The sequence below is a fragment of the Bacillus sp. FSL R5-0434 genome (assembly GCF_038004745.1).
Lineage (GTDB): Bacteria > Bacillota > Bacilli > Bacillales > Bacillaceae > Bacillus > Bacillus halotolerans.
In genome coordinates, this window is record NZ_JBBORV010000001.1 from 3280719 (window position 1) to 3338389 (window position 57671).

Annotated in this window: 59 protein-coding genes, 1 pseudogene and 2 riboswitches (2 of these 62 cut by a window edge); of the genes and pseudogenes, 22 read left to right on the forward strand and 38 right to left on the reverse strand. The window is 44.8% G+C overall.

Going from position 1 to position 57671, the window contains the following annotated elements:
• Together NYE43_RS17175 and mdtP are read left to right on the forward strand one after the other, a co-directional pair.
• A protein-coding gene (locus NYE43_RS17175; protein WP_024122780.1) for a MarR family transcriptional regulator crosses the window boundary here: on the forward strand, positions 1-262 show its 3' portion. The gene continues 185 nt to the left of window position 1, outside the view; 262 of the gene's 447 nt are visible here — the last part of the coding sequence; its start codon lies off the left edge, out of view; its stop codon occupies positions 260-262.
• Between the two features lie 25 nt (positions 263-287).
• Positions 288-1901 carry a multidrug efflux MFS transporter MdtP gene (mdtP, locus tag NYE43_RS17180; RefSeq protein WP_103671374.1) on the forward strand — a complete coding sequence of 538 codons (1614 nt, stop codon included), beginning with the start codon at positions 288-290 and terminating at the stop codon, positions 1899-1901.
• 34 nt (positions 1902-1935) lie between these two features.
• On the opposite strand, the gene NYE43_RS17185 is transcribed toward mdtP, so the two are convergent.
• Both NYE43_RS17185 and NYE43_RS17190 read right to left on the reverse strand, forming a co-directional pair.
• Positions 1936-2319: a tautomerase family protein gene (locus tag NYE43_RS17185; RefSeq protein ID WP_024122782.1), complete on the reverse strand. Its 384-nt coding sequence runs from the start codon at positions 2317-2319 to the stop codon at positions 1936-1938.
• 19 nt (positions 2320-2338) lie between these two features.
• Positions 2339-3079, reverse strand: coding sequence for an SDR family NAD(P)-dependent oxidoreductase (locus NYE43_RS17190; RefSeq protein WP_185848648.1), 741 nt, complete (start codon positions 3077-3079; stop codon positions 2339-2341).
• 142 nt (positions 3080-3221) lie between these two features.
• On the opposite strand from NYE43_RS17190, the gene NYE43_RS17195 reads away from it, so the two are divergent.
• Complete coding sequence (locus NYE43_RS17195; protein WP_185848647.1) at positions 3222-4088, forward strand: LysR family transcriptional regulator; 867 nt, start codon at positions 3222-3224, stop codon at positions 4086-4088.
• Positions 4089-4133: 45 nt separating this feature from the next.
• Here the strand turns inward: NYE43_RS17195 and NYE43_RS17200 are convergent.
• From NYE43_RS17200 to NYE43_RS17215, 4 genes and pseudogenes are all read right to left on the reverse strand, one after another.
• Positions 4134-4422 (reverse strand): annotated as a pseudogene (locus tag NYE43_RS17200) (YusU family protein).
• A 27-nt stretch (positions 4423-4449) separates the two neighbouring features.
• On the reverse strand, positions 4450-5277 hold the full coding sequence (locus NYE43_RS17205; RefSeq protein WP_095714037.1) for an ABC transporter ATP-binding protein: 828 nt from the start codon (positions 5275-5277) through the stop codon (positions 4450-4452).
• A gap of 214 nt (positions 5278-5491) precedes the next feature.
• The gene (locus NYE43_RS17210) at positions 5492-5929 is read right to left on the reverse strand and encodes a YusW family protein (RefSeq protein ID WP_095714038.1); all 438 of its coding nucleotides are present in this window, start codon (positions 5927-5929) and stop codon (positions 5492-5494) included.
• A 108-nt stretch (positions 5930-6037) separates the two neighbouring features.
• Positions 6038-7822, reverse strand: coding sequence for a M3 family oligoendopeptidase (locus NYE43_RS17215; protein ID WP_185848646.1), 1785 nt, complete (start codon positions 7820-7822; stop codon positions 6038-6040).
• A gap of 134 nt (positions 7823-7956) precedes the next feature.
• Between NYE43_RS17215 and NYE43_RS17220 the strand changes: the two genes are divergently transcribed.
• Both NYE43_RS17220 and mrgA read left to right on the forward strand, forming a co-directional pair.
• Positions 7957-8811 (forward strand): oxidoreductase, encoded by an 855-nt coding sequence (locus NYE43_RS17220; RefSeq protein ID WP_024122789.1) that lies wholly within the window; start codon positions 7957-7959, stop codon positions 8809-8811.
• Positions 8812-8888: 77 nt separating this feature from the next.
• Positions 8889-9350, forward strand: coding sequence for a Dps family protein (mrgA, locus tag NYE43_RS17225; protein ID WP_024122790.1), 462 nt, complete (start codon positions 8889-8891; stop codon positions 9348-9350).
• Positions 9351-9390: 40 nt separating this feature from the next.
• Here mrgA and NYE43_RS17230 read toward each other — a convergent pair whose 3' ends face one another.
• The gene (locus NYE43_RS17230; RefSeq protein ID WP_185848645.1) at positions 9391-10767 is read right to left on the reverse strand and encodes a S1C family serine protease; all 1377 of its coding nucleotides are present in this window, start codon (positions 10765-10767) and stop codon (positions 9391-9393) included.
• Positions 10768-11042: 275 nt separating this feature from the next.
• Between NYE43_RS17230 and cssR the strand changes: the two genes are divergently transcribed.
• The gene (gene cssR, locus NYE43_RS17235; RefSeq protein ID WP_185848644.1) at positions 11043-11720 is read left to right on the forward strand and encodes a secretion stress-responsive two-component system response regulator CssR; all 678 of its coding nucleotides are present in this window, start codon (positions 11043-11045) and stop codon (positions 11718-11720) included.
• The gene (gene cssS / locus NYE43_RS17240) at positions 11717-13072 is read left to right on the forward strand and encodes a secretion stress-responsive two-component system sensor histidine kinase CssS (RefSeq protein WP_024122793.1); all 1356 of its coding nucleotides are present in this window, start codon (positions 11717-11719) and stop codon (positions 13070-13072) included. Before cssR ends, cssS begins: the two co-directional genes overlap by 4 nt.
• A gap of 27 nt (positions 13073-13099) precedes the next feature.
• Here cssS and spxO read toward each other — a convergent pair whose 3' ends face one another.
• On the reverse strand, positions 13100-13264 hold the full coding sequence (spxO, locus tag NYE43_RS17245) for an anti-adapter protein SpxO (protein ID WP_003221681.1): 165 nt from the start codon (positions 13262-13264) through the stop codon (positions 13100-13102).
• A gap of 168 nt (positions 13265-13432) precedes the next feature.
• Between spxO and NYE43_RS17250 the strand changes: the two genes are divergently transcribed.
• Positions 13433-14308 carry a TetR/AcrR family transcriptional regulator gene (locus NYE43_RS17250; protein ID WP_103671341.1) on the forward strand — a complete coding sequence of 292 codons (876 nt, stop codon included), beginning with the start codon at positions 13433-13435 and terminating at the stop codon, positions 14306-14308.
• A 37-nt stretch (positions 14309-14345) separates the two neighbouring features.
• Here NYE43_RS17250 and fumC read toward each other — a convergent pair whose 3' ends face one another.
• Together fumC and NYE43_RS17260 are read right to left on the reverse strand one after the other, a co-directional pair.
• Positions 14346-15734: a class II fumarate hydratase gene (gene fumC, locus NYE43_RS17255; RefSeq protein ID WP_010331827.1), complete on the reverse strand. Its 1389-nt coding sequence runs from the start codon at positions 15732-15734 to the stop codon at positions 14346-14348.
• A gap of 66 nt (positions 15735-15800) precedes the next feature.
• Complete coding sequence (locus NYE43_RS17260) at positions 15801-15986, reverse strand: YvzF family protein (protein ID WP_010331829.1); 186 nt, start codon at positions 15984-15986, stop codon at positions 15801-15803.
• Between the two features lie 116 nt (positions 15987-16102).
• On the opposite strand from NYE43_RS17260, the gene NYE43_RS17265 reads away from it, so the two are divergent.
• Genes NYE43_RS17265 through NYE43_RS17275 form a run of 3 tightly spaced genes read left to right on the forward strand, consistent with a single transcriptional unit; the run spans position 16103 to position 19729 of the window.
• Complete coding sequence (locus NYE43_RS17265) at positions 16103-17551, forward strand: spore germination protein (protein WP_101859972.1); 1449 nt, start codon at positions 16103-16105, stop codon at positions 17549-17551.
• Positions 17520-18617 carry a spore germination protein gene (locus NYE43_RS17270; protein ID WP_101859971.1) on the forward strand — a complete coding sequence of 366 codons (1098 nt, stop codon included), beginning with the start codon at positions 17520-17522 and terminating at the stop codon, positions 18615-18617. The genes NYE43_RS17265 and NYE43_RS17270 overlap by 32 nt, the downstream gene beginning before the upstream one ends.
• Positions 18614-19729, forward strand: coding sequence for a Ger(x)C family spore germination protein (locus NYE43_RS17275; RefSeq protein WP_101859970.1), 1116 nt, complete (start codon positions 18614-18616; stop codon positions 19727-19729). Before NYE43_RS17270 ends, NYE43_RS17275 begins: the two co-directional genes overlap by 4 nt.
• Positions 19730-19736: 7 nt before the next feature.
• Here NYE43_RS17275 and liaR read toward each other — a convergent pair whose 3' ends face one another.
• From liaR to NYE43_RS17330, 11 genes are all read right to left on the reverse strand, one after another.
• Positions 19737-20372 (reverse strand): two-component system response regulator LiaR, encoded by a 636-nt coding sequence (liaR, locus tag NYE43_RS17280; protein ID WP_024122798.1) that lies wholly within the window; start codon positions 20370-20372, stop codon positions 19737-19739.
• A complete protein-coding gene (gene liaS, locus NYE43_RS17285; protein WP_024122799.1) occupies positions 20350-21432 on the reverse strand; it encodes a two-component system sensor histidine kinase LiaS in 1083 nt (360 codons plus the stop codon). The genes liaR and liaS overlap by 23 nt, the downstream gene beginning before the upstream one ends.
• Positions 21429-22157, reverse strand: a complete 729-nt coding sequence (gene liaF, locus NYE43_RS17290; RefSeq protein ID WP_024122800.1) for a cell wall-active antibiotics response protein LiaF — start codon at positions 22155-22157, stop codon at positions 21429-21431. Before liaF ends, liaS begins: the two co-directional genes overlap by 4 nt.
• Before the next feature lie 34 nt (positions 22158-22191).
• Positions 22192-23064 (reverse strand): LiaG family protein, encoded by an 873-nt coding sequence (liaG, locus tag NYE43_RS17295; protein ID WP_185848643.1) that lies wholly within the window; start codon positions 23062-23064, stop codon positions 22192-22194.
• A gap of 99 nt (positions 23065-23163) precedes the next feature.
• Complete coding sequence (gene liaH, locus NYE43_RS17300; protein WP_024122802.1) at positions 23164-23844, reverse strand: stress responsive protein LiaH; 681 nt, start codon at positions 23842-23844, stop codon at positions 23164-23166.
• 26 nt (positions 23845-23870) lie between these two features.
• Complete coding sequence (gene liaI / locus NYE43_RS17305) at positions 23871-24251, reverse strand: cell envelope stress-induced membrane anchor protein LiaI (protein ID WP_024122803.1); 381 nt, start codon at positions 24249-24251, stop codon at positions 23871-23873.
• A 161-nt stretch (positions 24252-24412) separates the two neighbouring features.
• Positions 24413-25681, reverse strand: a complete 1269-nt coding sequence (locus NYE43_RS17310) for an MFS transporter (protein WP_024122804.1) — start codon at positions 25679-25681, stop codon at positions 24413-24415.
• Between the two features lie 175 nt (positions 25682-25856).
• Complete coding sequence (locus tag NYE43_RS17315) at positions 25857-26438, reverse strand: cob(I)yrinic acid a,c-diamide adenosyltransferase (protein WP_185848642.1); 582 nt, start codon at positions 26436-26438, stop codon at positions 25857-25859.
• Positions 26439-26460: 22 nt separating this feature from the next.
• The gene (locus NYE43_RS17320; RefSeq protein WP_185848641.1) at positions 26461-27801 is read right to left on the reverse strand and encodes an ABC transporter ATP-binding protein; all 1341 of its coding nucleotides are present in this window, start codon (positions 27799-27801) and stop codon (positions 26461-26463) included.
• Positions 27798-28859: a FecCD family ABC transporter permease gene (locus NYE43_RS17325; protein ID WP_185848640.1), complete on the reverse strand. Its 1062-nt coding sequence runs from the start codon at positions 28857-28859 to the stop codon at positions 27798-27800. The genes NYE43_RS17320 and NYE43_RS17325 overlap by 4 nt, the downstream gene beginning before the upstream one ends.
• Positions 28822-29775, reverse strand: a complete 954-nt coding sequence (locus NYE43_RS17330) for an ABC transporter substrate-binding protein (protein WP_185848639.1) — start codon at positions 29773-29775, stop codon at positions 28822-28824. The genes NYE43_RS17325 and NYE43_RS17330 overlap by 38 nt, the downstream gene beginning before the upstream one ends.
• Positions 29776-29877: 102 nt before the next feature.
• Positions 29878-30016, reverse strand: a riboswitch (cobalamin riboswitch).
• A gap of 154 nt (positions 30017-30170) precedes the next feature.
• Here NYE43_RS17330 and NYE43_RS17335 point away from each other — a divergent pair.
• Positions 30171-30962, forward strand: coding sequence for an SDR family NAD(P)-dependent oxidoreductase (locus NYE43_RS17335; protein ID WP_024122809.1), 792 nt, complete (start codon positions 30171-30173; stop codon positions 30960-30962).
• Between the two features lie 35 nt (positions 30963-30997).
• Here the strand turns inward: NYE43_RS17335 and NYE43_RS17340 are convergent, their stop codons facing one another.
• From NYE43_RS17340 to sigO, 5 genes are all read right to left on the reverse strand, one after another.
• Positions 30998-31876 (reverse strand): SMP-30/gluconolactonase/LRE family protein, encoded by an 879-nt coding sequence (locus NYE43_RS17340; RefSeq protein WP_185848638.1) that lies wholly within the window; start codon positions 31874-31876, stop codon positions 30998-31000.
• A gap of 69 nt (positions 31877-31945) precedes the next feature.
• Complete coding sequence (locus NYE43_RS17345; protein WP_185848637.1) at positions 31946-33688, reverse strand: ATP-binding response regulator; 1743 nt, start codon at positions 33686-33688, stop codon at positions 31946-31948.
• Positions 33685-34404: a two-component system response regulator YvrH gene (yvrH, locus tag NYE43_RS17350; protein ID WP_024122812.1), complete on the reverse strand. Its 720-nt coding sequence runs from the start codon at positions 34402-34404 to the stop codon at positions 33685-33687. Before yvrH ends, NYE43_RS17345 begins: the two co-directional genes overlap by 4 nt.
• Positions 34405-34555: 151 nt before the next feature.
• Positions 34556-34792: a sigma-O factor regulator RsoA gene (rsoA, locus tag NYE43_RS17355; RefSeq protein ID WP_024122813.1), complete on the reverse strand. Its 237-nt coding sequence runs from the start codon at positions 34790-34792 to the stop codon at positions 34556-34558.
• Positions 34793-34795: 3 nt separating this feature from the next.
• Complete coding sequence (gene sigO / locus NYE43_RS17360; RefSeq protein WP_081638364.1) at positions 34796-35326, reverse strand: RNA polymerase sigma factor SigO; 531 nt, start codon at positions 35324-35326, stop codon at positions 34796-34798.
• 205 nt (positions 35327-35531) lie between these two features.
• Here sigO and NYE43_RS17365 point away from each other — a divergent pair, with 205 nt between their 5' ends.
• From NYE43_RS17365 to NYE43_RS17375, 3 genes are all read left to right on the forward strand, one after another.
• Complete coding sequence (locus NYE43_RS17365; RefSeq protein ID WP_024122815.1) at positions 35532-35687, forward strand: YvrJ family protein; 156 nt, start codon at positions 35532-35534, stop codon at positions 35685-35687.
• 119 nt (positions 35688-35806) lie between these two features.
• Complete coding sequence (oxdC, locus tag NYE43_RS17370) at positions 35807-36964, forward strand: oxalate decarboxylase (protein WP_010331853.1); 1158 nt, start codon at positions 35807-35809, stop codon at positions 36962-36964.
• Positions 36965-37028: 64 nt separating this feature from the next.
• Positions 37029-37430 (forward strand): regulatory YrvL family protein, encoded by a 402-nt coding sequence (locus NYE43_RS17375; RefSeq protein WP_101859964.1) that lies wholly within the window; start codon positions 37029-37031, stop codon positions 37428-37430.
• 33 nt (positions 37431-37463) lie between these two features.
• Here the strand turns inward: NYE43_RS17375 and NYE43_RS17380 are convergent, their stop codons facing one another.
• From NYE43_RS17380 to NYE43_RS17405, 6 genes are all read right to left on the reverse strand, one after another.
• The gene (locus NYE43_RS17380; RefSeq protein ID WP_024122818.1) at positions 37464-38693 is read right to left on the reverse strand and encodes an ABC transporter permease; all 1230 of its coding nucleotides are present in this window, start codon (positions 38691-38693) and stop codon (positions 37464-37466) included.
• Positions 38686-39372 (reverse strand): ABC transporter ATP-binding protein, encoded by a 687-nt coding sequence (locus tag NYE43_RS17385; protein ID WP_216393855.1) that lies wholly within the window; start codon positions 39370-39372, stop codon positions 38686-38688. Before NYE43_RS17385 ends, NYE43_RS17380 begins: the two co-directional genes overlap by 8 nt.
• Positions 39356-40549: an efflux RND transporter periplasmic adaptor subunit gene (locus NYE43_RS17390; RefSeq protein ID WP_341062247.1), complete on the reverse strand. Its 1194-nt coding sequence runs from the start codon at positions 40547-40549 to the stop codon at positions 39356-39358. The genes NYE43_RS17385 and NYE43_RS17390 overlap by 17 nt, the downstream gene beginning before the upstream one ends.
• A gap of 172 nt (positions 40550-40721) precedes the next feature.
• A complete protein-coding gene (locus NYE43_RS17395) occupies positions 40722-41531 on the reverse strand; it encodes an ABC transporter ATP-binding protein (protein ID WP_024122821.1) in 810 nt (269 codons plus the stop codon).
• A gap of 14 nt (positions 41532-41545) precedes the next feature.
• Positions 41546-42550 carry a FecCD family ABC transporter permease gene (locus tag NYE43_RS17400; RefSeq protein ID WP_229043915.1) on the reverse strand — a complete coding sequence of 335 codons (1005 nt, stop codon included), beginning with the start codon at positions 42548-42550 and terminating at the stop codon, positions 41546-41548.
• Positions 42550-43590, reverse strand: a complete 1041-nt coding sequence (locus NYE43_RS17405) for a FecCD family ABC transporter permease (protein ID WP_369810958.1) — start codon at positions 43588-43590, stop codon at positions 42550-42552. Before NYE43_RS17405 ends, NYE43_RS17400 begins: the two co-directional genes overlap by 1 nt.
• A gap of 213 nt (positions 43591-43803) precedes the next feature.
• Here NYE43_RS17405 and NYE43_RS17410 point away from each other — a divergent pair, with 213 nt between their 5' ends.
• Both NYE43_RS17410 and NYE43_RS17415 read left to right on the forward strand, forming a co-directional pair.
• A complete protein-coding gene (locus NYE43_RS17410; protein WP_198098012.1) occupies positions 43804-44751 on the forward strand; it encodes an iron-hydroxamate ABC transporter substrate-binding protein in 948 nt (315 codons plus the stop codon).
• A gap of 70 nt (positions 44752-44821) precedes the next feature.
• Entirely contained in the window at positions 44822-45079 is a 258-nt protein-coding gene (locus NYE43_RS17415; RefSeq protein WP_198098013.1) for a hypothetical protein, read from the forward strand.
• 36 nt (positions 45080-45115) lie between these two features.
• Here the strand turns inward: NYE43_RS17415 and NYE43_RS17420 are convergent, their stop codons facing one another.
• Positions 45116-46525: an amino acid permease gene (locus tag NYE43_RS17420; protein WP_103671332.1), complete on the reverse strand. Its 1410-nt coding sequence runs from the start codon at positions 46523-46525 to the stop codon at positions 45116-45118.
• Between the two features lie 104 nt (positions 46526-46629).
• A riboswitch (Lysine riboswitch) is annotated at positions 46630-46809 on the reverse strand.
• A gap of 116 nt (positions 46810-46925) precedes the next feature.
• Positions 46926-47066: a small acid-soluble spore protein SspJ gene (gene sspJ / locus NYE43_RS17425; protein ID WP_010331863.1), complete on the reverse strand. Its 141-nt coding sequence runs from the start codon at positions 47064-47066 to the stop codon at positions 46926-46928.
• A gap of 166 nt (positions 47067-47232) precedes the next feature.
• Between sspJ and NYE43_RS17430 the strand changes: the two genes are divergently transcribed.
• Positions 47233-47715, forward strand: a complete 483-nt coding sequence (locus NYE43_RS17430) for a metal-dependent hydrolase (protein WP_198098014.1) — start codon at positions 47233-47235, stop codon at positions 47713-47715.
• A gap of 102 nt (positions 47716-47817) precedes the next feature.
• Positions 47818-49674 (forward strand): LTA synthase family protein, encoded by a 1857-nt coding sequence (locus NYE43_RS17435; protein ID WP_283912585.1) that lies wholly within the window; start codon positions 47818-47820, stop codon positions 49672-49674.
• Between the two features lie 26 nt (positions 49675-49700).
• Here the strand turns inward: NYE43_RS17435 and NYE43_RS17440 are convergent, their stop codons facing one another.
• Positions 49701-50627, reverse strand: a complete 927-nt coding sequence (locus NYE43_RS17440) for a substrate-binding domain-containing protein (RefSeq protein ID WP_059292701.1) — start codon at positions 50625-50627, stop codon at positions 49701-49703.
• 110 nt (positions 50628-50737) lie between these two features.
• Between NYE43_RS17440 and modA the strand changes: the two genes are divergently transcribed.
• Both modA and modB read left to right on the forward strand, forming a co-directional pair.
• Positions 50738-51520 carry a molybdate ABC transporter substrate-binding protein gene (gene modA / locus NYE43_RS17445; protein ID WP_341062248.1) on the forward strand — a complete coding sequence of 261 codons (783 nt, stop codon included), beginning with the start codon at positions 50738-50740 and terminating at the stop codon, positions 51518-51520.
• A complete protein-coding gene (modB, locus tag NYE43_RS17450) occupies positions 51492-52184 on the forward strand; it encodes a molybdate ABC transporter permease subunit (protein ID WP_142367093.1) in 693 nt (230 codons plus the stop codon). The genes modA and modB overlap by 29 nt, the downstream gene beginning before the upstream one ends.
• A 34-nt stretch (positions 52185-52218) precedes the next feature.
• On the opposite strand, the gene pgoN is transcribed toward modB, so the two are convergent.
• The gene (gene pgoN, locus NYE43_RS17455) at positions 52219-53049 is read right to left on the reverse strand and encodes a glyoxal/methylglyoxal reductase (RefSeq protein ID WP_024122832.1); all 831 of its coding nucleotides are present in this window, start codon (positions 53047-53049) and stop codon (positions 52219-52221) included.
• Positions 53050-53293: 244 nt separating this feature from the next.
• Between pgoN and yvgO the strand changes: the two genes are divergently transcribed.
• Positions 53294-53779, forward strand: a complete 486-nt coding sequence (gene yvgO / locus NYE43_RS17460; RefSeq protein WP_024122833.1) for a stress response protein YvgO — start codon at positions 53294-53296, stop codon at positions 53777-53779.
• Positions 53780-53827: 48 nt separating this feature from the next.
• Here yvgO and NYE43_RS17465 read toward each other — a convergent pair whose 3' ends face one another.
• Together NYE43_RS17465 and cysI are read right to left on the reverse strand one after the other, a co-directional pair.
• Positions 53828-55840, reverse strand: coding sequence for a Na+/H+ antiporter (locus tag NYE43_RS17465; protein ID WP_326366302.1), 2013 nt, complete (start codon positions 55838-55840; stop codon positions 53828-53830).
• Positions 55841-56092: 252 nt separating this feature from the next.
• A protein-coding gene (gene cysI, locus NYE43_RS17470) for an assimilatory sulfite reductase (NADPH) hemoprotein subunit (RefSeq protein WP_044159104.1) crosses the window boundary here: on the reverse strand, positions 56093-57671 show its 3' portion. The gene runs 140 nt beyond the window's last position; only the last 1579 of its 1719 coding nucleotides appear in the window; its start codon lies off the right edge, out of view — the gene reads right to left on this strand; its stop codon occupies positions 56093-56095.

The window sequence follows — 57671 nt, forward strand, 5'->3', positions numbered from 1 at the left end:
GGTCAAGCCAAGCGCGGTAACGTTAATGGCAGACCGCCTTGAACAAAAAAATCTGATCGTCAGAAAACACAATACCCAAGACAGGCGAGTCATTAATATCAGCCTTACCGATGAAGGAGACAGAAAGTTCGAGGACGTTCTGGCGGGCAGAAAAGCCATAATGGCACGATACCTTTCCTACCTGACGGAAGAGGAACTGTTGCAGGCAGCGCATATGACGAAAAAGCTGGCACAAGCTGCTGCCGAAACCAATGAAAAGTAAAATAGGAAAAGAGGAAACGGATGAAATGAGTAATGAAGGAAAACAATCAAAACGGACTTTATTAATAACAGGCTTAATCATTGCCATGTTTTTCTCAGCCCTTGACGGTACCATTGTCGGAACTGCCATGCCGAAAATCGTCGGAGATCTTGGCGGTTTGAGCATGATGACCTGGCTGACTACGGCGTATTTGTTAACATCAACAACGGTCGTGCCGATTGCCGGTAAATTAGCGGACTTATTGGGGCGCCGGATCGTCTATGTATCAGGGTTGCTTATTTTTATGGCTGCTTCAGCTCTGTGCGGAATGGCCAACAATATGACAGAATTGATTATTTTCCGCGGTTTGCAGGGAATTGGCGGAGGTATTATGATGCCGATGGCCATGATTGTCATTGGTGACTTATTTACAGGGAAACAGCGTGCCAAATTCCAAGGGGTCTTTGGAGCCATTTACGGGCTTGCCTCTGTTATCGGGCCGCAAATCGGCGGCTGGATCGTTGATTCATTAAACTGGAAATGGGTTTTTTACATTAACCTTCCTGTTGGAATTATCGCAGTTATTTTTATTGCCAGAGGATTGCAGGGCCGTAAGCAGACCGGTCCGATCAACTTTGATATCGCCGGTATTTTTACAATGATTGTCGGGGTTGTCAGCCTTCTTCTTGCCCTAAGCTTTGGCGGGAAAGATTACGCATGGGGTTCATGGCAGATTCTCGGCTTGTTCGCGCTCGCACTGATCGGAATTGTGAGCTTTATTATTGTTGAATCGAAAGCGAAAGAACCGATCCTTCCAATGTATCTATTTAAAAATAGAACATTTACGTTTTTGAACCTGATCGGCTTTTTTATGAGTATCGGAATGTTTGGCGCGATTACGTTTGTTCCTTTCTTTATGCAAGGAATTGTCGGTGTAAGCGCATCTGAATCAGGCACCATTATGACACCGATGATGATCTCAATGATCATCACAAGCATTATCGGCGGCCAGCTTGTTTACAAAATAGGAATTAAACCGCAAATCATAACAGGCATGCTGATTATGGCTGGCGGATTCCTTCTGTTAACCACCTTGGATTTAGACACGAGCAAACTTGTCGCAACATCCTATATGGCCATTATCGGTCTAGGAATGGGTCTTGTTATGCCGATTCTGACGCTGGCTTTACAGGAAAGCTTTTCGAAAGAGGAGCTTGGGGTCGTCACCTCTTCCAGCCAATTCTTCCGTTCTATCGGGGGCACATTCGGCATTACCATGCTGGGCGCTGTAATGAATGCCAGATCCGGAAGCTTGCTGACTGATAAACTGGTTCCATATTTAGACTCGCTCCCGGCACAGGCAAACGCCTTTGCATCTCAATTAAAGGGCATGATTGACACAAATCCGCAAGGGCTGCTGCAATCACTGTTCAGCCCGGACGCAATTAAACAAATCCCTGCGGCTTTCTCATCCCATATTATGCCGATATTAAAAACATCGTTGATGGATTCGCTCCACAGCGTATTTTATACAGGCCTGATCTTTATCGCAGTCGGAGCTGTATTTACCTTATTCTTAAAGCCTATTAAGCTTTCGAATAAGAAAACGGATGAACAAAAGGAAAAATCGGCACAAGCCGTTGAATCCCCTTCTCATTAATAGAGCGCCCCGCGGACAGAACCGCGGGGCTTTTTTATTCGATCATCTGGGCCCTTCCGTTTCCGAAGGACCAATCCTCATCCTGATTTCCGGCCAGTATGATAAACACATCTTCTTTTCTTACACCGAGCTCCGAATGAATCCGGCTTGCCACTGAATGGTAAAACGATTTTTTCTGTTCTGTTGTTCTTGAATCTTTCAATGTAAAATGGATGTAAATCAGTTCATCTGTACGCTCTACCTGTAAATAAGATGGATCATAAAAAAATTCGCTTTTTTGGTATTGCCGGATCACTTGAAAGTAATCATCAGCCGGTACATTGATTTCTTCGATCATAGACTGGTGAATGGCACTGCTCAGTTTTTGAAGCCATTCTTTGCTTCTCCCCGCTCGTAAATGAATCTGTACAAATGGCATCTCTCAGGCGCTCCTTTCTTTACATCGTCTGGCCGCTGTCAATCGTGATGATTTGTCCTGTCAGGGATTCCTGTTCAAGCACGGAACAAATCAGCCGTGCCACATCACTCGCTTCAGCAATTCGCTGCAACAGCAAAGTGCCGCTCATATTTTTCATTTTTTCTTCACGCCCCGCCCACCATCTTGTCGCGACAGCTCCGGGTGCGACACCGCACACTCTGATTTCTGGCGCCAAAGCGTGTGCCAATGATTTTGTCAGGCCGTGCACCGCTGCTTTTGACACAGCGTAAGGCATAGAAGAGCCCGCCCCGGTTGACCCCGCGATACTGCCGATATTAACGATCGCCCCAGCCTTGCTTTTTTTCATGAAAGGAGCCGCTGCTCTCGCGCAAAAAAACATTCCTTTGACATTGACTGCATACAACTCGTCCCATACGTCCTCTGTCGAAGCGTCGAGATCATCCATTGGAATATGCCGTGTAATACTTGCGTTGTTGATTAAAACGTCAATCGTGCCGTATTGCTTTACTATCGCTTGAACCATGTCCTTCACTTCACTGTTTTTGGACACATCGGCTTGGATAGCAACGGCCTGCCCGCCCTCGCTTTTGATGATTTCTGCTGTTTCCTCCGCCTGAGCTTGCGAGCGTGAATAATTCACCGCAACAATCGCTCCGCGTTTCGCTAATTCAATGCATGCTGCTCTTCCTATTCCCGTGCCGCCCCCAGTGACGAGAGCTGTTTTGTTTTTAAGATCCATTGCCGCTACTCCTTGTTGTTTGTATATATTTTGAAATCTAAACTGCTGATTTTATTGTAATGGAGGTTTGGTGTTACGTATAATGATTGTTAAAGATACTCGATATCATTTAGATTGATATCAAAAGAACGGGGGATTCAACATGGAAAGCGGAGATCTGCGTGTGTTTCAAATGGTAGCCCGTGAAGGCACAATTACGAAAGCCGCACTGCTGCTTGGTTACGTGCAGTCAAATGTGACGGCCAGAATTCAGCAATTGGAAGCTGAGCTCGGCACCACCCTTTTTTTGCGCCATAACCGAGGCATGACACTCTCTTCTAGCGGAAAGCTTCTGCTGGATTATACGGATAAAATTATCGGGCTGCTGGATGAGGCGTCCAAAGCGCTCTCTTCCTCAACTGAGCCGAGCGGACAGCTGATGATCGGTTCCACTCAGACAGCCGCCGCAGTCAGGCTACCAAAACTGCTTGCTTCGTATTATGAAGAGTATCCAAACGTACAGCTGTCTTTAACAACAGGGCATACACAATTTTTAATCGATAAAGTTCTTCGGTATGAACTCGATGGAGCGTTTATCGGCTGTGAATGCAATCATCCTGAGCTTCAGTCCTTCCCCGCATTTGAGGAGGAGCCCGTAGTAGTGTCCGCTGCATCTGTATCCTGTGCAGAAGAAGCCATCACAAAGCCGATTCTCGTTTACAGCACAGGCTGTTCGTATCGAGAGACACTTGAAAAATGGCTGCGCTCCGTCGGCGTCACACAGCCGGTTATTATGGAGTTCGGCACACTTGAAGCGATTATAGGCGGGGTAACAGCGGGTCTTGGCATCTCATTGCTGCCGCGGACTGTTGTACAAAAACACGAGTCTGAAGGTTCGATCCGATTGTACACGCTCCCTGAACCTCTCAGACAGATGAAAACGGAGTTTATTTTCCGGAAGGATTCGTTTATCAGCAGCGCGCTGCGCACCTTTATGGATTCCTTCGCACCAAATGAAACAGCCACATAACAAAAAGCAGTCTGCCGTTCATGAGCGGCAGACTGCTTTTTTAGCCTATTCTTTGTTTCGATGCTCTTCGTTTAACTGTTTGATATGCTGTATGATGTCTTTCATGCCCTGCTTTGCGTCAGGATATGTAGTATTCCAATGCTTAGCGAGCGGAGGCATGCTTTTGGCGATATGCGTGTACAAGATCCACTGCTTCACTTCTTCTTTTAATTCATGATTTGACTCCCCAAGGAGCAGCTCGGTATATTTTTCAAGCAATCCATCCAGCTGTTCTTGCAGTTTTTGTTCCATTTATACATCTTCCTTTCAAAAAAACAGCAAGGAGCTTTCTCATTGATGAAAGCTCCTTTAGCCGTGTTATTTATCCATGTGATGTGAAAGCCGCTTCCCGGACAATGCATCTGCCCCGGCCATGAGGAATGCAAAGAGGCGTTCCGAACAGCGGGTCCTGTGTGACCTGACAGTTCATAGAAAACACATTTTGCACCAGATCACAAGTAATGACCTCTTCCGGACGGCCTTCAGCGTAAATCTGTTTATCTTTAATAGCCACAAGGTGATGTGCGTAGCGGCACGCTAAATTCAAATCATGGAGCACCATGACGATCGTCCGCTGTTCCTTCTCATTCAGCTCAAACAGCAAATCAAGAATTTCTATTTGATGCGTCATATCCAAATACGTTGTCGGTTCATCCAGAAGTATAATATCCGTTTCCTGGGCAAGCGTCATCGCAATCCAAGCCCGCTGGCGCTGTCCGCCTGATAAGGAATCGACGGCGCGGTCAGCCATCTCTTCCAGCTTTGTGGCTTTAAGCGCTCTCTCAACAGCTGCCTCATCCTCTTTTGACCACTGTTTCAGCCAGTTTTGATAAGGATATCTTCCCTGCTTTACAAGCTGATGCACCGTCAGTCCCTCCGGAGCAGAAGGCCCCTGCGGCAAGATGGCAAGCTCCTTTGCGACTTCCTTTGTCGGAAGCTTGGCGATCGCTCTTCCTTCCAATAGCACAGAACCGCCTCTCGGCTTCATCAGCCGCGCCAACGAACGTAAAAGTGTCGATTTTCCGCAGCCGTTGCTGCCGATAAATACGGTAATTTCACCTTTTGGAATCGTTAAATTCAGTTCATCAATAATAACGGCATCCCCGTACCCTAAGCTCAGCGTTTCTGTAGAAATTGCACTCATACCCATAACCGCTCCTTTTTGCTGGCTTTTTAGCAGCTCTATGTATCGCACGTTTTATATAGACATGCATGTAAGTAAATTGTCATCAATGCAAGTGATACAATATTCAGTCTCTGATATGGTCATATACCCTCATTGTAGCAGAAAACAGTGACTTTGAAAATCATTTTCAATTAGTTTTCTGGTCAAAAATGGCGGTTATGGGTTTTTCAGCACATGATTATTTTTTAATTTCTCTGACAGCGCCGTTCTTAAGCTTCAGTTTTAAGTCGATATGATCATAGTGGCTGTCAAGGTTAAAAGCCGCCAGCACACTGTGAATCACTTCCTTTTCAGCCATTTGATCTGTCACGGATAGCTCGCTCAGAATCATTTTCATCTCATCCAGCGCTTCTTCTCCCTCTTGATTGATGCCTGAGAGCTTATCTTGTATTTCTGCTGTTTCATGAGTTCCGTTTTTTTCGTATATCCCTTCATAGCGATTATGCTCACCGTCACCATAGCTGACGCGAAGCGAGAAATTGCTGTAAGGAACAGATTTCATATGAGTAACTGCCGTATTTTCTCCTTCTGCTTGCTGCTGTTCTTCATTGAGACGGCAGCCCGCAATCAGAACAACTGCGAGACAAACGGCCCCCGCCGCTCTGATCAAATGCATAATGGTTCCCCCCTGTAGAATTCCATTTCTTTTAGGTATGTCCAAGGGATGGAATCCTCATTCAGAGAAAAGAGCAGAAAAAGCCGGGCTTCAGCGCCCGGCTTTCCTTTATGATTCAGTCATTTGCAAAAAGGCTTCGGCGTCCTGCACTGCCAGCTTGATGGCATTTTCCCAAAAGTCTCTCTTCGTGATGTCTGCGCCTAAATGCTTCATCGCTAAATCTTCTACGGTCATGGATGCCGTATCACGCAATAGCGCTATATATTTCTCTTCAAACGTGTTTTTTTCTTCAAGCGCCAGAGCGTAAATACCGAGAGAAAACAGATAGCCGAACGTATAAGGGTAATTATAAAACGGCACTCTCGTAATATGAAAGTGGAGCTTTGACGCCCAGAATAGCGGATGATACTCGCCTAAAGCGCCACAGAACGCTTCTTTTTGCGCTTCTTCCATCATCTCGTTTAAACGGTCCGCCGGCACAATTCCCCGCTTTCGTTCCTCGTAAAATCTCGTTTCAAATAAAAACCTCGCATGGATATTCATAAAGAAAGCAACGCTTCTTTGCACTTTATCCTCCAGAAGCACAAGCTTTTCTTCCTTTGTTTCCGCCTGATTGACAGTCGCGTCTGCCACAATCATTTCCGCAAAAGTTGAGGCAGTTTCCGCTACGTTCATGGCGTAGGATCGATTTAACGGCCTTACATTGAGCATCGATTCCTGATGAAAGGCATGCCCGAGTTCATGGGCAAGCGTTGAAACGTTCGAGGCACTGCCGGAAAACGTCATGAAGATACGGGATTCCCCGCTGTCCGGAAAGCTCGTGCAAAAGCCGCCGACTCTTTTTCCGCTTCTGTCCTCGGCTTCAATCCAGCGGTCACGGAACGCCTTTTCTGTAAAAGCGGACAACTTTCGGCCGAACGTGGAAAATTGGCTGACAATTAAGTTTGCGGCTTCATCGTATGAATATTCCTTCCCGGCAGACCCAATCGGTGCCTCAACGTCATACCAATTGAGCTTTTCGAGTCCAAGCATGGATGCTTTCCGGTTGAGAAACTGAACGAACGGCTGCTTATTTTCAGTAATGACCTGCCACATCGTATCCAGCGTTTCTTTTTTCATCCGGTTGATTTGCAGCGGCTCCTTCAGAACGTCCTCCCATCCTCTCGCTTTGTAGGTTTCCAGCCGGAACCCCGCCAAATGATTCAGCGTGCTGCTGAAAATATCCTGTTCCCGCTCCCAAGCTTGATTGGTGCGTTCAAAAACGGTTTTTCTGACATCACGGTCCTGAGAAGACATCATGTTTTCCGCCTGTCCGACAGATAATTGTTTTTCCTCAAACGGAATGGTCATTTTTCCGACAACGATATGATATAAATCATCCCAGGCATGATAACCGTCAACCGCAAGGCTTCCAATCAGTTTTTCTTTGTCTGGGCTGAGCTTTTCCGCAACCCGTTCTCTTCTTTCATTTAATATGTATGATACCTCTCGCAGTCCAGGTGTTTTGAGCAATTCTTCCCACACGCCTTGATCAATTTCCACAAGTTTATGATCCAATGTGACAAGGGAGGATTGAAAATCTGCGACTAGCTGATGCATGAATGATTTATGTTCATTCGCTTTCTGATCGCTAATGTTCTGTGCCTGAAGACAAGAGACAAAAGCACCGGCCTGCTGCAGCTTTACCGAATTTTGTTCAAATGCATCAAGCAATGCGGTCAGCCTTCCAGCATCATCAGATGTTTCTGGCGCCTCAAATGCATCTGCCATGTCTTGAAATACACGCAGGCTTTGTGACAGCTTTTCAATATATCCCTTGAATTCTTCTGACTGGCTCCCGCCTTTAAAAAACGAGTCCAGATCCCATGTTTTGTTTACCCCTTGCAATCCCATGACTCAAAACCCCTTTCCTTATTTGATTTTATTATAGAACAATTCTGAATTATTGTATAAAATTTTCTTTTATAGCGTCATTCTCTGTGCATCATTGTACAATAGCTGTAGCGCCGAACAGGAGGATATGGAAAATGAATAAAAAAATAGCTATCGTAACAGGAGCGTCTAGCGGTTTCGGTCTGCTGGCAGCAGTCAAACTGGCTCAGTCATTTTTCGTCATTGCCACAGCAAGGCAGCCCGAGAAAGCGGAACAGCTGCGCGGTTTAGCAGCAAAACATCATGTAGCTGACTCCATTCACATCACCGCTCTCGATGTCACTGATGAACACTCGATCGAAGCCTTTGGAAAAACCATAAGTGCGTATGCCCCAATTGATTTACTCGTCAACAATGCGGGGACAGCTTACGGAGGATTTATCGAGGATGTGCCGATGGAGCATTTCAGAAAGCAATTTGAAACGAACGTTTTCGGATTAATCAATGTCACAAAAACCGTCCTTCCTTACATACGAAAGCATAGCGGGGCAAAGATTATAAACGTAAGCAGTATCAGCGGTTTAACCGGATTTCCCGCATTGTCGCCTTACGCCTCTTCCAAGTATGCATTGGAGGGGTTTTCAGAAAGCCTGCGTCTGGAGCTGCTTCCTTTCGGCATTGAAACCGCTCTGATCGAGCCAGGCTCATACAAAACATCGATCTGGTCAACATCGTTATCGAATCACATGACTGTGCCGGCTGACGATTCAGCTTATCATCAATACTATAAAAAGATCCTTTCTTATGTTGAAAAAAATGCCGATGAAAGCGGAGATCCCCAAGAGGTTGCCGACCTCATTTATCAATTAGCGATGAAACAGCGTTTAAAGAAATTGCGTTATCCGATCGGAAAAGGCGTCAAGCTCACCCTGTTATTCCGAGCGCTTTTTCCTTGGTCCGCATGGGAGTCTATCCTGAAGAAAAAACTATTCAGTCGATCTAAATTATAATTATTATAATTTAGTATTGATTTTTAATTAATACGTGGTATAATTAAATTAACAGATCACAAGGAGGACGTAAGATTATGAAAACCGAAAACGCAAAAACAAACCTGACATTAGTTGAGAATTCAATGAACACCCAATTATCAAACTGGTTTCTTCTATACTCCAAGCTGCACCGTTTTCATTGGTATGTAAAAGGACCTCACTTCTTTACATTGCATGAAAAATTTGAAGAACTGTATGACCACGCGGCGGAAACTGTGGATACGATTGCTGAGCGCCTGCTGGCTATCGGAGGACAGCCTGTTGCCACTTTGAAAGAATACACTGAGCAAGCATCTATCACAGACGGCGGAAACGAAACGTCAGCTTCAGAAATGGTCCAAGCTTTGGTGAACGACTACAAACAAATCAGCAGCGAGTCTAAATTCGTCATCGGCCTTGCGGAAGAAAATCAAGACAATGCGACAGCAGACTTGTTTGTCGGATTAATCGATGAAGTCGAAAAACAAGTGTGGATGCTTTCCTCTTATTTAGGCTAAAAAAAAGCTGAACCCTCTTCGGGTTCAGCTTTTTTGCTATTTAGCTGCTGAGGCTTTCTGTCTGCTTGGTCAGTGTCACGTTCAGGTTTTTCGTTTTTCCGTTTCGTATCACTTGAATTGTTGTTTTATCTCCGACTTTTAAATCTTTATATAGGATTTGACGGATATCCGCACTGCTTTGGATATCTTTGCCGTTTAATTTGACAATCACATCCTCAGATTTCATTCCTGCTTTAGCCGCCGGTGAATTGGATTGAACTTCTTTGACGTAGACACCTTTGCTCAATTGATCGCCAAACAGGCCGAGTGTGTTTTCCTGGTACGTTTCAGGAACTTGTGACATATCAATCATTTGCACGCCTAAGAATGGACGTTCCACTTTTCCGTTTTCAAGAAGCTGGTCAACAATTGGCTCTACATCGTTGCTTGGAATCGCAAAACCGAGTGACTCAACCCCGTTTTCACTTACTTTCAAACTGTTGATACCGATCACTTGGCCGTTTGAATTGATTAACGGGCCGCCGCTGTTCCCCGGATTGATTGCCGCGTCTGTTTGCAGCACATTCATCTCAACCGTACCTTGAGTCGTATCGACATCAATCGTCCGGTTAAGTCCGCTGATGATCCCTTGTGTCACTGTTCCGGAGAACTGCTGGCCGAGCGGATTACCGATGGCGATGACTTTTTCACCTGTGCGCAGCTGCGAAGAATCACCGAAACTCGCCACTTTTTTGACGTTCTTGCCGCTGATTTCCAAAACAGCCAAATCTGTAATTGTATCGCTTCCCACAAGCTTGGCTGTCTCCGTTTTACCATTGTACAGAGTAACAGTCAGCTTATTCGCTCCTTCCACCACGTGGTTGTTTGTAATGATATATGCTTTGTTATTGTCTTTTTTGAAAATGACCCCTGACCCCGTTCCGCTTTCACTTTCAGAGCCGGAGCTGCCTTCTGTGCCGAATGTGTTATTTTGAGAGGTTTGGATATTTGAGATTCCGACAATTGTCGGCTCTAAGTCCTCTACCATATCAGCCACGTTGGTCGCGTTTGTCACAGGTGTCGTTGTAAAGTTGTCTGATTGCACCTGTTTATTTGCGGAAGCCGTCTCGGTCGTCTGATTATGGTCAGACGGCAAATAAGGCGCGATGCCGAGCATCAGTCCGCCGCCGATGATCCCGCCTAAAATCGGGCTCAGCCATGCGGCTCTCCGCTTCTTGTCTTTTTTTACAGCTGTTTCTTTCTTCTCCATTTCTAAAGCGGAAGCCGTTTCTTTTCGTCCCGCTTCATCAGAATGAAGCGGATCAAGCAATTCTTGTTCAGGATGCTCAATCAGCTTCCGGTTTTCTGTATTCATTTTTTCTGTATGTGAAGGTTCTGTGTGTTGTTCTCCGTTCTGGTCATCACGTCTGTAATCCATATGCATACACTCCTTATTCGGTTTTCGTTTATCGTTACATATTCATCGCATGTACAAGTTCAATTGTCCCAATAATGAGGAGAAAAGCAAAGCACCAAAATAGAATATGTTTGATCATCCTACATCTTCCCCGCTCTTTTCTTTTCCTTTCTTCCCTTATACACATCATAAACAAACATTGTGGGATAAAAATGAAAAGAATATGTGAAATTATGAAAATTGCCTGCCGTATGTTAAAACTAGTTTATAATGACGTTGAAAGGATGTGAAGAGCCTTGTCATATACCATTTATCTAGTTGAGGATGAGGATAATCTGAATGAATTGCTGACGAAGTATTTAGAGAATGAGGGCTGGAACATTACATCTTTTACGAAAGGCGAAGACGCCAGAAAAAAAATGACGCCGTCTCCCCACCTGTGGATTCTCGATATCATGCTGCCGGATACTGACGGCTATACATTAATAAAAGAAATCAAAGAGAAAGACCCTGACGTGCCGGTCATTTTTATTTCCGCACGAGACGCCGATATTGACAGAGTGCTTGGGTTAGAGCTTGGAAGCAATGACTATATTTCAAAACCATTTCTCCCGCGGGAACTGATTATACGTGTGCAAAAACTATTGCAGCTTGTCTATAAGGAAGCGCCGGCCGCACAAAAAAACGAAACCGTCGTCTCCTCCTATCGGGTCGCGGAAGACGCCCGTGAGGTCTATGATCAAAACGGCAATTTGATTAATTTAACGTCGAAGGAATTTGATCTCCTCCTCTTATTTATCCATCATAAAGGGCATCCATATTCCCGTGAGGATATTCTCGTCAAGGTATGGGGACATGATTACTTTGGAACTGACCGCGTTGTTGATGATCTTGTCCGGAGGCTGCGTAAAAAGATGCCTGAACTCAAAGTGGAGACCATTTACGGGTTTGGCTACAGGATGATGACATCATGAAAAACAAGCCGCTCTCGTTTCAAATATGGGTTGTTATCTCCGGCATCCTGTTAGCCATATCGATTTTATTGCTTGTTTTATTTTCAAACACGCTGCGTGATTTTTTCACCAATGAAACGTACACCACCATTGAAAATGAACAGCATGTTCTGACTGAGTACCGCCTGCCTGGTTCAATCGAAAGGCGCTATTACAGTGAGGAAGCCACGGCGCCGACGACCGTGCGCTCTGTACAGCACGTGCTTCTGCCAGAAAATGAAGCGGCTTCGTCAGACAAGGATTTACGAATCCTCTCGTCTGATTTTATTCATAAGGTATACCAGCTAGCTGATAAACAGGAAGCCAAAAAGAAACGATACAGCGCTGAAATTAATGGCGAAAAAGTGTTTTTTGTCATTAAGAAGGGACTTTCCGTCAACGGGCAATCCGCCATGATGCTGTCCTATGCACTTGATTCTTATCGGGACGATCTGGCCTTCACCCTGTTCAAACAGCTGCTGTTTATTATAGCGGTTGTCATTTTATTAAGCTGGATTCCGGCGATTTGGCTTGCGAAATATTTATCAAGGCCTCTCGTTTCGTTTGAAAAGCACGTCAAACGGATTTCAGAACAGGATTGGGATGATCCTGTCATAGTGGATCGGAAAGATGAAATCGGCAAATTGGGCCATACCATCGAAGAGATGCGCCAAAAGCTCGTGCAAAAGGATGAAACAGAAAGAACCCTTTTACAAAATATTTCTCACGATTTAAAAACGCCGGTTATGGTGATCAGGGGATATACCCAATCCATTAAAGATGGGATTTTTCCTAAAGGAGATCTTGAAAATACAGTAGATGTCATTGAAGGCGAAGCCCTTAAGCTGGAGAAAAAAATAAAAGATTTATTATATTTAACAAAGCTCGATTACTTATCTAAGCAAAAAGTACAACATGAAACATTCAGTATTATGGAAGTGACAGAAGAAGTCATTGAAAGACTGAAATGGGCGCGAAAAGAAATATCATGGGGAATTGATGTAGAAGAAGACATTCTCATGCCGGGTGATCCCGAGCAATGGAACAAGCTTCTGGAGAACATACTGGAAAATCAAATCCGCTATGCCGCAACAAAGATTGAAATCATCATGAAACAAGATGATCGGAATATCTTTATCACCATTAAAAATGACGGACCGCATATTGAAGATGAGATGCTTTCCAGCCTTTATGAGCCTTTTAATAAAGGGAAGAAAGGCGAATTCGGCATTGGGCTCAGCATCGTAAAACGCATTTTAACTCTTCATAAGGCGTCTATCTCAATTGAAAATGACAAAACGGGTGTAACATACCGCATAGCAGTGCCAAAATAGACTGTAGATGTTTTTGCAGTCTATTTTTTATGTGAAAGAATAGCCGTTAAAATCTCTGTAATTTGTTTTGAGCGGCTGTTTGCATTGATGAACCCATTTTTTCTCTGACAACGTCTGCTTCGGATATTTGACTTTTTCCACTTTAATTCCTCTGTTTCGCAAGCGGCTGATCATTTCGTCCAATTCTCTCATTTCAGATTCACCCTTTCGCTTGAGCTTTGACCGTTCGGTCATCTCAATTTATAATATAAATAATACATGATAAAAAAACAAGTTACAATAAGGTTAAATTTATAACGTACGGTATGACTATATGGTCATATCCTATGTAGGCCTCAGGCTCCGAAAGGGTGGAACCATTTGAAGGAAAAAGAAAAGCTGATTATTGAAACAGCCATTAAACTGTTTGCCCAAAAAGGATATAACTCAACATCGGTTCAGGAAATTGCCAAAGCATGCAAAATTTCTAAAGGCGCTTTTTATATTTATTTTCCTTCTAAAGAAGCGCTGCTTTTGTCTATGCTGAATTACTATTATGATAAAACGTTTACCCGTATTTTAAATATTAAAACGAAAGGCGACAGCCCCAGAACAGCTTACCGCAAGCAGCTTACCGTGTTCTATGAAAACATCCTTGAACACAAAGACTTTATTACAATGCAGATGAAGGAAGGTTCTCTGCCTTATACGGATGAAGTAGAGCAATACGCGAAAAAAATCCGACAGACTTCCCTTCAATTTCACATTGACAGTCTGTTAAACATATATGGAGAGAAAGCTGAACCTTATACAGCGGAGCTTTGTTTTCTAATAGAAGGAATCAGCCAGATTTACCTGGAATGCATGATTTTGCTCGGGTATACTGTGAAGCCGGATCAATTAGCAGATATCGTTATTAACCGAATTGATGATATGGTCAAAGGCATGTCTGAACGAAACGATGAGCCTTTCATTACATTAGAAGAAGCAAGCTCTTTATTCGGGCCCCTGTCTCACGGACGGCCTGACCCGCTGACTGAATCGATTGTGAAAAGCCTTCGTGAAAAAATAAAAAACTTGAACACAAACTCCTCTTTTGAATTATCGGAGAGCTTGGACATACTTGAAGCAGAAATGAAGAAAAAAACACCGAAGCTGGTGATCATAAAAGGAATGATCCATAATCTGATGGAGTCGGAAGCTCTCGCAGAGGATGCCGAGCAGCTTACATATCTCTTGAAACAGCAATATATTTAGAAGAACGGCTGCTTTACAAGCAGCCGTTTTTTCTCTATTACGCCTTTGGTTTTACCATATCTTCCGGTTTCACCATTTCGTTAAATTGTTCCTCTGTCAGCAATTCAAGCTTCAAAGCCGCTTCTTTCAGCGTCAATCCCTCTTTATGGGCAAGCTTGGCAATTTTTGCGGCGTTTTCATATCCGATATGCGGATTCAGCGCCGTAACCAGCATTAAAGAATTCGACAGGTTTTCCTGAATCGTTTCTTTATTTGGCTCGATACCGACAGCACACTTATCATGGAAGGAGTTCATTCCGTCACTCAGCAGCTGCACGGATTGCAGGAAGTTGTAAATGATCACAGGTTTAAATACGTTTAGTTCAAAGTTCCCCTGACTTGCGGCAAAGCCAATTGTCGCATCGTTCCCCATAATTTGCGCTGCGATCATCGTCAGTGCTTCACTTTGTGTCGGGTTCACTTTTCCAGGCATAATGGAGCTGCCAGGCTCATTTTCAGGAATGACAATCTCCCCGATGCCGCAGCGAGGCCCGCTCGCAAGCCATCTGACATCGTTTGCGATTTTCATTAAATCAGCGGCAAGAGCTTTTAAAGCGCCGTGTGCATATGTGATTTCGTCATGGCTTGTCAGCGCATGGAATTTATTCGACGAGCTGTTAAACGTTTGACCTGTCAGTTTCGTGATCTCCTCTGAAACAAGCTCTCCAAATTCCGGGTGAGCATTGATTCCTGTTCCGACAGCTGTACCTCCGATTGCAAGCGCGCGCATTTTGTCTGTCGCTTCTAAAATCATTTCCTTCGAACGATCGAGCATGTGCACCCATCCGCTGATTTCCTGTCCAAGAGTCAGAGGTGTGGCATCCTGAAGATGCGTACGTCCGATTTTCACAATATCATTGTATGCTTTCGCTTTTTCGTCTAACGTATTGCGAAGCTGATCAAGCGCAGGCACAAGCTGTTCATAGACAGATAAAACGGCAGCAACGTGCATCGCTGTCGGGAACGTATCGTTTGAGCTTTGGCTGCGGTTAACGTCATCGTTTGGATGAATCGTTTGATCAGAGTTCTTTTCTTTTAATAACGCAGTCGCACGATTGGCCACCACTTCGTTCATGTTCATGTTGCTTTGTGTGCCGCTTCCGGTCTGCCATACAACAAGCGGGAAGTTATCATCGTATTTGCCTTTGAGCACATCATCACAAACTGCTGCAATGGCTTCCGCTTTTTCCGCATCTAGATTGCCCAGGCGTTTATTAGCGATCGCCGTGCTGCGTTTCAATATTGCAAACGCCTTCACAACACGCATCGGCATTTTTTCAGAACCAATCTTGAAGTTCTCCTTGCTTCGCTGTGTTTGGGCGCCCCAAAATTTATCAGCAGGAACTTTTACTTCTCCCATGGTGTCTCTTTCAATTCTGTAGTCCATTTTATGTATCCCTCCATAACGGTTGCTTCAATAGATCAAATTCGCCAGTGATATAAAAAATCCTTTTTATTTTTCGATCTTGGCAGATTTTAATTTTAATTCAAGATATACGCGGGAGTCCTTTGAATATTTGTACTTCGGATTCGTTCGCCCGTACTCCCTCGATGTATAAGAGACATCGTAATGCTTTTCAAATGATTTAATGAGCTGTTCTATTTCTTCTTGTTTTCCTGCAAGTCTTACCTGTGCCACTTCATATCCTCCGCTTTCATAAAAAACTTCTGCCATAAAATACTGTAACACAGTATATCATTTTTTTAACAGGAAAAGATAACCTCTACTAAGGTTTTGGACAAGAGGTGACCTCGTTGGAACAAACAGAATTTAAGGAATATATACACGATAATTTAGCATTGGTGCTTCCAAAATTAAAAGAAAACGATGATCTGGTGAAAAATAAAAAAATGCTGGCGAACGGACTTGTTTTTTACTATCTCTACTTTAGTGAATTGAATGACCAGCAGAAGGTTTTGGAATCGATCAAAACCTTAATCAAGGATGAGGAGACACTCACGATTGACCAGGTCAAAAAACGCCTCGACCAAATTGACGCAAGGCCAGTAGAAACGTCCGAAAAAACGGTTAAGGAAATTCTCAGCGGCAATTGCGCGGTGTTTGTTAATGGCCTCAACAAAGCCTATATCCTGTCCACAGGAAAGAAACAAACAAGAAGCCTGACAGAGCCGACAACTGAAAAAGTGGTTCGCGGACCAAAGGTTGCGTTTGTGGAGGATATCGATACAAATCTTGCTCTGATCAGGCAAAGGACCTCTCATCCGAAACTCATTACCAAAAAAATCATGATTGGCGATAACAAACTGAAGCCGGCGGCGATGATGTACATTGAAGGCAAAGCAAAAAAGTCCGTTGTGAAAGAAGTAAAAGCGCGGCTTAACAATATCAAACTGGAGGATATCCAGGACAGCGGAACGCTTGAAGAACTTATTGAAGATAATAAATACTCGCCGTTTCCGCAAATTCAAAATACGGAAAGGCCCGATAAGGTGTCGTCCGCCCTGTTCAACGGCCGGGTTGCGATTTTGGTGGACAGTTCCCCATTTGTGCTTTTGGTGCCGGTTTCACTCGGTGTACTGATGCAATCTCCGGATGATTACTACGAACGCTGGATCTCGGCATCCCTCATCCGGTCGCTGCGTTTTGCTTCTATATTCATCACCTTGTTTTTGTCATCGATTTATATCGCACTCGTGTCATTCCATCAAGGGCTCTTGCCCACCGCGCTCGCCGTCACAATTTCAGCAAACAGGGAAAACGTGCCGTTTCCTCCGATATTTGAAGCCTTGCTGATGGAAGTGACGATCGAGCTGCTAAGAGAAGCCGGGCTGCGTCTTCCCAACCCACTTGGCCAGACGATCGGCCTCGTCGGGGGTGTCGTCATCGGACAAGCGGCGGTAGAAGCGAATCTCGTCAGTTCGATTATGGTGATTGTCGTCAGTGTCATTGCCCTTGCATCCTTTACCGTTCCCCAATACGGAATGGGTCTGTCTTTCCGGGTGCTGCGTTTTATTTCGATGTTTTCCGCCGCAATACTCGGGCTGTACGGGATTATTTTATTTATGCTGGTCATTTATACGCACCTTACGAGACAAACGAGCTTTGGATCTCCGTATTTTTCGCCAAATGGATTTTTCAGCCTGAAAAATACAGAGGATTCCATTATCCGTCTCCCAATTAAAAACAAACCAAAAGAGGCGAATAATCCAAATGAGCCAAAAACAGACTCCACTCAAACTTAATACCTTTCAAGGTATTTCTGTTGTTGCAAATACAATGCTCGGTGCTGGTCTTTTAACATTGCCCCGAGCGCTGACCACTAAGGGTAATACTCCTGACGGCTGGATCTCGCTGATATTAGAAGGTGTCATTTTTATTTTTTTCATTTATTTAAACACGCTCATTCAGAAAAAACATCAATATCCCTCACTGTTTGAGTATTTGCGGGAAGGGCTTGGGAAATGGATTGGCAGCATCATGGGGCTTTTGATCTCCTGCTATTTTATCGGAGTGGCCAGTTTTGAAACCAGGGCGATGGCTGAAATGGTGAAGTTTTTCCTGCTGGAGAGAACGCCGATTCAGGTCATTATTTTAACGTTTATCTGCTGCGGCATCTATTTAATCATTGGGGGGCTAAGTGATGTTTCGCGGCTGTTTCCCTTTTATTTAACGATTACGATTATTATTTTGCTGATAGTGTTTGGGATCAGTTTTAAAATTTTTGACATCAATAACTTGCGCCCTGTTTTAGGTGAGGGCTTGGGACCCATTGCGAACTCCCTAACTGTCGTTTCCATCTCTTTTTTAGGAATGGAAGTGATGCTGTTTCTTCCTGAACATATGAAGAAAAAGAAATACACATTCAGATACGCGGCTATCGGATTTCTGATTCCGATTATTTTATATATCCTGACGTATATCATCGTTGTCGGGGCTTTGACAGCTCCTGAGGTGAAAACGCTGATCTGGCCGACCATTTCTCTCTTTCAGTCTTTTGAGCTGAAAGGCATATTCATTGAACGGTTTGAATCGTTTTTGCTAGTCGTTTGGATTATTCAATTTTTCACAACGTTTGTCATTTACGGGTATTTTGCCGCTAACGGGCTGAAGAAGACGTTTGGATTATCGACTAAAAAAAGCATGGTTCTCATTGGCGCGGCTGTCTATTATTTTTCTTTGTGGCCGGATGACGCCAATCAGGTCATGATGTATAGCGATTATCTCGGATACATTTTCGTCTGCGTGTTTTTACTTCCCTTCATTCTCTTTTTCATTGTAGCTGTCAAAAGGAGGATTACAGCAAAATGAAAATCCGGATTTTATGTATTTTCATATGCACCCTTTTGCTGTCCGGATGCTGGGACAGCAAGAATATCGAAGAATTAAGCTTGGTGATCGGAGTAGGCTTAGACAAGCCGGATGATCATAATTTAGAACTGACCCAGCAGATTCTTGTGCCGAAAAAAATCAGTTCAAAGGAAGGCTCTTCATCTGATCCGACACAGATTGCTGTCACAAAGGGTGAAACGGTTCATCAAATGATGAGAACGTCGGCATTAAAGCACAATCCTACATTTTCCCAGCATTTACGTCTCATTTTATTTTCCAAGGACGTGCTTGCTGATATTGGAATGGACTCGATCATTAATCAATTTGTCAGAGACAACGGGACAAGGCGGAGTTCGTATGTGTTTGTCACCGATGGACGCCCGAAGGACATATTTAAAATGAATGATCAAGGCGAGCCCGCATCCAATGTGATTTATGATCTGACAGAGAATGACAAGGTCACCATCAGAATGATGGAGCCTGTTACATTGGGGGAGATTTCAGAACACTTGACCTCTGACGATTCGTTCCTCATTCCCCATGTCGGTGTGGAAAACGGCAAACTCGCAATAAACGGAGCTGCTATCATAAAAGATAAGTTATGGAGCAGAAATTTAACACCGGGTGAAGTTCAAAATATTAACTTATTTACCGGCGCGGTCAAAGGCGGCGTCATTGATTTGAGACGTAATGGCTATCTTTTTTCTTACGAAGTGTATTCCAGCAATCGAAAGGTCAAGACATCCTACAAGGACGGAAAGTTTACATTCACCGTCACACGCAATATTGAAGGGCGTTTATCCGAGGACTGGAATCCTGATGAAGATTCGTTTAAGGATTCATATATCAAAGATATTGAAAGAACAGTCGAAAAACGATTAAAAGACACAGTCACAGCATTTATTAAGGGCACGCTGCAGAAAGAGATCAAAACAGACGTGACCGGACTGGGAAACGAAGTCAGAATCCATTATCCTCAGAAATGGAAAAAGATCTCAAACAAATGGGATGATTATTTCAGCAATGCGGAAATAGAATATCATGTCAATGTGGTCGTCAGAGACTTCGGAACGAAGGGCGCGTCCAAATAACGGACGCCTATTTTACGAGGTGATTGCGGTGTGCGTAGACGGCTGCCTGTGTCCGGTCGCTGACATCCAGCTTTGATAAAATATTGGTGATGTGGGTTTTGACTGTTTTGATCGTGATAAACAGCTCCTCCCCAATTTCTTTATTTGTTTTTCCTTCTGCAATCAGACAGAGAATCTCAAGCTCCCGTTTCGTGAGGGATTCATGCGGGAGCGCGTTTTCGCCTGAGTGGCGCAGCCGGGATAATACTTTCCCCGCCACTTTTGATTCAAGCTTTGGCTCTCCCTTGCTTGCGGCACGGATCGCATCAGCGATTTCGGCCGCTTTTGACGTTTTTAATAAGTAGCTGAGCGCTCCCGCTTCAATGACCGGGTACACTTTGTCATCATCAATGAAGCTTGTGAGCACAATAATTTTCGGATCGGAAAGCTTCTGGCAAATTTGCTTTGTCGCTTCAATGCCGTCCATGCCTTCCATGACAAGATCCATTAAAATCACATCAGGCTTTAATTCAACAGCAAGCTGTACACCCTCGCTGCCATCAGATGCTTCGCCGATGACATCAATATCGGGCTGTGCTTCCAAAAAAGCGGCGAGCCCCATTCTGACCATTTCATGATCATCAATCAACAATACTCGAATCACGTTCGTTCTCTCCTTTTTCTTCCGGGAAAATCGGGACCTTTACTTCGATTTGTGTGCCTTTTCCTTCAACCGAAATTACCTCGGCAACTCCGCCGATTTCGCTTGCACGTTCTTTCATCGAATTCAAGCCATAGGATGACGCTTTTACCTGGTCCATCTTAAATCCTTTTCCGTTATCAATGACCTTCAGCCGCAGCTGATTGTTCTTTGCACCGAGGATTACGGATACTTTTGAGGCTTTTGAATGCCTGAATACATTCGAAAGGGCCTCCTGTACGATCCTGAATAAATGATCCTCTACTCCTTTGGAAATCGGTGTATCCTGTATGTCCCACTCGATATCAAGCGGCTGTTTTTTCCGGAACTCGTCCAAAAGCTCCGTAAGACCCTCCTTCAGCCCTTTCCCTTCGAGCGTCACTGGCCTTAAATGGAGCAGCAGCGCCCTCATTTCATTTTGGGCTTCTCCCGCCATGTGCTCTACCATCTTGATCCGTTTCACAGTTTTATCATCCGTATCTTTTACGTGTTCTAATACGGCGGAGGTCATCATGGATATCGCAAAGAGCTGCTGGCTGACAGCATCGTGCAGGTCTCTTGCCAATCGCTGGCGTTCTTCTGTAATGACTGATTTCTTCATTTGCACCTGCCATTCAGCCCGTTCATTTGAAAGCTTTTGCAGGGAAGCGACTTGAAGTTCAACCCGCTTCGCCATTTCATTCAGCTGATCGGCTGCAAGCCCGATTTCATCGTCCCCGAGCGGCGGTATACGATAAGCGAAGTTACCGTTTTCAAATGTTAAAATCGATTCGATCAATGTATCGACCCTTGTTTTCAGCCGGTTGCCGTACATGTAGCCTGACGCAAAACCGATCGTAAGGCTGATCAGCACCAAAATCAGGATAAACGGAATCCCGAACCAGCTTGACGACAGCAGCACAAACGGATCGAGCCGATAGTAAACCATCATAAAAGAAATCAAGCAGACAAAAAGGAGCAGACTGATTCCCGTTGTCATGCGAATGGCGCGCCACTGGAGACTGGCAAGCAGTTTTTTTCTCATACGTATTTCACATCCACATCACCGATAAATAGGGAGACGGATACCTTTACCCGGCGTTTGGACTCGCTGAAATCAGAAGACGCAGCGTATACCTTTGTGCCTAATCCGCTTTTCTTCGAGCCGATCAGATTAATGTCGCCGATAAAAACGGACGAGCTGACAGCCACTTCAAGGTCTGATGGAACATAAATATCAACGTTTCCGATCACTCCGCTGATGACAATCGTGCTCTCTCCCTCCGGAATCATCGCTTTTGACAAGTCGATTTTCACATCGCCGATAAAACCCGATACATTTAAATCATTCAGATCAAACGGCTGCTTCATCATCAGAAGCTCGCCGATAAAAAAGCTTCGCATGTCAGGGTGTTTCACATCTTTAGGAGGCTCGGACTGTTTTTCTTTTTTCGTTAAGTCGATAGGCTTCTCACTCGGTTCAAAAATTGGCTTTCCTTTCACAAGCCGGTAGCCGGCGTAGATTAAAAATGCGGCAAACGCGTAGCCAAATAAGTTAAAGGTGATGCTGAACAGATTTTTCAAAAATAAGAAAGCGGCAAAGATATACATGACGGACCCAAGCCAGTCACGGGAGTACTTTTTTAAAAAATAGCCGGCAATCAGAAAAAAGAGCGGCCAAAACAGCAGATCGCCTATTCCGATAATTTGCAAAAACATACTGATGCCAAATAAAGCAATCATAAGTCCGAGAAGCTGTTTTTTTGTCATTCTGGTTGTTCCGCCTCCTTTCTTCTGCCAGATGCTACTGTATCGCTACATCCCCGCTGTCTGTTTTAATATCGACTAGATGCTGGCCGCTTCCATGTGAGCCTGTGATTTGATGATGATCTTTATGTGCTGTATCAGCAAATGGATACGCCGAGCTGACGCTTCCGCTCTCTGAAGCCGCATTGACTTTGAAACTGCCGTTTTCGGGAAGCTCCAGATACACATCACCGCTCGTTAATGTGACAGCTGAAGAGCCTGCTACCTTTTCTAAATCCGCACGAAAGTTTCCTGATGTCATCCGTACATCAAGTGAGCCTGAAACACCGTCCAAGTTTGCGTCGCCTGAAGTTAAACGGATGCCGGCTGTTTTAGCGTCTGTATTTGATATCGACACATCCCCGGAAGAGCCCTTCATCTTCAGCTCTTGAAGGCGGATACCCGTTACGTCCATATTTCCGCTTGCAGACGCTGCGTTCAGCTCGGAAAGCGTGAGATGTTTGTTACCGGCTACAGACACGTCGCCGCTTGAGGTTCTCACAACCAAACCGCCTTTGTACGTGTATGGAATGCGGACGACAAGGGAAGCGCGATGAAATCCATTCAAAAATTGAAATTCTTTTTCCTTTGCCGTCAGCTCCAGCTTTCTTCTCTTTTCAGCCACAAACAATTTCCCAGAGTCACCTGAGATGGTTGCTGATATGTCATTACGCTCTTCCGCTATGATCTTCACATTCTTGTGATCCGATTCAATGATTACGCTTTCGATCTCATACGGTGAAGCACTGGCTGAATCAGCTTCAGTGCCGTTTATGAATGAAAGACCTTCAGCAAGCACGTCTTTGATAACAACTGCGGAAAAAACAAGAATACCGGCAATGATCAGCAGTTTGCCCAGCATTTTTTTCATTTGTTTTCATCCTTCTCATTCATTCTATTATAAAGGAAAAGCCTGTGAATTGATACGTGCGGAAGGGAAGGACTTGACGAAAACCCTTCCCTGTCCCGCTTATTCATTTGCTGCATGTGATGTTTGATCTGATTTTTTCAATGAGAGTTCCCGCATCTTTTCGATTTCAGCTTCTACTTCACCTGCAAATTCACTTCGGCTCGATTCTGTGCCGGCTTCCGCTGATTTCGAATAATCAGCACGGATTTCCATTTCCTCAATTCGGTTTTCAATCCGCAGAAATTCACGATACGCGCTTTCACTGTCAATTTTGTCGAATGTCGCGTTCATATGCTCTTTTGCTTTTGCGGCGTTTGCCCGGGCAATCAGCGCCTGTTTTTTATCCTTTACGTCCTGAAGCCTTGTTTCAAGTGTGGCCAGCTGTTCTTTCAGCTCAGCCAGCTGGCTGCTTGCCTGTTCGTAGGAAGCTTTGTGCTCTGCTGCCTTTCCCTCTAAATACTTCATTTCTGTCAGCGCTTTTTTCGCAAGCTCTTCTTCACCGGCATCAAAAGCGAGCTGAGCTTGATTCTTACGCTTTCCAGCCACTTCATTTGCTTCTTCATATTTTTTCTTAAATTGAAAGGCAATCGTATGCTGTTTGACGATCGTTTGTTTTGCTTTTGCAATATCGCTTTCCATATCACGAACGTATTGATTCAGCATCACCTTAGGGTTCTCCAGTTTATCCAAACCTTCATGAACTGACGCAACAAACATATCTCTCATTCTTTTTAATACCATACCGTTATTCCTCCTCATATCATGTGTTATTTTTTCTTTAAGAAATTTTCCCATTCGTCATCAAAATGAGACTGGTAGCCGGCAGAAGCTGGCTCAGGGTCAAAGCCTGACACATCGCTTTCCGCGGATCCGTTTTTCATCAGTTTCCAGCCGTAATACACCATAGCGGCTGCGAGTGCAATTCCGACGAGAAACGGCAGTGAGCAAATGAGCATCATCGCCCCGATTCCGCCCAAGATGATGCCTGTGATGGTTTTGCCCGCTGCGAATCTTTTGATTCCCGCGTATGTCAGCAAGCCTCCGATCGCAAGCGGAATCATAAATCCGAAGCTGCCTCCCCCAAAAAAGACGGAGATTCCAAATACAATTAATAAGAATCCGCCTATCGTTTTCTTGTTGATCTTCATGCAGATCCTCCTTTCGTTTTCCTTGTCTTCATCTTATACAAAACAGAAGATGAGCAAAACGAATCAGAGATTGATTTTTGGATAAGACCAGAGTCGTAGACAGCACCGGACCCAGCGGCATAAAAAAAGCCATGCACGAGGCATGGCTTCTTCAAAAACCTTTACAGATGAACACTTGCTTCCCTTTCTTTTACCAAATCGGATTGTTCTGCTTTGGCCAGCTTTGTAAACAGAAGGATTCCGATACCCGCGATAATTTCCACAACTCCCCCGGCAGCGATCACATTTCCTGAACCAAAAGCATTTGCGGCATATCCGCAAATGACAGCGCCGGCCGGAATCGAAATATTTGAGATCATATGTATGACGGCATAAACTTGCGGCTGGTCCTCGCTATCGACAGATGTCTGTATAATCGTATACTCGGGAACATTGATCGCACTGACTGCAGCGCCAAAAGTAAAGGCGGCGAAAAAGACGAGCGGCAAAAAGGTATTCATTCCGGTAATAAAGAATGCGAACCCTTCAATAATGCCTGCCGTTACGAAAAGCAGTCCGTACTTGTTTACTTTTACTTTTGTCAGTACAAATCCCAATAAAAACGCGCCTATTGCGGTGGTGGCTTTTAATAGCGAATATACAATCGGCTGTCCGTTTAAATCCTCCGCAACATACACAGCGGAGAGCGCTTCCCAAGGGGCTGCCGCGAAATTCATAAAAATACAATAGATAGCGAGCGGATATAAGATTTGGTGTTTTCTGACAAGGACAAAACCGCGTTTCAGTCTGCCAAAATATGTACCTCTCTGTGCAACGGCTGCTGATTCCGATTTTGTTTCAACAGCAGTGTATTTGATAAAGAGAACAAGAAAACCAGAAATAAGATAAAGTACGAGAGCCATAAGCATTGTATATGAGGGACTGATAAACGTAAGGAGAGCGCCGCATAGTGTCACAGCTCCAAGCCGGACAATTTGGGCGGACGACTGCAGCACAGCATTTGCTTTTTGAATGCCCTTTTCATCTACAATTTGAGGGATTAAAGCAATGGAAGCAGGATTGTAGGCAGCGCCAGTAGCTGAATGCACAATCATAAGAGTCATAACAAACCACAGCGGAGAGAATCCGCCGAAATGGCAGATCGGAATGATTAAAACAACCGCGGCTCTTGTCAGGTCTGAAAAGTACATCCAGAATTTCAATGTATTCTGCTTCATGAAAGGACCCGTCACAGGTGCTAAAACGGCTTCCGGCAAAAAGGTGACAGCAATCAATAAAGCAGTTCCGATCGCACCTTCACCGTCAAAAATCAAAAACCATAATATCGAATTAAATGCGAACATATCGCCGGAAATCTTGACTATTCTTGAGAAAAAAAGAAAGTTAAAATTTCTCTTCCAGACGCTATCACTTTCAATGAGTCTCACCATCTATCAGAGCCCCCCACTGCCTATTTTTTACATCAATTTGTTACAATATCTCATTTTTCCATTTTTCAGTCAATAATTCATAAGGTTCATTTTTTGTCGTAAAAAGGGAAATTGACAAAATGAAAAAAATAAAAAGCCGGCATGTACTGAAAATGCCAGCTTTCAATAATGTTTTTTATGATCCGCTGCTGTTTCGATCGCGAAACACAATAGCGCTTCTTTCATACTCCACATCGTCAATACCGCTTCTCACATTGACAGCCCGTGCTGCGGCAAAGAAATAGTCGGACAATCGATTGAGATAACGGAGCACCATTTCATGGACCTCTTCCGTTTTCATCAGCGCCACCACTTGGCGTTCCGCCCGCCTTGTAATGGTGCGCGCCACATGGAGAAGCGAAGCGGCCTTTGATCCGCCCGGAAGAATAAATCTCTTTAGGTCGGGTGCCTCTTCTGTATAGGCGTCGATGCGCATTTCTAAAAAGGAGACGGATTCTTCCTTCAACTTATAGTCTCTTTTTTCTGTGATGATTGCCAGATCGCCCCCGCAGTCAAAGAGCTCGTGCTGAATGTTGAGCAGCTCGGCCGTTAGATCCTCAAAGCCGCGCTTCCCGGAAAGCTCAGCCAAAGCCAGTCCGACAAAACTGTTCAGCTCATCAATCGTGCCGTAGCTTTCTACTCGGAGGCTGTCCTTGTCTGTTCTGCCTCCGATTAAACTCGTTTGCCCGTTATCGCCTGTTTTTGTATATAGTTTCATCATATCTGTCTCCTTTACAGACTTATTCAAGCAGGTCCGCAGCCTCCCGCACACATTCAGCTGTCCCAAACCGAATCAATTGATTCAGCCGTTTTTCTATGGTTTCTGAAGATGTCTCTTCAGTTTGTGTCGCTGCAACGAGGATTTCTCCATGTTCATCCTGTTCACCGCCCAGCACTTTCATCCGCTCGGCTTCCGCCCCCATGACAGCCCTGACAAAGAATTGGTCTTTCGCAAAGCCGTTGATCAAAATCCATATCGAAAAGCCGGACATGACACAAATACAAACGGACAGCTCTTCGTCTTCAAACGTACGGCACACAAGCCGGTCAAGTCTGCCGGAGGAGGCCATCGCACAGGTTTCCTGCGGATAAAAGCCGTTTTCAGATAAATAGGCTGAAAGCTCCTCTTTTTGATCAGACTGGGCAGGCAGCCGTTTATGGAGAAACGTCCGGTTCCAAGAAAAGCCTGAACCGACAGGAGCAGAAGCCAGCGTGCGGAGCGGGATTTCCGTTTGCAAGAGGATCTCGTCGCGCCGCACTTGCAGCAAAGTTTCAAACGGAATCGCCTGCTGCTTTAGGTCGCTGTTTTCAGGCTGAATTGCAATAAGCGGTTTAGGCAATTGATGATGGATGAAAGTGCTGACTTTCGTGTTATACAACGCCTTAATGTGCTCTTCTGTGATGGCGGTTTCCGGTTTTTGCTTAGGCCCGGCTGTTCCGTTTTTTATAAAGACGATTTCATCACAGTACAGGCTAGCGGTGTTCAGATCGTGAAAAACACTGACAGCAGTCAGCCCATTTTCTCTCGTCAGGCGCTTGATAAGATCGAGCAGTTCTTTTTGATAGGCCAAATCCAGAAAATTAGTCGGTTCGTCTAAAAATAAAATGCGCGGCTGCTGCGCCAGTGCTTGAGCCAAATAAACCCGCTGCTGTTCGCCCCCGCTTAGATCACGAATCGATTTCTCAGCGAAAGCGAGTACCCCTGTTTGTTCCATCGCATTCCGAATAATGGCTTCATCCTCTTCAGTCTGCTGGCTGAACAGCCCTTTTTGAAATGGATATCTGCCGAAGGATACGGTTTCTTTGACAGTGAAGCTAAAGGCTTGCTCTGTTTTTTGCGGCAGAACCGCCATCATTTGCGCCAGTTTCTTCGGTTTATATTCAGTGAGTGGTTTGCCAGCCAGACAAACGGAGCCTTCTATTGCCGGAAGTGTTCCTGTCAGCAAGTGAAGCAGTGTTGTTTTTCCGCTCCCGTTCGGTCCGAGAATGCCAAGAAATTCTCCCTTCTTCACTGTTAAACTGATATTTTTAATCAGCCGGCTGTCTCCGTAACCTCCCGACAGCCCCTCTGCCTTGATCATAAGCTTCTCCCCCCGCGATGCTGCCGAATTAAAATCAGAGCGAAAACAGGAGCTCCCGCTAAGGCTGTAATAATGCCGATCGGCAGTTCAACCGGTTCAATCATTGTTCTCGAAAGCAGATCGGCCAAAACGAGAAATCCCGCGCCAAGCAAGGCAGACAGCGGCAATAAATGCCGGTGATCCGTTCCCCACAGCAATCTTGTGATATGCGGAATCACAAGCCCGACAAAGCCAATGGTGCCGGATACAGCCACAGCGCTGCCTGTCAGCAGTGACCCTGCAATTAAAATCAGCATTTTTCTGTGCTGGACGCTGACCCCGAGAAGCCTTGCTTTCTCCTCTCCATAGGTCATCACGTTGAGTTCTCTTCCGTTTATGATCAGGATCACGGTTCCTAAAAGAAAAAACGGGAGAAACAGGGCAACGTAGCTCCAGCCTCTCATCGAGACGCTGCCAAGCAGCCAATGCACAATCGGCAGCAAATTATCACCTGTCAGAGCAATGATGAGAGAAATAAATGCGCCCAAAAATGAATTGATGATGACACCGGTCAGAATAAGCGTAGAGACAGACATCGAAGCGTGAACGAGGCGGCTGAACGAAAGAACAGCCACAATCGTGACAAGCGCTGCTGCTACACTTACAACCGGCAGTGTAAAGCCTCCGATGACGGGTAATTGCAGTCCAAAAAATAAGGTTGAAACCGCCCCGACGGAAGCACCGGACGAAACACCGAGCGTATACGGATCAGCGAGCGGATTTTTCAAAAGCCCCTGAAAAGCAGCCCCTGCGATAGAAAGAGCCGCCCCCACAAGGGCGGCCAGCACGACTCTCGGCAGTCTGATATTCATCATAATATTTGTATACATTGGATCATAGGAGCCGGCAGAGCCGCCAAAACCTTCATGCCAAAAGATATGAAAGATGGCGGATATCGGAATTGGCAGACTGCCGCAGGAAATGCCCAATATGATACTGGCAGCTAAAAATAAGAAACTGATGCTATAAGCAGCAAAACGATTATTCTTTAAACGTATCCGGGTAGATGCTTTCCGCAAGTTCTTCGACCCCTTCGATCAGACGCGGACCTGAACGTGTGACGAGATCAGGATCAACATCATAAACGCGATGATGTTTCACAGCATTGATTCCGCTCCAGCCATCGCGTTTTTCCACCGCATCCGCTTTTACACCGTCCGTTGTGACAATGGCGTCTGGATTCAGCTTTACGATGACCTCGTCTGTCATTTGCACCCAGCCTTTTTGATCCGCTGCAGCGTTTTTAGCATGGATGACATTCAGCATTTCATTCATAAACGTGTCTTTTCCGGTTGTGTAAATGTCAGGATCAGGCGAAACCTCAATAAAGACGCTTTTTTCCTCGTCTTTTGAAATGGATTTCGCTTTTTCTTTAATCTCCTGCAGGTCTGATTTCATGCTGTTGACCAGTTGGCCCGCTTTTTTCTCAGCTCCGGCAGCTTCACCGATCATTTCGATTGATTTGTATACCTCTGCGAATGATTGTGCATCATTGACAGTCAGCACAGCAATGCCAGCGTCCTTCAGCTGCTTGATAGCATCTGCTGAAGCTGACATGGAAGATTCATGAGCGAGAACGAGATCAGGTTTAAGAGAAATGACTTTCTCGACGTTTACATTCATATCCCCAACCTTCTCAACCTGTTTGACTTCCTTTGGATATGTATCGTTTGTGGTGACGCCGACCACTTTGTCACCGAGTCCGAGAGCATATGTAATTTCCGTGTTGCTCGGCATTAACGAAACAATTTTTTTCGGCTCCTTTTTGATGGTAACATCCTGGTTCGACGCATCATCAATTGTGACAGGGAACGCTTCAGACGCGGCTGTCTTTTGCTTCGCATTGGAATCCTTCTCATCTGCCGCATTGCCGCAGCCTGAAATCATAATGGCGGTCAGCAGAAGCACCGCCCATATTCCGGCTAATTTTTTCATACCCTTTCCTCCTAAATGAACTAAAAAAGCATCTCTACGATGGTAAAGACGCTGTAAACAACAAAAAAGCCTATTGTTTACACATCATCTGTCCTCGCAGACTTCGTGTTTATCAAACAGGCAGGTATCCTGGCTCTTGGCGCAAAGGCCAATTACAGTGGCGGGACCGCACCGGCTTTTACCGGTTTCCCTATTAAGCCGGCTATTTTCACGTACCGGCACCTGTTTGACATTCGTATCCTTTTTCGGAGTTATTATACTATATGGCTGACAGGCTTGTATATGCAGTATGAATGACTTTTCCGCCGCTGCATGTATGGAAGCAAAATTCTCGTAAACACTAAATTTCAGCTTGTATACTAAGTAGCATGATCAATAAAAAAGGAATGATTCTTATGGACTTACAGCTAAAAGACAAGCTTGTCTTAATCACAGGCTCAACTTCCGGCATCGGGAAAGCCGCAGCGAAAAGCTTTTTGCAAGAAGGGGCAGCCGTTATAGTCAATGGCCGAAAACAAGAGACAGTCGATCGCACGGTTGAAGAGCTTTCTTCATATGGAACGGTGCATGGAGCAGCCGCTGACTTATCAAAACCGGATGAAGCAGCAGCTTTTCTTGAAAAAGTGAAGCAGATCGGTGATATAGATGTTCTTGTCAACAATCTCGGTTTCTTTGAAGTGAAGGATTTCGCCGAGGTAACGGATGAAGAATGGAATCAATATTTTGAAGTAAACGTGATGAGCGCTGTTCGGACAAGCCGTCACTTCCTTCCAAAGATGCTTGCCAAAAACAGCGGCCGCATTTTGAATATCGCAAGTGAAGCAGGCGTCAAACCGCTTCCGACTATGATTCCTTATTCAATGACCAAAACAGCGCTGATCAGCCTGTCCAGAGGAATGGCTGAAATGACGAAGGGCACAAAGGTTACGGTTAATTCAGTGCTCCCGGGACCTACTTGGACAGAAGGCGTTGCTTCCTATATGGAGGGCGCCGCAAAGGCAGCCGGCCAGGATACAGATACATTTGTGAAAGACTATTTCAAAGTGAATGAGCCGACTTCACTCATTCAAAGATACGCAACAGCCGAAGAAGTCGCGAGCACAATTGTATTCCTTGCATCTGATGCCGCATCTGCCATTAACGGCACGGCACAGCGTGTGGAAGGCGGCATTATCCGTTCACTTTAAATACAAAAACGCATCCGTTTTCGGATGCGTTTTTTTTATAACTCCCCAGCGAATGGAACCGGCTGGTATCCGCCCGTTTCAAGTTTGGCTGAAAACAATCCGCCCGCATGAGGCTGTTCATATCTTTCTGTTTCAGTCATTTGTTCAGTAGCTGTTGTGATGTAAAGGGTTTTCATGTCCTGGCCGCCGAACGCACAGCACGTGACATATTTGGCCGGAACACTTATTGAACCAATTTCTTTTTTCTGAAAAGGATCAATGTGAACCACACGGCTCCCGCCAAACAGCGCCACCCACAGCATGCCGTTTTGATCAATTGTCATGCCATCCGGCAGTCCATCCGATTTTTCAAAACGGTAGACGGTTTCTCGGTTTGAGACGTTTCCGCTTTCGGGATCGTATTGATAGCACACAATCTCCTGCGTCGGCGTGTCAATGTAGTACATCAGGCTGCGTTCGCGATCCCAATCCAAACCGTTCGAGGTTGAAACTTGATCTTTCATTTTGACAAGGCTGCCATCTGTGTCCAAACGGTAAAGCGAGGCTTGTTTTTGTTCGCCTTCCATGCTCGTCGTTCCTGCCCAAAGCCTTCCGTACGGATCACATTTGGCGTCGTTAAACCGAAGGCTCTCATGCATATCCTTCGGCTGTTTGATTTTTTCAAGACTATCATCAAGAAGATGATACAGGTAAAAACCGTCTTTCATCGTCATGATCAGCTCATCCTTTGAATATTTCGCAAGCGCCGTCACAAAGGATGTAAATTTGACCGAACGATTGATTTTTTCTTTAGGATCGAAAATATGGAGCTCGCTTCCTAAAATATCAACCCAGTATAGACGGCCGTTTTCTTCATCCCATAACGGACCTTCACCGATTACTGCCCTAGTGTCTGCTTCTAATATTGCATCCATGTGTAACACCTCTTTAGCTTCAGTCTATATATTGTTATTCCCGGCAAAGAGGTGTCCAAACCACACGCCTTATTCTTTTTTGAAAAGGATGGTAATGACGGAGCCAATATTGATCCTGCTGTTGACGTGAATCGTTCCGTTATGCAAATGCACCAGCTCTTTGGCAATCGCCAGTCCAAGCCCCGTCCCGGCAGCCGGATCTTTCGTATTGGTTCCTCTGTAATAACGGTTAAATAAATGGGTAATCGTTTCCTCGTCCATTCCTTTTCCATTGTCTTTGACCTTCAATGAAATATGATTTTTTGTCTGTTCAAGAACCACCTGGATCGCTGTTCCTTTATCGTTGTGCTTCACAGCATTTCCGAGCAGATTTTCCAGAATGCGTCTGAACCAGGCTTCATCCAGCGCAAATTCAATATGCTCTTCTCTTGATACAAATGAAATATCATATCCTTCAGAAAACGGATTTTTCTTGAAGTCCTCAATGACATTTTTAAAAAACGGAATGAGGTTCGTGAGCTTTCTCTCCATCGGCAGAGCGTCATTTTTCAGACGATACGTTAAATTTAAGTCCTCGATCAGCTTTGACATGTATTCCGATTTCTCTCTGACAACCTGTCCCATTTCTTTCACTTCATCAGGAGACCATTCGTATTGCTTCGATTCAAGCATCATGCTGTAGCCGTAAATGCTGCTGAGGGGTGTTTTTAAATCATGAGACAAACCGGCGATCCATTCTTCCCGTGTCGCCTGGATTTTTTCTCTGTTTGTCTTATCCCGTCTCAGCGTTTCAGTCAGCTGATCCATAGATTCAAATATCTCACCGAAGAAGCGGTAAGGCTGTTTGATTTTTCCCTTTTTGTTTTTACTGACAGGGCGCCCTTTACGGTTTTTCGGTTCTTCAAGCTTCCCTTTTGATAGATTGACAAGCCATTTGATTGTATGAAAAATCGGCAAACCGAATCTGAACATATACCAGGCAGTCATCCAGAATATATAAAGAATCAAAACGCCCATAATCAGAAACATCGCTTTCAGGACAACCCTCAGAAACGATTTATTAAACTCCTGGTCAGTAATATAGACAGGGTTTGGCACCGAAGCGACCATCCACCTGTTTTGATCGAGGAATTTAACAGAAATCTCCCGTTTATAGTTCCATGGTTTAGAGCTGTATTTGAGAAGCTCCAGCTGGTTCATCGTTTTTCTTTCGCTTTTCTTGCTGTTAATGCTGTCGAGTATGTTCCCGTTTCTGTCTAACAGATACACGGCTCCTTTTTCACGCTTAATATAGTCAATTGTACTGGACTTATATTGTGACAAAGAGTCGATGGAGGGTTCACGGCTTTCAATGGAAGTCAGCAGCTGTTCGCTCTTTGATTTCCAGCCGAACAAGAGGAGGTACGACTTGTCTTCAATATTGATTGCCCAATAATTCAGCTTATAGTTATCAAGCTTCTTGCTTTTATAAATAGACAAAAGCTCCTTCTTGGTGTAGGTGCCGGGCACGTCTTTCGGCACGCTGTAGGAATAATCCGTTTTTCCATTAGAATCAATGATTTGCATCCAGCCGTGCTGTTTATCAACAGATTTCTTCAGAAAATCGTCCACTTCCCATGACCCGTCTTCGTTTACATCGAGATACGCCTCAAGCGTGTCAGTCGTTGCCTTTGTCAGCCCTGAATTTGATTCCGCATCGCTGAATCGCGAGTCTAAATAGAAAAAGGAAGCCACAAGCATGATCGAAAGAAGAAGGATAACAATCAGCATCTGCCCGAAAAAGTGAAACAGAAACTTCCACCTTAACCTCATGGGCGCTTTCCGTTTCCTTCTGGACTCGGGATAAAACGGTATCCGAGACCGCGAACGGTTACGATATATTCCGGATTGCTCGGGTCACGCTCAATTTTTTCCCGGAGCTTACGGATATGAACCATGACGGTATTGTTATCTCCGTACGAAGGATAGCCCCATACTTTTTCATAAATTTGATCTTTAGAAAGCACCACATTGGGATGTTCGCAAAAATACTGAAGCAGCTGCAAAAGCTGAGCCGAACAGGCTACAGTTTCCCCGCCCACAATCAGCTCGGCATTTTGCGGAGAAAATGTAAAGTAATCATATGTATAGGTTTTGTTTGATTCGGCTGCATTCGACTGATACGTACGCTTTAAATGCGCTCTGATCCGCGCGGCTAATTCCAGCGGATTAAATGGTTTTGTAATATAATCATCAGCTCCGACCGCAAAACCCGATAATTTGTCAGCGTCCGATGATCTCGCCGTCAGGAAAAAAATCGGGGCGTCTGAATACTCCCTGATTAATGTGCAGGCCTCAAAACCGGTCATTCCGCCCATCATGACATCCAATACGATTAAATCAACCTTATTTGTCTTGACAACCGGAATGGCTTCCTCTGCACTTGCCGCATCCAGTATATGTCGATAACCTTCTTTTTCGAGAACGCGTTTGATCATATCCACAATCGCTTTCTCATCGTCTACGATTAAAATTGACGCATTTTCCACTTTTATGTTCCTTTCTGTCACTGTTTTTTTCATCTTATCATTATATCGTTTCTTTTTGGTACATTTTTGAATAGGAGGGCTCTTGACGGGGGTGAACAGCAGGAAACGGGAACCTGCAAAATGTTCCCGTTTTTCTTAGAATGAGGTATCGTTATGAGTTCTCGTCTACCATATAAAGAATAAACTCCCAAAATCCCGGAACATCCTGACACAGAAGCATATCAGCCTTTTCAAACATTTTGATTTTCAGCTCCTGCTCCAAATCTTCTCTTTCTTGATAAGACGTATTGCTGAGTTTTTTTCTGATCATCGGTGAAAAGCATGCAATCAGATGCTCAATGTCGTACATTTCATCTTTATTCCTATTATGTTCAAACTGGCCGCTCACAGTTTACTTTTCCCCCTTTTTTTGCGCCTCTAGCTGCTTTCTGATATTTTCTAACCCCTTTTTATGAATATTAGAGATATTTTGCCGGGACTCACCTAATGAATCAGCGATTTCCTGCATCGTGGCACCGTGAAGATAGACTTTTGTCAGCACGCTTTTTTGTTTGTCAGTCAGCTTCTGGATCGCTTGATAAAGCTGATAATCCTGGACATGCTGGCTCAAATCATCCTGCAGGTCTAAAAATTCCTCAAACGCGTCACTTCCCGCTTCGGCAGGAAGTCGTTCTCCTGCTTCCGGATGATCAACCGTCAGCGGATACCGTTTTTGATTTTTGCGAACCCGCTTATCAAAATCGATGGAAAAAATCCGAATCATTGAATTCATATACTTGACGATGCGAATCTCCTTATAAAATTGCTTGAATTGCTCGTCCAACGATTTTGCATCCTTTTCATTCGGGTTTTCCATTACATTTTTGAACAAACGGTAATGCTGAGGGTTGCTCAAAAAATGCTTCACGATGGGATGCTTCATAATCTCCTTACATTTCGATCGCAACAGACCTTGATAGTCCATCAAACCGCCTCCCTACTAAATTAAATGAAGGAAAGCAAAAAAAAGTAAACTACTACTTTCAGACTAGCGCTTGCTGAAGCAAACCTTCCAGTCATGGTTTACGATTTCTTGGATTCCCTTCACTTACTTACATGACTGCACAAAAAGGAGGGAGGTGTTTTTCATGGATCAGGTTTTTATAGAGGAAGTCGTCAAGCAGATCAGCAATCTCGGGTTCCCGGCACTGATCGCGATGTACCTGCTGACCCGTTTCGAGAAAAAATTCGATCAGCTCATTGAACTGATGACAGAGCTGAAAGATCAGAAAGCGAAACATTAATTTTGTATCGAAGTTGACTTTTCATCGGTTTTTTTCACTTAACAAGACAGAAGGGAAAACGAAAGGCCTTTCACATTCTCTTTCTGCGCCACAATTATTTTTAAGGAGGAGACAGGAAAATGAAAAAACAAAACGACATTCCCCAGCCAATCAGAGGAGATAAGGGAGCGACAGTGAAAATCCCGCGTAATATTGAAAGGGACCGGCAGAATCCCGATATGCTCGTACCGCCGGAAACCGATCATGGCACCGTTGAAAATATGAAGTTTTCTTTCTCAGATACTCATAACCGTTTGGAAAAAGGCGGGTACGCCCGTGAAGTTACCGTACGTGAGCTGCCGATTTCAGAAAACCTGGCTTCTGTTAATATGCGGCTGAAACCTGGCGCCATTCGAGAGCTTCATTGGCATAAGGAAGCAGAGTGGGCTTATATGATCTACGGGAAAGCACGCGTCACGATTGTGGATGAAAAGGGCCGCAGCTTTATTGATGATGTAGGCGAAGGAGATTTATGGTACTTCCCGTCAGGCCTGCCGCACTCGATTCAAGCGCTTGAAGAAGGGGCAGAGTTCCTGCTCGTATTTGACGACGGGTCATTCTCTGAAAACAGCACGTTCCAGCTGACAGACTGGCTTGCCCACACCCCTAAAGAAGTGATTGCCGCTAATTTTGGCGTAACAGAAGAAGAAATCGCCAATTTGCCGGGCAAAGAAAAATATATATTTGAAAAACCTGTGCCCGGCTGTTTAAAAGATGACATTGTGGAAGGGCCGTACGGCGAAGTGCCTTATCCGTTTACGTACCGCCTTCTTGAACAGGAGCCGATTGCATCAGAAGGAGGAAAGGTGTACATTGCGGATTCGACAAACTTTACAGTGTCTAAAACCATTGCATCCGCGCTTGTAACCGTGGAACCAGGCGCCATGAGAGAACTTCACTGGCATCCGAATACGCATGAATGGCAATATTACATCTCCGGTAAAGCGAGAATGACCGTTTTTGCTGCTGACGGCCATGCGAGAACCTTTAACTATCAAGCCGGTGATGTCGGTTATGTTCCATTTGCGATGGGCCACTACGTAGAAAACCTCGGCGATGAACCGCTCGTCTTTTTAGAAATCTTTAAAGATGACCATTATGCTGATGTGTCTTTAAACCAATGGCTCGCAATGCTTCCTGAAACCTTCGTCCAAGAACACCTTGACTTAGGCAAAGAGTTTACGGATGTCCTTTCAAAAGAAAAGCATCCGGTTGTGAAAAAGAAAAGCAGTAAATAAAAAACTGGCAGCTTGCAGAGAGCGCTCGTTCTCTCTCTGCAAGCGCTGATAAGGAGCTGAACCAGTGATACATCAAAAGTATTTATTACGGCAGGCCGTACAGTATGTGCTGGCAGCGGCGGCTGTGTTATTTTGCTATTTTACAATCATTCTCTGTGTCTTTTCTTTGGCGGGAACGAGCTACCGATCAGCTGCTCATGTCCTGCTTTTTGCTATGTTATTTCTTGTGCTCGGACTATGCTTTGAACCTTTTGAACGGCTGATGATACATAGTTTTACGTTTTTTAAGACTGGAAAACGAGCTTTTATCCTTATGGCCGGCACCGTCCAGCTGCTGTTTTTATGGATGACCGCTTATACGGCAGATCAAATGATTCATAACATTTGGCTGTCAACCACAGAAGAAATGATCCTCGCAGCCGTTTTTCTTATTTTGGATAAATGCAATTCAGCACTGCCCAAATAAAAAAAGAACGCCATCCGATTGGATGCGTTCTTTTTATTCATATCGAAGCGCGTCAACAGGCTGAAGCTTCGATGCCTTAATGGACGGCAGCAAGCCGAAAATAATGCCGACTGCCATTGAGAAAATGAGTGCTCCGATAACTGCCGGAACGGAGATGATAAAAGGCATCGGAAAGATCACCGTGATAAGTTTAGCGATGCCAAAGCCCGCCAGCACACCGAGAATTCCGCCAATACTTGTCAGCACGACGGCCTCTGTTAAAAATTGAAATAAAATCACGCGCCGCTTGGCACCGAGCGCCTTCTTAATTCCGATTTCCCGCGTTCGCTCCGTCACTGAAACAAGCATAATGTTCATGACACCGATGCCTCCGACCAAAAGTGAGATGCTTGCAATTCCGCCAAGCAGCAGAGCGAATGACTGGTTAAAGGACTCCACTTCCTGAGCGACCTCCTGAAGATCCATCACGCTGTACTCCGCTTTTTCCAAATCAGCATCTGACAGTCCTTGATTTAGAAGGTCCGCGGCCATTACACCGGCTTCTTGGATATGCTCAGAAGAATCTGCCTGCACCGCAATCTGTGTCGGCGCGTCAAATCCTTCAATAAGCGGCCACACTTTTTTCGGCACATATAAAACCGGATTCGCATATTCGCCATCAAACATGCTTTCTTCCTGTTTCTTTTCATGAAAAACACCGGCAACCCGGAACGGCACACCATTCATCTCAATGTTTTTGTGCAGAGCGTCACCGTCAGGAAACAGCTCATCTCTTGCGGCCTCATTGATCATAACCACTTGGTGTGTGCTGTTTAATTCTTTTTCCGCCAGCTTTCTCCCCTCAGTGATGCTGATCGGGAACATATTGAAATAATCAGCATCCACTCCGTACACTTGAGGATAAGAAACGTTCGTTAAGTGAAAAACGGTGGCGCCTTCGGACAAGTAATATAAAGATAATCCTTTTACCACCGGGTCTGATTTTATTGCCTTAATGGTTTCTTCAGATACAGGGGGTGCGGACGTGTAAGAAACCTCCTGATAACCGCCTTCCTCCTCCCCGCCTGTTGGCTGGTACACAACATTAATCGCGTTATTTCCCATGCCTATCATGCTTTGCTTTAATTGCTCGCTTTGGCCTTTCAGCATAGAGACGATCGCAATGATCGCCGCTATACCGATAATGACACCAAGCATCGTAAGAATCGACCTCAGCTTATGTGAAAAAATAGATTGAAAGGAGATCCGAATATGTTCAAGCATGGCTAATCCCTCTCTCGTCTAACACTAATTCTCCGTCTCTGATAAACACGGTTCTGTCGGCTTTTCTGGCGACGTCCGGGTCATGGGTAATCATAATGATCGTTGTGCCTTCCTGATGCAATTGTGAAAACAGCGACAAAATTTGTTCACTTGATTTTGTATCAAGCGCCCCGGTCGGTTCATCTGCCAGAATAAACCGAGGCTGATTGACAAGGGCTCTGGCAATCGCCACCCGCTGCTTTTGTCCGCCGGACAGCTTTGGCGGCTTGTAAGAGATCCTATCTTTCAAACCAACCTTTTCAAGAGCTTCATAGGCTCTTTGTCTTCTTTCTTTTTTCTTTACCTTATTGTAAATCATCGGCAGCTCAACATTTTGCAGTGCGGTAAGGCGCGGCAGCAAATGAAAGGTTTGAAACACAAACCCGATCGATTCGTTGCGAATGTCAGCCAAAGCACCGTCTTTCCCTTTTAATACATCCATCTGGTCCAGCATATAGGTTCCGGAGGTCGGCCTGTCCAAACAGCCTATAATATTCATTAACGTAGACTTCCCTGAACCGGACGGCCCCATAATGGCCAGAAATTCACCAGCTTTGACGGTGAGATTAATATGCTTTAAGATCGGCACCTCTTCTTTGCCCAGCTTGTACGTTTTAGAAATATTATTCAGTGTCAGCATTGACTGTAACCTGCTTTCCTTCCTTGACCGCGGGATCAGGATAGATCACATAATCTTCCGGCGTCAGGCCGCTTTTGATTTCGACCATGTCACTTTCGTCTGTCTCCCCGATTTCAACAGGCTGTTTAACCGCTTTCTGCTCCTCATCCGTCTTCCAAACGTATGGTTCGCCATCATCTTGGATAATCATGTCGGACGGCAGCTTAATGGTATTCGCATCTGCTTCGTCACTCATGACTTCAATATTGACATGATAGCCGACTTCAAGGCCCTTATGGCTGTCCAATAAAACAGTGAAAGGATAGTTAGAGGATTGGGGATTCATTTCCTCTTCAGCATAACTTTCTGACTCTTCCCCCTCGCCTGTTCCAGCAGGAAGCTTGCCGATTGAAGTAATCTTGCCTTTCCACTCGCCTTCACCGCCTGTTTTCAGCGTAACTCTGACTTTGCTGCCTTTTTTAATCGTGTCCATTAACAGCTCGTTGATTTGGCTTTTCACAAGGTATTTGCCCGTTGAAACGATTTGGATATACGGGCCTGCTGCCTGATCACCCGTTGCGCCGTCCGCAATATCCTGATTGACGCTTTGAACGATACCGTCATGCTTGCTTGTGATCACATTTGAACCTTTGTTTTTCGTAAGTGCAGCCAGTTCTTTTTGGTGCTGCTTCAGTTCAAGCTGGCTTGTCTTTAAATCAAAATTGGCCTGGTCAAGCTCGTCTTGAAGCTGTGCTTTCTCGTCTTTTCCGGCTGTCTTTAGCTTCTTCTCAGTTTCTGCTATTGATTTTTGCAAGCGGCTGATTTGAAGGTTTGTCATTTCGGTTTGTAAATTGCTTTGCTCAATTTCGTCAGAATGATCCTCGCCCTCGTACTCGAAAAGCTTATCGCCTTTTTTAACCTTATCGCCTTCTTTGACGTACGTTTTTTTAATGCTTCCTTTCTCTGAATCTATGTATACTTTTTGCTGTTTCTCTGGCTCAACTTTTCCCGAAAACGGTTGGGCAGATTCAGATTCACCGCCCATATACACTGCGACCGATTCAGCATAAGGCTCCGATGATACGGCAACTTGGTTCATGTGAGTAAAAAAGTAAAAACCGCCGGCACCGATCCCCGCCAGTACGAGCACACCGGCACATATCGAACCGGCAATAAGCCATTTTTTCTTCTTGGACACAATGATCTCCTCTTTCTGTAATCTTCGTAATATTTTCGAAACATTCTAACCAATATTATCTATTAATTCAAATAGACTTTCAATCTTTTTCTTCAAAATCTGGAATTAGCAAGAAAAATTATATTTTTGTGGTTAAAAATAAAAAAATCCCGGCGTCATACCGGGATTTTTCTTACACAGAAACAAGCTGTTTTTCAGTTTTAATCAGGTCATAAGTTAAGCATACTGGTTTATTTGTACGAGGATCAGTGACGATTTCGGCATCAATCTGGAATACCCGCTTCAAAATATCCGGCGTCATGACCTCCAGTGCGGTCCCTTCCTTAATAACCGTGCCTTTTTTGAGCGCAATCATATAATGGGAAAATCGGGCCGCGTGATTCAGATCATGAATCACCATTAAAATCGTCCGTCCTTGCTCCTTGTTCAGTCTGTCAAGCAGCTGCAGGATTTCGAGCTGATGTGCGAGATCGAGATATGTTGTAGGCTCGTCAAGCAAAAGCAGCTCTGTCCCTTGTGCAAGCGCCATCGCAATCCACACGCGCTGACGCTGTCCGCCTGACAATGCCTCAATCGGACGCTCATGGTATTCCGCCATGCCGGTTTCTTCGAGTGCCCATTTGATGATGCGGCGGTCTTCATCATTTAATCTGCCGAAGCCTGATTGATGCGGAAATCTGCCGTACGACACCAATTCGTACACCGTTAAACCGCTCGGAGCCTCAGGCGTCTGCGGCAGAATGGCCATATCCTTCGCAATGTCCTTAGTAGACATTTTATGAATCGCATTGCCGTTTAAGTAAACGGCACCTTGATGCGAGCGCATAATTCTGGACATCGTTTTTAATATCGTTGACTTTCCGCAGCCATTCGGCCCAATTAAGGTTGTTATTTTTCCTTTAGGAATGGATATATTTAAATCTTCTACAATCAGCCTGTCGCCATAACCGATCCCAAGCTGTTCCGTTGATAATGAATTCAAGTTCGGTCCCCTCCTCAATTCGATTTCATCAATAAATAAATAAAGTAAGGCGCACCTAAAACGGAGATGACAAGTCCGACCGGAATTTCTGACGGTGCCAATACATTTCTCGCCAGCGTATCAGCCAGAAGAAACAGAAACGCGCCGATAAAGGCGGAAACCGGTATAAGCGTCTGGTGGCGGGGACCGGTAAGCCTCCTTGCCACATGCGGTGCAATTAATCCGAGGAACGCGATGCCTCCTGCAGCTGCCACACAGGATGCGGCAAGAGCGACCGCTGCCAGAAGGAGAATCCGTCTTTCCTTTTCAACAGCAGTGCCAAGTCCGGTCGCTAAGTGGTCTCCCAGCTGTAAAATGTTCAGATAGCGTGCTTTATATAAAGTAAAAGGAAGCAAGATCACAATCCAGGGGAGTACCGCCCAGATCATGTTCCAATTGGCCCCCCATATCGAGCCTGATATCCAAACTGCAGCCTGCATAAAGTCATGCGGGTCCATTTTGAGCTGAAAAATAAGCAAAAGGGCATTAAATCCGGCATTTACACCGATTCCGACTAGGATCAGCCGAATCGGAGTCACACCTTTTTTCCAAGCCAGAAGATAAATGAGAAACGCGGCGAGGAACGCGCCTGCCAGAGCGCTGAACGGCAGCATAAACGTCCCTAAAAAGCCGAGATCTGATGCTGACCCTTGAAAAAAGTAAATAAAGAGCACAACAGCAAGCGAACCCCCGGCGTTAATCCCGAGAATACCCGGTTCAGCCAAATCATTTTGAGACACGCTTTGCAAAATGGCTCCGGCAACAGCAATACCCGCCCCAACAAGCAGCGACAACATTATTCGCGGCAGCCTGAACTCAAATAAGACAAGCTCATCCCGCGCCGTTCCTTGGCCGAAAAAGACCTTGAGCGTTTCCAATGGGGCAATTTTAATGACACCCAGATTCAGACTGATAAAAAAGACAAACATGATCAGCAGAAAAGTTACTGCTATCACAACAAGAGGTTTTTTCGTTTTCATTACAGCCCTCTCCTTTCACGACGTGCCAAATAAAAGAAAAAGGGAACACCGATGAGAGAGGTCAGCGCGCCGACAGGCGTTTCAAACGGCGCGTTCACGAGTCTGGCCGCAATGTCAGCAAAAACAAGCAAAACAGCGCCAAGCACCGCCGAGCAAGGAATAATCCACCGATAATCAACCCCTACCAAAAACCTTGTGATATGAGGAATGATCAGTCCGATAAACGCGATGGTGCCGGCAATGGAAACAGCAGCTCCCGTCAACACCACAACGACAAGCATGCCAACCAGTTTCACCGCTGATGTATACTGCCCAAGCCCCTTCGCCAGATCGTCACCGAGGCTTAACACCGTCACAGACCGGGCAATGATAAACGCAAACGTCAAACCGACAGCTCCTGCAATAACCAGCAGCTGAACGCCTGACCATTTCACACCCGCTACCCCGCCTGCGTACCAAAAGCTGACATCCTGTGCTACATCAAAACGGAGCGCAATTGCGGTTGAAATGCCCGTAAAGAAATAACTGACGGCCGTTCCGGCAAGAGCAAGCTTTACAGGCGTGAGACCGCCCCTGGAAAACATGCCGATGCCCAATACCGTCGATGCCCCCAGTCCGGCGCCCGCAAAGGACCACAGCACAAGCCCGAAGGCAGAAAGCCCTGGAAAAAAAGCAAACGCAATCGAAATAGCAAAAGCAGAGCCCGATGTTATCCCCATAATAGAAGGCTCCGCCAATGGGTTTCTCGTCATGCCCTGCATGATCGCCCCAGACACGGCTAACAATGCGCCGACAAGCGCGGCAGCAGCCGTTCTTGGCAGCCGAAGATCGTGTATAATTTGGTGTGAGGTTTCATTTGGCTGGAAATGAAAGATGGCGTCCCACACAGTCCGTAAATGGATATCCGCAGCACCGAGAGAAATGGACAGCATCGCGCCGAAGCATAATAAACATACCCCCGCAACAAGCACAATGACCGCACCAAACGACCGGGATGTCCATTGAATTTCTTCATCTGATATCATCTGTTTATTTTTCATGTGACTCAACAGCCGTACTTCCTTTCGATAATGATAATGATTATCAATTGCTGTTTCAGTATATCACTTTTTTCTGCTGATTTAATAGAGCGTTTTGATAAAAATGAGAATATGAATGCAAAAATATCGTGTCAACTGGCACTTGTGATGGTATAATCACAGGTGATAATGATTCTCTTTATCATCTATTTATTTGGAAAGAAGGTATGAGATATGACCCATACATACAAGAAGCTTGGTGCCGCTTTTTTTGCTCTTTTATTGATTGCAGCGCTGGCAGCCTGCGGAAATCACTCAGAAAGCAAAGGCTCTTCCTCTGATTCAAAAGACGAAGAAACCGTTACATACAAGGCTGAAAACGGAAATGTAAAAATTCCCAAACATCCTAAACGGGTGGTTGTCATGGCTGACGGCTACTACGGAGACTTCAAAACACTGGGCATCAACGTCGTCGGTGCACCTGAAAATGTATTTAAAAACCCTTACTACAAAGGTAAAACCGACGGTGTCACAAATATCGGAGACGGCACTTCTGTTGAAAAAGTGATTGATTTAAACCCTGACCTGATCATCGTTTGGACTACACAAGGCGCCGATATTAAAAAGCTCGAAAAAATCGCGCCGACTGTTGCGGTGAAATACGATAAACTCGATAACATCGAACAGTTTAAAGAATTCGCAAAAATGACAGGAACGGAAGATAAAGCGGAGAAGTGGCTTGCCGAGTGGGACAAAAAAGTCGCGGCAGCCAAAACAAAAATTCAAAAAGTCATTGGTGACAAAACAGTTTCTATTATGCAAACAAACGGCAAAGACATTTATGTATTCGGTAAAGATTTCGGAAGAGGCGGAAGCATCGTCTACAAAGATCTTGGTTTACAGGCCACAAAACTGACAAAGGAAAAAGCGATTGACCAAGGCCCAGGGTATACCAGCATTTCTTTAGAAAAGCTCCCTGACTTCGCCGGAGATTACATTTTCGCGGGTCCATGGCAATCAGGCGGAGACGATGGCGGCGTATTTGACAGTTCCATTTGGAAAAACCTCGATGCTGTCAAAAATGATCATGTCTATAAAATTGACCCGATCGGCTTCTATTTCTCAGACCCGATTTCACTAGAGGGACAGCTGAAGTTTATCACGAAAAGCTTAACAAAATAAACAAAGAGCCGCACTGATCTGCGGCTCTTTTCTATATTGCAAAGAATCCGACAGGACGGAGCAACTCATATTGAACCGCATCGCATATTTTCTTTCTCAATTCATATTAAGCTGCATCATCATTGCCATTAGTTTTTTCAACGGTCTTTATATCGGAAAACCTTTTTCTCATGTGCTTCTCGTTTTTATCCTAGTGCTGGCTTTGTTTCATTTTCTGATGAAACTGAAAAAGCGTTTTTTGCATATTCGAATGTCTCTATCACTGACAGCGTTCCTGTCCGCTATTTTGTGTATGGGACTTATAACAGGAGAAATAACGTTTTTATAAAAAAGACACCTGACTGCATTGTCAGGTGTCTTTTTTTTATGCTTGTTTTTCTTTCGAGAATTTCTTAATCACAAACGGATAAATCACCAGACCGACAAAGAACAAACCGATGCCGAGAATAAATGTCGTTAAATCCGCTGTGCCTGTTACGATAACAAACAATGAGTATACACACGCTAAAATCGCGATCAATCCGTCTTTTACCCGGGAACCTTTCAGCTGATCATACGTTTCGCCTTTTATAACAAGCTTCAGGCTGTAAATCGCAGACACTAAATACGGAATTAAATACGCAAGGGTTGCCGCTGTCGTTAAAAACGTAAATGCGTCACTTATTGTCCTGGAAATAACAGAGAATATGAAGACCTGTGACATCACATTTGTAATGATCAAAGAAATAACCGGGCTTCCTTTTTTATTTGTTTTCGCAAAGACCGCCGGAAAATCTCCTGCTTTAGCAGCTTGGTACGGAACCTCAGAGCCAAGCAAAATCCAGCCGAGCATCGTTCCGAATAAGCAAAGAATCGCCAGTAGCGCCATAATCACACTTCCTGCGTTTCCGACAATCGCATACAGCACATCAACGAACGGTTTTTCAGATCCGACAAGCTTATCGTGCGGCAGAACCCCCATTGTGATCAATGTGACAATAATGTAAATGCTTAACGCGATCAACAAACCTGTGATGGTCGCACGTTTCACATCACGCTGAGTACGCGCGCGTCCAGACAAGATCACTGCTGATTCAATTCCGACAAACGCCCATAGAGTAGAAATGGCGGCGTTGTGAACCTGTCCGCCGATGCCAATGCTTGTGCCGTTCTCACCTTGAATCGGAAAATAAAAATGATCGAATAATGTCGTTTGAAACACAAACAATCCGGCAATGATAAAGAAAACAAAACCTAATACTTTTGAAAACGTTGTGATAAAGTTTAATTTACTAGCACCATTAATGCTTGCAACAAGAATCGTGTGCGTTCCCCAGAGCAAAATCGTACATACAGCAAACGTCAGCAATTGGCCGAGTGTCACCTCTTGGCTGCCGACAGCAAACAGTACACGTTTATCAACTAAAATCGGGAAAAACGAAGTCAAGTAACCGGCTAGACTTGTGATAATCGCCACGTTACTGATCCAGCTCGCCACCCAGTAGCCCCACACCATTGTGAATCCGGCAGCGTTCCCTTTCTTCGGATCAGAAAACAGCGCTCTCGCATAACTTTGCGGCCCCGCTGTCAGCTCAGGCTTGCGAATAGACAAGTGCCCGAAGACAAGCGCAATCATCAGCACGCCCGCACCTGTCAAAAGCCAGGCGGACGTAGCGCCAAGCGGACTTGCAATCGAAGCAAGCGAACTTGGCAGGGAGAAAATCCCCGATCCAACCATATTTCCAACGACAAACGCCGTTAATAACCAAAAACCCCATTTTTTTGTCTGTTCCATTCCAGTACCTCCAATGATTCTTTGTACGGACCAGAACCCGAGATCATGTAAACACAAAAAAAGCCTGAACAAAAGTCCATGCTTAAAGAAACACACACCCTTGATCTCCGGATAGCCCTCCGCGAAAAAGCACGCGGCAGTCCTGCACTTATTCAGATACAGTCCCAGCATAGAGAAGGATCGGCTTTCTCCACACTTCGGCGCTGATGCCTTTTACACATGTTTAACAGCTCCTGTCAGCCTGGCATGTGTGACTCATCATCCGCGCAACCTCTACCTCACTGAGAAAGAGTGAGGATTTATTTATTCAGTTACTCCCAGAAGGTTATCAAAGAAAGAATGATCTGTCAAAGGGAACAGATGGAAAATGCGGATAGAGCCAAGCCCTATCCGCATGCGGTTAGCGATTATTTTTCTTTTTTTGTACAGCTTCTTGAAGCGGATCATCTTTAAGAGCTGAACCGGCATCTTCAAGAGCTCCTTGGATTACGTTTTTTTCTTTTTCAGAACGTTTACCTTTATCTTTATTAAAGAAAGCCATTCGTATCACCTCTTTTAGAAAATAGGTACATCTTTAAGATGCCTTTTTCTCAGGAAATTATGCGGCTCATTTTTTTATCGGCCAAAGTTCTGTTGCTCAAACATACATTCTCTTGATATATTTGTAATTCAGAGATTTTTGCAAAAGATAAAGGAGAAGCGGGGAAATGACAGGAAAAACACACATCATGGGAGGCATCGCTTCTTGTACCGCAGCGGCTTATTATTATGGATTTGACCCAGTACTCATGGCGGCGTCCGGCGCGGTTGGCGCATTAATTCCCGACATCTGCCACACGCAGAGTAAAATCGGAAGAAGATTTCCTATCTTATCGAAAATTGTCAGTTCCGTATTTGGCCACCGCACCTTTACACACAGCCTGCTGTTTCTGCTCATCATGTTTTTTATCACAGCCACATATATTCCAGATAATAACATATCAGCAGGGCTGATGATCGGAATGGCAAGCCACTTGGTTCTGGATGCCTGGACAGTGAATGGCATCAAATTGTTATTCCCTTCAACCATTCGCATACGGCTGCCGCTGTATATGAAGACAGGCAGTTTTTCCGAACAGCTTGTGTTGGCCGGTCTGACAATAGCATCATGCTATTATTTTTATATGCTGTTTCATGGGCGCATGTTTTAAACACGAGTGCTGAAGCTTGTCTAAGAAGACTGTTTTTAGTAGGTTTTACATAAGAAGCATCTCATGGCAGATGTTCAAGAAAACGTGAGGAGTTATAAATTGATGAAAGGAACCTTTTTTCACAATCAGCGTTTTTTAAGTTTATCCATCTTATTCATGTGGATCAAAACTTATGTGATCTATAAACTGGGTTTTGATTTGCAGATCGACTCTCTATTGCAGGAGCTGATTCTGCTGATCAATCCGCTTAGCTTCATACTCCCTCTATTTGGGATTGGCCTGCTTTTAAAAGGCAGCAAGCAGCGCATCTTTTTGCTGATTGCCAATTTGGTTCTGACTGCCATTTTGATCTCCAACACGATTTTTTACGGCTTTTATATCGATTTTATTACCATCCCGGTTTTGTTTCAGGCCAGCAACATGAGCGATATGGGCAGCAGTGTAAAAGAGCTGTTCAATCCTTTGTTCATCGCTCTGTTTGCGGATTTGGCTTTTCTTCTGCTGCTCTCCAGAAAAGAGAAGAGTCCCGAGTCGAAAGCGAACCCCCGTACGGTCAAGCGGTACTATGCCGCTTCCTGCGGGATTCTTATATGTACGCTGGGACTTGCAGAAATTGAACAGCCGAAGCTATTGGCACATTCCTTCGACCGGGAAGTGCTCGTCAAAAGTATTGGCCTGTTTCAGTTCCACATCTACGATACCATTTCTCAGACTGTCAATATGAGTGCGAAGGCATTTGCCGATGAAGACAGCCTCTCTACAATCAAAAACTACACTGAGGCTGACTACAGCAAGCCTGATCAAAGCAAGTTCGGACTGGCAAAGGGACGGAATGTGATTTTTGTGACGCTTGAATCGACTCAAAGCTTTGTTCTGAATGAAAAGGTAAACGGAAAAGAAATTACCCCGTTTATGAATGATCTGATGAAAAAAAGCTATTCCTTTGATCATTTTTACCAGCAAACAGAGCAAGGCAAAACGTCTGATTCGGAATTTATCGTCGCTAACTCTCTATATCCTTCCCTAAGCGGCGCCGTCTTTTTTACGAAAAGTGACCATCAATTTCATACGATGTACAAATCACTCAAGCAGAATGATTATTATTCAGCCGTCTTTCACGCCAATCATAAAACATTTTGGAACAGAGATGTGATGTATGAAACGTTTGGGATTGACCGCTTTTTTGATGTCGATGAGTTCCATGTGACTCCTGAAACCTCAACAAGCTGGGGATTAAAGGATAAAGAATTTCTGGAACAGTCAGCTGCTAAACTGAAAAACCTGCCGCAGCCGTTCTACAGCAATTTCATCACATTGACGAACCATTTTCCGTTTGAAATTGATGAAAAGGATCAGCTGATTGATGAATATGATTCGAGCAGCGACCTGTTAAACCGCTATGTGACGACGGTTCGCTATGAGGATGAAGCACTGAAGCATTTTATCAAAAAACTCAAGGATGAAGGCTTATACGAAAACTCGATGATTGTCTTTATGGGAGATCATTACGGCATATCAGAAGCCCATAATAAAGCCCTGGCTGAGTTTTTAGGAAAAAGTGAAATTACGCCATATGACACCGTCCAGCTTCAGCGGGTGCCGTTTATCATTCATATTCCTGGAATCACTGATCAAAACCCGGAAACAATCTCCGATGCCGGAGGACAGGTTGACGTCAGGCCGACTCTGATGCACCTGCTCGGAATTGATACAAAAGGTGATATTCAGTTTGGCAATGATTTGCTGTCAAACAACCGAACGCCATTTGCCGTGCTGAGAAACGGCAGCTTTATCACGAACGACTATGTATATACGAAAAACACATGCTACAGCCAAAAAACAGGAGAAGTGTTAGAAAATCAAGATGCGTGCGCTCCCTATAAAGAAAAAGCAAATGAAGAGCTGTCTCTCTCTGATAAAATGTTAAATGGAGACCTTCTGCGTTTTTATGGTCAATAAAAAAATCCCTCTACGAGGGATTTTTTTCATGTTTCGTATATCACTTTACCTGTCAGCTTCGTTTGATAGCCATTAAGATGAGACAGGTTGGCCTTATATTCTTCCGATTTCAAGATGCTCTTTACAGCTTCAAGCAGCTGCTGGTGTTTTTTCAAAATGACAATGTCGTATTGTTCCTCGATGAGCGGGATAAAATCAACGCTTCCCATATGTGCCGCGTGCTGCGCCCCGATTCCCGCGTCTGCCTGTCCGCTCGAGACTTGGGAGGCAACAGCATAATGATCAGTCACAATGTCACTGTAGCCCTTGACGTCTGAAGGTGTCACACCAAGCAGACCAAGCTGTTCGTCAAGCAGCACTCTTGCGCCCGATCCTTTTTCTCTGTTGATGATGCGGATGTCGGTTCGTTTCAGGTCATCCCAGCCTTGTATGTTTTTCGGATTTCCTTTTTGAACGTATAAGCCGGCTTTGCGAAGGACAACATTCATCTGACAAAACGGTTCGCCTGACAGAATGCGTTTGACATAAGGCGTATTATATTGAGCGGTTTCCGCATCGTACAGATGCAGGCTGACAATGTCGCATTTGCCTTGGTACATGTCAATGAGGCTGTTTAAGCTGCCTTTGTATTGGCGGAGCGGCGTCTCTTGAATGGCATTTTCCAAATGCTTGCTGAGCAGATCCATCGATATATCCTGTCCGCTGATGACGACATTCCGCCTTCCCTCCGGCATCGGCTCCTGTGCCTTTCTCGGCTCTTCGGGTGAAGACACAGGCTGAGACATTCTCATGTTCGCCTTATATTGCTTTAAATCTGCTTCATCGACACGCATCTGCCTTCCGACACGGTAAGCAGGGATCATGCCTTTTTTAATCAAATCATAAACGGTCAGCTTTGATACCTTCAGCAGACCAGCAACTTCTTCTATCGTATAGGAAGAGGTTTCATTCATCATCATCACTCTCCTATTTCATTATACCTTTTCGGAGAATGTAAAAAAACCCACATAACCCAAACATAATCAGTTATAATTGGATATAACTAATTATAAGGGGTGCAATCATGTTTAAGAAGTATTCCATTCTGACCGCAGCATTAACTGTTTTTCTGCTTGCAGCAGGCTGCTCTGCCAGCCAGTCATCAAGTGACAATGAGAAAGAAGTGACCTTAACTGTCTCAGCAGCTGCCAGTGCCCAGGATGCACTCGAGGAAATTCAAAAGAACTACGAGAAAACCCATCCCAATATTACGATCCAAGATAACTTTGGCTCATCAGGTGCCTTGCAAAAGCAAATTTCTCAAGGAGCCGGGGCGGATCTGTTCTTCTCAGCCGCTGAAGACAAATTCCAAAAGCTTGTAGATGATGGGGATATTGCTAAAAAAGACAGCACTCATTTAGTCGGAAATGAAATTGTGCTCGTTGTGCCTAAGGATGGAGATTCACCAGTCACAGGCTTCGACAATCTGACTGATTCAGAAAAAATTGCTCTCGGGACTCCAGAATCTGTACCGGCAGGAGCTTATGGAAAAGAATCACTGACAAAGCTGTCTCTATGGGACAAAGTAAAAGATAAGATCGTGTACGGAAAAGACGTTCGCCAGGTTCTTTCATATGTAGAAACAGGCAATGTAGACGCAGGTGTCGTTTATAAAACAGACGCGCTGATCTCTAAGAAAGTCAAAATCGTCGATGAGACAAAAGCTGATACACACAGCCCGATCGTTTACCCGTTAGGAATTGTAAAAGATACGAAACACCATAAGGAAGCGAAGGAATTTTACGATTACCTGCAAACTGACGAAGCGATGAAAGTGTTTGAGAAATATGGTTTTACTGCTGAATAACATCAGCACTTCAGAATTTTTCACGCCGGTTATGCTTTCCTTTCAAGTGGCGGCGGTCGCCGGAATCGCGGTGATCATTCTCGGAACTTTGGCAGGGGCATGGATGTCACGAGCATCATTTTTCGGAAAAACCATACTCGAAACGATTTTTATGCTTCCTCTCGTTCTTCCGCCCACCGTTGTCGGTTTTATTTTGATCGTCATGTTTGGAAAGCACAGCTTCATCGGACAAACAATCGAATGGATCTTTCATCAGCCCGTGATTTTCACCTGGTGGGCCGCTGTGATTGCTTCTGCTATCGTGGCTTTTCCGCTTATGTATCAATCGGCCAAAACCGGATTTTCCGATATTGACCCCGATATAGAGGGAGCGGCAATGGTAGACGGCGCAAGCAGATGGAGGGTGTTTATCCATATCTCCATTCCGCTGGCGTATCCATCGTTGCTGACCGGAAGCATCCTCAGCCTGGCGCGGGCGCTCGGTGAATTCGGCGCCACCTTGATGTTTGCCGGAAATATCCCGGGTGTTACCCAAACACTGCCGACAGCCATTTATGTCGCTTTGGATTCCGGCAACAACGCACTTGCATGGGCGTGGGTCATCTGTATCATCGTGATTTCCTTTCTGATGCTGTTTTTGATTCAACTGAAAAAAACGCACTAAAAAAACTCCCCGTGTGTAGACGGGGAGTTTTTGATTAAAACAGAAGCTCATCGGGGTTTGGACCGACACGTTCATCTTTATTTAACGCATCAATCTTGTCCATGTCTTCTTGAGACAATTCGAAATCAAAAATATCTGCGTTTTCGATAATACGGTGTTCTTTAATCGATTTTGGAATCGTTACAACTTCATGCTGAAGATCCCAGCGCAAAATCACTTGTGCTACAGATTTATTATATTTTTCAGCGATCTGTGTCAGCACGTCGTTATCAAGCAGCTGGCCCTGCATAAGCGGAGACCATGCTTCCAGCTGGATGCCTTGTTTTTTGCAGTAGTCTCTTAATTCTTTTTGCGTCAAACGAGGGTGAAATTCAACTTGGTTCACCATTGGTTTGATTTCAGCATCTTTCAAAAGCTCTTCTAAATGATGAACTTGGAAGTTGCTGACGCCGATCGCGCGGATTTTGCCGTCTTTGTACAGCTTTTCAAGCGCGCGCCATGTATCTTTATACTTATCCTTGCCAGGCCAGTGGATTAAATATAAGTCTAAATAATCAAGCTGAAGTCTTTCCAGGCTTTTTTCAAAGGCAGCAAGCGTTGTATCGTAGCCCTGATCTTCATTCCATACTTTTGATGTAATGAAGAGCTCTTCTCTTGCAACACCGGATTCTTTAATGCCGATGCCTACACCTTCTTCATTTTTATAGACAGCCGCTGTATCAATGCTGCGGTAGCCATTTTTAATCGCAGCTTTAACCGATTCAGTCGCTTCACTTCCGTTTTCTACTTTAAAAACACCAAGACCGAACCAAGGCATTTCAACTCCGTTATGTAGCTTTACAGTATCTTTTAAACTTGTTGCCACTTGAACATCCACCCTTCCATTGAAATGTAAGCGTCTATATTATCTCACATTCCTCTCAGCAGATACCAATAATACGCTTAAGAGCCTCTTTTTGCTTCTTTTTTCATACGGACGTTTTTTATTTCATAGTAAACAATACGCATTTGTACTATTTTTTTCCTATTTTATCAATTATAAGATTATTTAGACAGTGAGCAGGGTAAGCGAATACTGTAGCCCACAAAAACATAGAGGAGGAAACAAATTGAAACGTATTCGTATCCCAATGACTCTTGCACTTGGCGCCGCTTTGACAATTGCCCCTTTGTCCCTTGCCTCTGCTGAGGAAAATCCCGCACCGAAGATCTCACAGAAAACAACAGCCGGAACAGCTGCCGCAGAAGTCGGTTTAAACGTCAACCTTGATTTGCTAGGGATTGCCAACCAAATTTCAGATGCCATTAAATCAGCCCAGAACCGGGACGGTTTTGTGAAAAATCTCATGGAGTCTTCCTTCTACGCATCCGGCCAAAAATATAACGTCATGGTTTTTAACTTAAGCCAGGAATATGAAGATCACTTAAATGGTGTGCAGTTTTACGGCTCGGCCGTTTATGACGGCATTACGTACGGCATTTGGGTATTTGAGGACGGAAGCTTCACAAACAAAGGAGACGGCGGCTGGATCAACTGGGCCTTCAGAGGCTGGTTCGATCGAAACGACAACACTGTCGAATTCCATCGCCCCTAACCTATAGAAAAAAAAGCTGGCGTCAGATGCCAGCTTTTTTTCTTGGAATTATTCGCCGCCTTCTAGCATTGCGGCTTCCACATCATTAATATATTGGCGAAGCTCATGAGAGATGTCCCGGGAAATTTCCCGCTCCTCAAAGAGTGTCTGAATTTCATTTCTGATCGCCTGCACAGCCTTCAGCTTCACTTCCAGCTTCTGATTTTCAAAATGGGGGTTCGATTTATGTTCGTGATGGCTGTGCTCCAATCTGAAAATTAATTGTTTATAAAACGAGATGACAGATAAAAATACTTCCTTATGTTCTTCCGGTATATGCTTTTCCAAATGTCCTATCGCAGCTTTAGCCGTTTTAACCCTAGTTGCTCTCATTAATCCCTCTTCGTTTAAAATCGACATCTCCGGCTTTTTATGTTCTCCGAAGAAAATCCAATACATCAGACGTTTCAGCCTTGTTTTTGATAAACCGACTTTAAACGGGTTGGCATACAAAATTTCCAATTCATTAAACCGTTCTTGCAGAGCGTTTGCCGTTTCTTCCGGGATGTCTCCCCGCTCCAGCAGTTTCATCAGTTCTTCCTGCTCGGCTTTAATCCCTTGAGCGCGGACTTTCCGTTCATACTTTTTTATGCGGGTTGACGTAGTATATTGCTGAAAACGAAGGTTTTTCATTTTCTCATTGTATTCGGCAATGACCGCAAGAGACGCCGTTTTGTTTGTATCATTCATGTCTTCTTTAATCGTTTTGAGAGCCGTTTTAATCAGCTTGCGTCTCGCCGTCAGCAGCTTCTTATTTTTTTCTTCGTCCTCTTCTTCTTTTTCAGTCAGAAGCGGAAGCACGAAGGTGGCAATAACAAGCGTGCATAAAATGACGCCTGCGGCTAAAAAGAGAATCAGATTTCTTTCCGGAAACGGTGTGCCATCCTCCAGGAAATATGGGATGGAGAATGAACCTGCAAGCGTAACCGCTCCCCGCACACCTGAAATGGAAATTAACAATGTAGAACGAAGTCCCGGCTTATAAATGGTTTGATCTTTATTAAAGAACCACTTGCCGTTCCAGAAGAACAGCACCCACAGAAATCTAAGAAGCATTAACGTAAATGTAATGACCAGAATATAGCCGATCACTTTCATGTTGCTGATCGCTGTATCGTTAAAAATCACCGAAATGACATCCGGAATCTGTGTGCCAAGGATGACAAAGACAAGACCGTTCAAAATAAATAAAATAATGTTCCACGTACTCGATGAGACGATTTGCAGCTTCACCATCGTCGATTCGAGACGGTCCTGTTCAACCGCATGCGTAATACCGCCCGCCACAACGGCTAAAATGCCGGAAACACCGATTTCCTCCGCTGCCAAATAAATCACAAAAGGCGTCAGAATTTGAATCAGCATGTGCATCGTGACATCCTGCATGCCAAGGCGGCGCAGGAATAGACGAAAGCGGATAATCAAGAACGAAATGACAACCCCGCACAAAAGGCCGCCAACAGAAATAAACACAAAGCTGACAGCTGCTTGCGCCAGTGAAAATGCCCCGGTAACCGCTGCGGCAATCGCAAATTTAAAGGCGACCAGACCTGATGCATCATTCATCAGCCCTTCCCCTTCAAGCAGGCGCAGAATTCCTTTCGGCATCTTCACCCTTCCTGATAATGCGCTGACAGCGACAACATCAGTCGGTGAAAGAATGGCTGCCAGCCCAAAGGCCGCTGCCAGCGGAATATCAGGAATCATCCAGTGGATCGTGTATCCTCCTACAATCACAGTCGCAAATACAAGGCCAAGTGCAAGCAATAAAATGGGAGCTCTTAAATTCCAAAGCTCAGCCCGAGGCGTCCTCTTTCCATCATTAAATAGAAGAGGCGCAATAAACAAGACGAAAAACAATTCCGTGTTTAATTCAAAATGAAGCCCCTGTGGAAATGAGGCGGCAATAATCCCAAGCGCCACCTGAATCAGAGGCACTGGAATAAACGGGATAAACCGATTGACAATGTTAGAAATCGCAATAATAGCCAGTAAAACAAGGACGACTAAAAATATGTCCAAATGCATAACCTCCTTAATCTGCTGCGTATCTGCATGATGAGTTGATCAATATTTGTCCGAAGAGGCTGAGGCTTGCAAAAGATAAAGGATGGCCTTACATCCAATACTGGATTCCGCAGGAGTCTCCTCCACACTAGTCTTCTTTTATAGTACCCTTTTTAGGGTATTTTTTCTCATGATATGCTCATGGTGAACTTTTTTGCCGCAAAGCAAAATCAAAAAGAGACAGGGCAATCCCCCCTGTCTCTCATCTCAATTATGAAAATTCATCCCGTCAGTTGTCGCTTTAATGATACCGGCGCGAATGACGAAGTCACCGAAGTGCTCACCTTCCTCGCGTTCTTTCGCATAGCGGGAAAGCAGGACGCGCAGCTCGCTCAAAATGTCTTCTTCTCCGATATTTTCGCGGTACATTTTGCTTAAGCGGCTGCCGTCAAACGCAGCGCCTAGATACATATTATATTTCCCAGGCGCCTTTCCGATAAATCCGATCTCTCCGAGCGCATGGCGGGCGCAGCCGTTCGGGCAGCCTGTCATGCGAATGGTAATTTCCTCATCACGAAGACCGTTTTCATCAATAATCTCATCCACTTTATCTAAAAGGGACGGCAAATAACGTTCTGCTTCAGCCATCGCCAATCCGCAGGTCGGAAGAGCAACACACGCCATAGAGCTGCGGCGCAGCGCTGTATAATGCTTTCCGTCAGTTAACCCGTATTGATCGATTAATGCGTTGATTTCATCCTTTTTCTCGCTTGGAACATTACCGATAATCAAGTTCTGATTGGCTGTCAGACGGAAATCGCCTGTATGAACTTTAGCAATTTCACGCAAGCCTGTCATCAGCTTATAATCTTCGTAATCCGTCACACGGCCGCCTTCGACAAACAGCGTAAAATGCCATTTATCCTCAATGCCTTCCACCCATCCGTAGCGGTCGCCGTTATGATCAAAATGGTACGGCTTCGCTTCTTCCAGGCTCCAGCCGAGACGGTTTTCCAATTCCTCTTTCACTGTTTCCAAACCGAGGCGGTCAACTGTGTATTTGAAACGGGCATTTTTACGGACGGAACGGTTTCCGTAGTCACGCTGAATCGTAATTGTTTTTTCAGCAACGTCATACATTTGTTCAGGGCGGCAGAATCCAATTACCTTGGCTAACTGCGGATATGTCGCTTTGTCGCCGTGCGTCATTCCCATACCGCCGCCGATTGCCACGTTAAAACCGATGAGCTTGCCGTCTTCCACAATCGCAATGAATCCGAGATCCTGCGAAAAGACGTCAATGTCATTTGACGGCGGAACCGCAATACCGATTTTGAATTTCCGCGGCAGGTAAAGCGGCCCGTACATCGGCTCGACTTCTTCTGCGTCAGGCGTGCCGGCCACTCTTTCCTCATCAAGCCAAATTTCATGATACGCTCTTGTTCGGGGCAGGAGATCATCACTTAATTTTTTGGACCATTCGTATACTTCGGAATGGATTTCAGACTGGTAAGGATTCGATGCGCACATCACATTCCGGTTTACGTCCCCGCAAGCCGCGATTGTATCCAGAAGAGCCGAATGGATCGTCTGAATGGTTTTTTTCATGTTCCATTTTAAAATCCCGTGCATTTGGAACGTTTCACGCGTCGTCAGCTTTAGGGTGCCATTACCGTATTTCTGCGAAAGATCATCCATCACGAGCCATTGCTCAGGCGTCGATACGCCGCCCGGCATACGGACGCGCAGCATGAACTGATAGGCCGGTTCAAGCTTTTGCTTTTGGCGTTCATTGCGGAGATCGCGGTCATCCTGCAAATAACTGCCGTGGTGTTTCATCAGGCGG

Bases quoted from the DNA above. Each gene is read 5' to 3' on its own strand.
- mdtP (WP_103671374.1), top strand. From the start codon at position 288: ATGAGTAATGAAGGAAAACAATCAAAACGGACTTTATTAATAACAGGC.
- NYE43_RS17185 (WP_024122782.1), bottom strand. From the start codon at position 2,319: ATGCCATTTGTACAGATTCATTTACGAGCGGGGAGAAGCAAAGAATGG.
- NYE43_RS17190 (WP_185848648.1), bottom strand. From the start codon at position 3,079: ATGGATCTTAAAAACAAAACAGCTCTCGTCACTGGGGGCGGCACGGGA.
- NYE43_RS17195 (WP_185848647.1), top strand. From the start codon at position 3,222: ATGGAAAGCGGAGATCTGCGTGTGTTTCAAATGGTAGCCCGTGAAGGC.
- NYE43_RS17205 (WP_095714037.1), bottom strand. From the start codon at position 5,277: ATGGGTATGAGTGCAATTTCTACAGAAACGCTGAGCTTAGGGTACGGG.
- NYE43_RS17210 (WP_095714038.1), bottom strand. From the start codon at position 5,929: ATGCATTTGATCAGAGCGGCGGGGGCCGTTTGTCTCGCAGTTGTTCTG.
- NYE43_RS17215 (WP_185848646.1), bottom strand. From the start codon at position 7,822: ATGGGATTGCAAGGGGTAAACAAAACATGGGATCTGGACTCGTTTTTT.
- NYE43_RS17220 (WP_024122789.1), top strand. From the start codon at position 7,957: ATGAATAAAAAAATAGCTATCGTAACAGGAGCGTCTAGCGGTTTCGGT.
- mrgA (WP_024122790.1), top strand. From the start codon at position 8,889: ATGAAAACCGAAAACGCAAAAACAAACCTGACATTAGTTGAGAATTCA.
- NYE43_RS17230 (WP_185848645.1), bottom strand. From the start codon at position 10,767: ATGGATTACAGACGTGATGACCAGAACGGAGAACAACACACAGAACCT.
- cssS (WP_024122793.1), top strand. From the start codon at position 11,717: ATGAAAAACAAGCCGCTCTCGTTTCAAATATGGGTTGTTATCTCCGGC.
- spxO (WP_003221681.1), bottom strand. From the start codon at position 13,264: ATGAGAGAATTGGACGAAATGATCAGCCGCTTGCGAAACAGAGGAATT.
- fumC (WP_010331827.1), bottom strand. From the start codon at position 15,734: ATGGACTACAGAATTGAAAGAGACACCATGGGAGAAGTAAAAGTTCCT.
- NYE43_RS17270 (WP_101859971.1), top strand. From the start codon at position 17,520: ATGAGCCAAAAACAGACTCCACTCAAACTTAATACCTTTCAAGGTATT.
- NYE43_RS17275 (WP_101859970.1), top strand. From the start codon at position 18,614: ATGAAAATCCGGATTTTATGTATTTTCATATGCACCCTTTTGCTGTCC.
- liaS (WP_024122799.1), bottom strand. From the start codon at position 21,432: ATGAGAAAAAAACTGCTTGCCAGTCTCCAGTGGCGCGCCATTCGCATG.
- liaF (WP_024122800.1), bottom strand. From the start codon at position 22,157: ATGACAAAAAAACAGCTTCTCGGACTTATGATTGCTTTATTTGGCATC.
- liaG (WP_185848643.1), bottom strand. From the start codon at position 23,064: ATGAAAAAAATGCTGGGCAAACTGCTGATCATTGCCGGTATTCTTGTT.
- liaH (WP_024122802.1), bottom strand. From the start codon at position 23,844: ATGGTATTAAAAAGAATGAGAGATATGTTTGTTGCGTCAGTTCATGAA.
- liaI (WP_024122803.1), bottom strand. From the start codon at position 24,251: ATGAAGATCAACAAGAAAACGATAGGCGGATTCTTATTAATTGTATTT.
- NYE43_RS17310 (WP_024122804.1), bottom strand. From the start codon at position 25,681: ATGGTGAGACTCATTGAAAGTGATAGCGTCTGGAAGAGAAATTTTAAC.
- NYE43_RS17315 (WP_185848642.1), bottom strand. From the start codon at position 26,438: ATGAAACTATATACAAAAACAGGCGATAACGGGCAAACGAGTTTAATC.
- NYE43_RS17320 (WP_185848641.1), bottom strand. From the start codon at position 27,801: ATGATCAAGGCAGAGGGGCTGTCGGGAGGTTACGGAGACAGCCGGCTG.
- NYE43_RS17330 (WP_185848639.1), bottom strand. From the start codon at position 29,775: ATGAAAAAATTAGCCGGAATATGGGCGGTGCTTCTGCTGACCGCCATT.
- NYE43_RS17335 (WP_024122809.1), top strand. From the start codon at position 30,171: ATGGACTTACAGCTAAAAGACAAGCTTGTCTTAATCACAGGCTCAACT.
- NYE43_RS17340 (WP_185848638.1), bottom strand. From the start codon at position 31,876: ATGGATGCAATATTAGAAGCAGACACTAGGGCAGTAATCGGTGAAGGT.
- NYE43_RS17345 (WP_185848637.1), bottom strand. From the start codon at position 33,688: ATGAGGTTAAGGTGGAAGTTTCTGTTTCACTTTTTCGGGCAGATGCTG.
- sigO (WP_081638364.1), bottom strand. From the start codon at position 35,326: ATGAAGCATCCCATCGTGAAGCATTTTTTGAGCAACCCTCAGCATTAC.
- NYE43_RS17365 (WP_024122815.1), top strand. From the start codon at position 35,532: ATGGATCAGGTTTTTATAGAGGAAGTCGTCAAGCAGATCAGCAATCTC.
- oxdC (WP_010331853.1), top strand. From the start codon at position 35,807: ATGAAAAAACAAAACGACATTCCCCAGCCAATCAGAGGAGATAAGGGA.
- NYE43_RS17380 (WP_024122818.1), bottom strand. From the start codon at position 38,693: ATGCTTGAACATATTCGGATCTCCTTTCAATCTATTTTTTCACATAAG.
- NYE43_RS17385 (WP_216393855.1), bottom strand. From the start codon at position 39,372: ATGCTGACACTGAATAATATTTCTAAAACGTACAAGCTGGGCAAAGAA.
- NYE43_RS17400 (WP_229043915.1), bottom strand. From the start codon at position 42,550: ATGAAAACGAAAAAACCTCTTGTTGTGATAGCAGTAACTTTTCTGCTG.
- NYE43_RS17405 (WP_369810958.1), bottom strand. From the start codon at position 43,590: ATGAAAAATAAACAGATGATATCAGATGAAGAAATTCAATGGACATCC.
- NYE43_RS17410 (WP_198098012.1), top strand. From the start codon at position 43,804: ATGACCCATACATACAAGAAGCTTGGTGCCGCTTTTTTTGCTCTTTTA.
- NYE43_RS17420 (WP_103671332.1), bottom strand. From the start codon at position 46,525: ATGGAACAGACAAAAAAATGGGGTTTTTGGTTATTAACGGCGTTTGTC.
- sspJ (WP_010331863.1), bottom strand. From the start codon at position 47,066: ATGGCTTTCTTTAATAAAGATAAAGGTAAACGTTCTGAAAAAGAAAAA.
- NYE43_RS17430 (WP_198098014.1), top strand. From the start codon at position 47,233: ATGACAGGAAAAACACACATCATGGGAGGCATCGCTTCTTGTACCGCA.
- NYE43_RS17435 (WP_283912585.1), top strand. From the start codon at position 47,818: ATGAAAGGAACCTTTTTTCACAATCAGCGTTTTTTAAGTTTATCCATC.
- NYE43_RS17440 (WP_059292701.1), bottom strand. From the start codon at position 50,627: ATGAATGAAACCTCTTCCTATACGATAGAAGAAGTTGCTGGTCTGCTG.
- modA (WP_341062248.1), top strand. From the start codon at position 50,738: ATGTTTAAGAAGTATTCCATTCTGACCGCAGCATTAACTGTTTTTCTG.